The organism is Desulfobacterales bacterium (assembly GCA_029211065.1).
Taxonomy (GTDB): Bacteria; Desulfobacterota; Desulfobacteria; order Desulfobacterales; family JARGFK01; genus JARGFK01.
The window spans coordinates 1-52,136 of record JARGFK010000021.1 but is presented as its reverse complement, the minus strand read 5'-3'; the positions used below and the strand labels follow the sequence as shown (position 1 = coordinate 52,136).

Sequence of the window (52,136 nt, the reverse complement as noted above, 5' to 3'; positions counted from 1 at the left end):
GCTACTTGTCAAACGGACAATTTACAAGGTGAACTCCTTTCAGTTCACAAGATTGACCAGGCTTTGCCTGGCGCACCAGGATCTACAGGATAATCCGGATAGGATATATTTTTTTTCTGCCACCGGTTAAGGCCGTAAAAAGCCAATCCAACTTTAACGTTAAACCAGACCATCCAAAAAGCAGCTTCCCGATATCATAGCAGTAAGACCCTTTTTGCCTTTCTTCAGGTAAGGCAAAAAAATCCTGAATATCCTGTAAATCCTGTCAAACTTCATTATCTTTTACATGTATAACATTTATATATCATTTGTTGATTTTTAAACGGTTATGTTTTAATCGAGATAATGAATCATCGCGTTGATATAAAAAAAGACCTTTGGATCCTCAAATCCTCAGTCCCCTTCTCCCGTCTGATCGGGAGAATTAAAGGAACAACCCGTTTTGCATGAAATAAAGGACATTCAGCAGCCAGAAGGCGAACCCCTGCGCCGATGGTTTTTTGACCCGGCCATGGAGCTTGTCATCTGGATCGACGACAGCGGCGATATCGTCGGATTTCAGCTGGTTTACGACCGGCCCATGGACCCGCATGCCCTGACCTGGTATGAAGAATCCGGCTATTACCATCACCGCGTTGATGACGGCGAATGCCCGGACACCACCGCTTTCAAGGGCATCCCGATCCTGATAGCAGACGGCCGGTTTGATTTTAGGCGGGTGGGAGCGGATTTTAAGAGGAAAAGCATTGAAATCGAATCCCAGGTCGCCGCGTTTGTCTATGACAAGATCATGCGATTCACAAATATCTGATAATTAAACCCGATCGGTCGATTTGTGTCTGTCCAGCGGACTGCGCACTGCCCGATTCAAGCTATCGACAAACGACGTTCAGAGTCTGGCCGAATTCATCAAGCAGCATTCACCTCCCGGCGACCTCCGGACAGCTTTCGTAGTATCCACGGACCTGGAATTTGGTCTGGTCAGGATGTTCGAGGCCTTGCGCGAAACCCCAAGTGCACGGACGATGGCCTTTCGGGACAAGGAACAGGCGCTCGAATGGCTCGCGAGAGATGCCGTTTAAGCGCTTGCACATGTCAATCTCGTCTGTTATTTCTTTGTCAACAGGTACGTCTTTAAATCATTAAATGATGAGGTGCTCGCAATGAAAATGTTTAAGATGGATGATTATAAAAAAATGAAGGATCCAACGCCTCCCGGGAAGGCATTGACAAAAATATTGACGCGTGAGGATAATGCCAAGGATCTTGAAGGCATCTTTGTCGTGTTTCCTCCGATCCGCCATGGCCGCTACCACTTCCACAAAAAGCGCGAATGTCTTTTCGTCATCATCAGCGGCACGGCGACTGCAAAGATAGATGACAAGGAATATCCCATCAAGGCCGGCGATATCATTCATCTTGCCGCAGGAGAAAAACACACCATAACAAATGAATCGCATGAGGAATTTCGATTCATGGAGTTTTATACCAATCCGCCGCACGAAGCAGATTGGATCGAAGTGAAACAGGAGAAGCCATGAAGATTGCGCAGTTCCATGATGAAAATAGAATCCGTCTGGGCGAGATCCAGGACGAAAGCATCCTCCCCATCGATTTTTACGGGGACATGATTTCCTATATCAACAACGATAAACGCGCGTACACGCAAACCGGCGAGGCCATTCCCCTCGACCAGGTGCGGCTGGCGCCAGTGTTGACCCGGCCCGCAAAGATCATCGGCATCGGATTAAACTACAAGGATCACGCAGCAGAGCAAAGTGTAAAATTGCCCGATGACCCGAAAATCTTTGCCAAATTCCCCAACACGCTCATCGGACCCAACGATCCGATCACTTGGAATACAACCGTGACCGACCAAGTGGATTTTGAAGCGGAATTGGCCGTCATTATCGGCAAGACCGTTCGGGATTGTTCTGAAGAGGAGGCTCTGGCCGCGGTATTCGGATATACATGCGCCAACGATGTAAGCGCAAGGGATATCCAATTTACCAATGCGCAACTAGTGTGTGGAAAATCACTGGACACCTTCTGCCCGCTCGGCCCATGGATCGTGACGAGCGATGAAATACCGGACCCGAACAGGCTGAAAATCCGATCATGGTTGAATGACACCCTCATGCAGGACAGTCATACCGGTTTGATGATCTTCAGTGTCCCCTACCTCATCAGCTTCCTGTCCCACCGCTTTACGCTGGAAGCCGGGGATGTTATCTTGACAGGCAGCCCCAAGGGAGTCGGCGCTTTCCGGGATCCGCCGATTTTTATGAAGTCAGGAGACACGGTGACGATAGAGGTCGAAGGCATCGGCCGCCTCGCGAATACATGTCAAACCCGATAGCCGTCGGACAGGAGATGAATATGAAACTGTGGGAACGAGTGAAGTACAGTGCCATCATAGATCGAGAACCACTCCGCTTGCCGGACGAGAAAACAGTAGCGGTCTGGCCCCTTGTAACCGTCGAGGTCTGGGATCCGGACGGTCCGATGCCGCGGACGATCCTCACGCCCCCCCAGGAGGTCCGGTATATTCCCGACGTGCCGAACTGGTGCTGGGCGGAGTACGGGGCGCGCATCGGTTTCTGGCGGATGAAAGCGGCGCTCGATCAAAGGGGGCTGAAGTCCGTCCTGTGCATCAATGGATCGGTCATCGATCGCTATCCGCGCATCTGTGGAGCAGCCCTTGAGGCCGGCTGGGAGTTTATGGGCCATAACATCGTCCAAAAACCCATGCACGCGATGGAGAATGAGGAAGAAGCGATCTTCCGGACCGTCGAGGTGATCGAGAAGTTCACCGGCTCCAAACCGCGCGGCTGGATGGGGCCGGGATTGACCGAGACTCACAACACGCCGGAACTGCTGGTGAAGGCCGGCATCGAGTATACCACCGACTGGGTGCTGGATGACCAGCCCACGGTGATCGAGACCCGGAACGGCCCGCTCTACAGCATTCCCTACTCGGTGGAGGTAAACGACGTGGTTTTGATGGCAATCGAAAAACGCCCCTCCTCCGGATTGTATGAACGGGCGCTCTCGACGGTCGAGCGATACTTGCAGGAGGGTCCCGAGCAGGCCCGCGTGCTCGCCCTGGCCTGCCATCCGTTCTTGCATGGCGTACCGCACCGCATCGGCTATTTTGAACAAACGCTCGACGAGCTGGCCGCCAAGAACAGGGTAATGTTCACCACCGGCGGCTGGATCCTCGATTGGTATAAGGCAGCGCGCAACCTGTGATGTTGTAAGGACGCATCATGGGCAGAAAACACAACCGGGGAAAGGAAGGTAACGGGGACATTCTTTACCTAAAGGAGTCAGGCATGGCATCAGACATCTATCGGCAGCTTCAAAAACAGCTGGACATGTATTCCCTCGGTTTTCCGGCCACCGAGTCGGGCATTGAATTGAAGATCCTCAAAAAACTCTTTAAAAAATCGGATGCGGTCTGTGTGTAACGACCTGTTCAGTAGAGGCCATGCGATTGGTGCCGAAGCCTGGAAAAGAACACATGACGCCGCCGGCAACCGGCATGGAGCAGATGATGATCATGGCCAAAAACCGGGGGCTGTTGTAAAAACTGAGCGACTGTTTTGGTTGATTATCCTTGAGTGATATTGAAACAAATCTGAAACGCTATTTGGATACGGAATGCCTGCTCAATCATTTCTTCGCACGGTTCGATTACTGCGCATCCATGTGCATCAAACCTGCCGTGGAAAGCAGCGGCGGCAAGTCTGCGGCGGCCTGCTGCGGAAAGAAATATTACAAGCTCTATGATCTGGAGCACCCGGCGTTTGAACTTCTGCGGCAGGAGCGGCAAAGGCTTTATGGGAAAGCAGTCCCGCCAGCGGCGGTGACATATTATATTTATCTCATCGCCCGCTTCGCTTGAGACGCAAAGGCCGCACAGTTAAATATTATATGTAATCGTATAAACTTAGGCGCCGTTTTTCAACAGCCTGTTAAGGAATATCCATGGAACAGAAAACCATCCGGCTTCAGCCTTTCCAAGTCCAGGCCGCAGTCGAACTGGACATCACCTGCACCATCGGCCGGCAATCCCACCTGCTGAAGGTTGACTTCAGGCTGCAGGGCGACCTGAAAGCCGTTGCAATTCCAACGCCTGCCAGGCGTCCGGCGCGCCATCACCAGTTGTGGGAAAACACCTGCCTGGAATGCTTTGTGTCTGCCGAAGGCTCTCAAGCCTACTGGGAATTCAACCTGTCTCCGTCCGGAGACTGGAACCTCTACCGATTCGACGATTACCGCCGGGACATGCGTGAGGAACCGGCGATCCCGGAATTAATCTTGAATATGCAAAAAGAACCGAACCTGCTGTGTCTGGGCTGCATGATTGACCTGGGCGGCCTCGGACTGGATCGGCAAACGCTGGACATGGGTGTCGCAGCCGTTGTCCGGTCCAGTGACGGCCGGAACACCTACCATGCAGCCGCCCATCCGGGCCCGAAACCCGATTTTCATCACCGGGAAGCCTTCATTCTGAAAGTGTCGCCATAGAAAAATAGAAGCCATCTCATAAGAGTCAAGATCATACCCTAAATTTACACATATCATATATTGACAACATGTATCCAACTGGATACAATAGGCCATGATTGAAATTCGCAAGACTGAAATCTTCGCAAAATGGATTGATGGTCTGCACGATATCCGTGCCCGTGCTCGTATCCAAGCCCGGGTTGAGAGACTGGCAGGCGGGAATCCCGGAGATGTTAAGGCAGTAGGTGAAGGCGTTTTAGAGTTGCGAATTGACTATGGACCCGGCTATCGGGTGTATTACAAAAAGTACGGGCAAAAGGTGGTAATTTTATTGGCTGGCGGCGATAAGCGGACCCAAGCCAACGATATCAAAACCGCCTTGCGCCTAGCACAGAACTTATAGGAGACCATCATGGCAAGAACCATCACTACCCGATACGATGTCGCTGAGCATCTTCGCACCCCAGAGGAAATGGCTGCTTATCTTCAAGCTTGCATAGAAGAGGCGAACGGCGATGCTGCTTTCATTGCAAAAGCGCTGGGTGATATCGCCCGGGCTAAGGGCATGTCGCAAGTTGCGCGTGATGCAGGTCTATCCCGCGAAAGCCTTTACAAAGCACTCTCTGGGGAACGAAGCCCAGGTTTCGACACCATACTTAAAGTTATTGGCGCACTTGGCTTAAAATTGCATGCGGAAGCCGTTTCCGTAAATAACGCAACAGCCCATCATGACACTTGAGCTGGATCGTGAAAAGTCTGGGGCGAGATGAGGGGATGCCCTTTGAATATCGTTCCGTAACAGGTGACCCTTTTATAAACCCTGCCGTCATTCCAGGCCGCGTTTATTGCCAATGCGGCAGATCGAAGGTTCCGATAAAATCATTGAAGAACCCTGCAGCAAGCTGCAGGGAATCTTCGACCGTAAGGATTTTTAATCTAATTTTTGATTCGCTCGCTAAACCCGCAGCAAGCTGCAGAGAATGCGCTCGCTGTTGCCGTTCAGCTTTTAATTTTTCCTCTGAAGCCCAATGACAACAATCCTGAAAAGCACAACACCGTAAGGAGCCCAAAGGCTATTTTGACGCTCTTTAGGAACAAACCGAGATGTTCGGGAGTAACCTGGACCCGGCCCATAAATAGTGAAAAGGTAAACATGGCCAGTGCGATGCTGAACATCATTCCTATTTGCCTGATAGTTACGATCATGCCGGAGGTCGTTCCGTAATATTTTTTGTCCACCGAACCGATCGCGTCGTTCATATTGGTGGAGATGAAAAACGCCCAGCCGGCACCCACCAGAAACAAGCCCGTAAGAATCACCAGCGGATGGGTATGAACCGTTATAAAGGCAAACAGCAGCATGCCCGACGTGGCCGATGCCATGCCGATCAGTGAAAGGAAGTGCGGCTTGACCCGATCCACCAGTCTGCCGGCCAGGGGAGACAGAACAGCCTGAAAAAGGGGCTGGGACACCAGGAAGAGTCCGGCCCTTTGCGGCGAAAACCCTTTGGCATACTGCAGATAAAGGCTTAGCAAAAAGGTGACCGCGAACACGGCTGAATAAAATATAAAGGCGGACAGGATCGCAAATGAAAAGGCGCGGTTTTCCATGAAAAGTTTCATTTCCAAAATCGGCAGCTCGGCTTTCAGTTCCCATTTGACAAATACGATCCCGCACACCAGGCCTGCTGAAACCAGCCAGAGGCCCTGCCTGGACGGCAGGATGGAAAGCCCGTACATCAAGGACACGATCATGGTACCGAAAAGGATTACACCGACCCAATCGATCCTTTCGTCCATGGTCTCGATCCGTCCATCCCTGATTTTCCAGACTATGAAAACGATGACAAACAGCCCGAAGGGGACATTGGCCAGAAAAATACTTCTCCATCCCAGGTGATGGGTCAGCAGCCCCCCTAAAAACGGTGCCAGGGTTTGCCCGGTATAGACGGCGGCCATGCACATCCCCAGGGGTTTGCCTCTGGTGCCGGCCGGGTATATCGAACTGACAATCACCAGCCCGGTATTCAGGATCATCGCGCCCCCGACCCCCTGAATCGCCCTGAAAAAAATCAAAGCCGCCGCCGAATCGGAAACCGCCAACGGAAAGGAAGTCGCCGTGCAAATCACAACCCCCCACAAGAATATCTTTTTGCGGCCATAGATGTCGGCGATTCTTCCGGCGGGAATGGCGAACACGGCGATGGACAGCAGCAGGGAAATCGAAATCCAGCCCAGCTCCACCGGGTTGCTGGAAAGGCTTTTCCCGATGGCGGGAAGCGCCACATTAACCGACATCCCGATGATCGGCATCATGACATAGGCAATTAAAATAACGAGCAGAATAGTCGAATTTTTTTGGTGATGGTGGTTACTCATTCGCAGTTTAAAAGCCTAAAGGGAGCGTTGGTGAAAAAGTTCCGGGCATGCAGGGGAGCATTCATCGGAATATTCGCTCGTTACAAGTGACTCATTTTAACCCGGCCGACAGTCAGTGATGACATTATTTCCACGGCGGCAGATCGAGGGTTCCGATGATGTCGGTTATGGCGGCGATGCCGTTTTCGATGCAGTAGCGTTCGAGATCTTCCACGATATTCAGGGCCGTGCGGGGATTGATAAAGTTCGCGGTCCCCACCTGCACCGCCCGGGCGCCCACGATAAAAAACTCAAGGGCGTCCTGGTAGTTCATGATCCCGCCGATGCCGATGACCGGGATTTTCACCGTACGCACCACCTGGTGCACCATATGCAGCGCGATGGGACGGATGGCCGGACCGGTGAGCCCGCCGGAAACATTGGCCAGCTTCGGCCGCCGCGTCTTGATATCCACGGCCATTCCCGTGGGGGCGTTGATCAGGGAGATCACGTGGGCCCCGGCCCCTTCCACCGCCCGGGCCATTACCCGGATATCGGTCACATTGGGGGAGAGCTTCACAATCACCGGCTTGTCCGCAATTTTCAAAACCTGCTCCGTCACCTGGGCCGCAACCTTCGGGTCGGTGCCGAATACCATGCCGCCGCACTCCACATTGGGGCAGGATATATTGACTTCCAGAGCGGAAACCGCATCAATCCCTTTAAGTCCTTCGGCCACCGCGCGATAATCATCAATGGTGTGGCCATAGATATTCACGACGACCCTGGTGGTGAGCTCTGCCAGCCACGGCACGATTTTCTCCACAAAGGCCTTCAGCCCCATGTTGGCCAAACCGATGGCGTTGAGCATGCCGCAGGCGGTTTCCACGATCCGGGGGGGCGGGTTCCCGGTTTTCGGATTCACCGACAGCCCTTTGACAACGATTCCGCCCAGTGAATTCAGATCAAACAGCTCACTGTATTCCTGACCGTAGCCGAAAGTGCCGGAAGAGGTCATCAGGGGATTTTGCAGCTTTAAGGGGCCTAATGTGACGGACAGGTCCGGTTTGGTTATACTCATAGGGTCTCCCAATCAATGGCGCGGGCCGGAAATATCGGCCCGTCCTTGCATACCAGATAGTAGGTTATTCGGTCCGGTGTCGATGATTTCACCGCACACCCCTGGCAGGCCCCCAGGCCGCAGGCCATATTGGCTTCCAAAGACATCTGGCAGGAGGTTTGGCTTGAGATGGTCAAAGCCGCCACCTTTTTGAGCATGGGCGCCGGTCCGCAGGCATAGACGATCGCTGAAGCCTTCTCTGCCTGATGGATATGGGTTTCAAGCAATTCCGTAACAAAACCATGATGCCCGAGACTGCCGTCATCGGTTGCAATCAGAAGGTTTTCATCCGTCAACCCGAATGTGTCGAAGGGGACCTTTTCGGCTTCGCGGCGATAACCGGCCAGAAACAGCGGTTTGGAAACAGCGAGGGTTTGGGCCAAAAACAGCAGGGGGGCAATGCCGATTCCGCCCGCTGCCAGTATCGGCCTTTTTCCCGGCCGGGGCTGGGAAAATCCCCGGCCCAGCGGCCCCAAGACCGCCATATGGTCCCCCTTTTCCGCTTTAGCCATGAGGGCCGTCCCTTTGCCGATGACCTTATAAAGGATCAGGAGCAGCTCTCCCTGCAAGGTTCCCCCGATGGAGAACGGCCGCCGCAAGAGCGGCTCCAGGGCCGAGCCCACCCGGATCATGACAAACTGTCCGGGGCTTGCCGCAGCGACGATTTCAGGGGCTTTAAACCCCATCACATAGGTATCGGCTGCCACCTGCGTGTTGAATGCGATTTCTGTTTCCCTGTCAATCATGTTTTATCCATTCTCCTGCCAAAAGCGGCCAAAGGTGTTAAAATCGTTTCCCGTTAGCATTCGTTAGTACTTGCTGTCAAAACTTTTTTTTATTATGCTCATTAAAATTAAACCGGAAAATATCCCGTGAACCCCAAAAGACCTACAGCAGGAATCATTCTGGCGGCCGGCCTGTCCACCCGGTTCGGCCGGCCCAAGCAGCTCATGGACTTAAACGGCAAACCGCTGATCGAATGGGTGGTGGATGCCTGTTTATCCTCCCGGCTGGATAATATCGTTGTGGTCCTCGGCCATGACGCCCGGCAAATCGCGTCCAATCTGTCGCTGAGATACAACGACCGGCAGGTTCTCACGATCATAAATCCTCAATACAAGGACGGTATGAGTCAATCCCTGCGCACGGGTTTAGCCAACGTCATGAAGGACTTTCCCGCGGTGATGTTTTTGCTGGGGGATCAACCATTGGTGAGTTCAGCCCTGATCGATCAGTTACTGGAAAGCTTTTGGGAGTCGGAAAAAGACATCTGCGTCCCCGTTTACAACGGCAAACGGGGAAATCCAACGCTTTTCAGCAGCAAGTTCTACCAACAGCTATTGAACGTATCCGGGGATATCGGCGCCAGAGAAATCATCCGGGCGCACCCGGAAGCGGTGCTTTTGGTGGAAACAAAGGACCCTCTGCCCTTTTTTGACATCGACACCGAAAAGGATCTGGAGGAACTAACCGCCATTATGAAAAATAGAAATCTTGAATGAAATCCCCCTGAGAGCCTATCCGACAACTCCCTCTCCCTTGAGGGAGAGGGCTGGGGTGAGGGTGTAAGGGGCGAAAACATACCCCCCCTCACCTAACCTCTCCCCACAAGGGGGAGAGGAATAATAGATTGTCGGACAGCCGCTCGGGAGAAATTATATTCGTCATCCAACATGAATATGCATAATTGGCTATTCAATCAGCCACCGAGTAGCCGCCAGCAGACATCCCGCCACTTCCCGGGGCGCTTCAATATGGCCGTAGTGCGTCAGGGGCATGTCCAATACCAGGATGCGGATGTCAGCTTCAGGATTGTGGACGCGGAACTGATCGGCAATGGTCAGCTCCCGCGCTTTCCGGGGAGATTCTTTGTGCCAATGCCCCCGGTCCCATTTTCCCACCACCCAGACCATTTTCCGGTATCCCCCGAGCATTGAAGGGTTGACGCTGAACAGGTCCGCCTGTATCTCCGTTGGCTGGATTTTTGATCCGGTTCTAAACAAAACATCCGTCAATTCGCCTGCCAGCTTGGGGAGCAGCTCCACCATCCCCTTGTGCTCCAGGTCCTGCAGGACTTGTTTAAAATTGGGCCGCCGCCGTTCCTCCAGGGAAAGCCATCGTTCGGCAACACCCAGATCGCTCATGCCGGGCGCCTTGCACGGATTCAAGGGGCCGATATATCCGGACCGGAGATAATTTTCCGGGCTGCGGCCACGGACCTGCCACAGCGGTGGGTATTTGGATACCTTTTGCACCGACGCTTCCCTGAACCCCTGTTCCGTTTCCCAGGCGCTGCGAAGTCCTGCCGGACCGCCGCTCCCCCACCCCAGAAAGCGATCCTTTAAGCGTTCGTTTAAGACCGCCGTCCCTTTTGCCAGATAAGCCATTTCTCCCGAGGTGGAGTGCCCTACGATGAGAATGTCTCCGCCCGTATGGACTGAAACCAGCCGCTCCAGGCCCGATAGTATCAGCCGGTTCGTAAACATCGCGTTTCGCACCTGCACTTCGTCGGTCGGAAGATCCCGATCCAACAGATATTGCGGGATTCTTTCGGAACATGGCGCTGTCCAGCCGCCGTATTTAAAGTTTCCCGGTATCGTTAGCAGCAGGACGTTGGCTTTCTGGGCCAGGTATTGTCCCAGCCCCGGACGATTCAGCGGGTCCAGTAAGAACTCGTAAAAGTTGGCGGAACCGCCGTTGATAAATACCAGCCACGGCAATTGCGCGGCGCCATCAGACTGACTTTCCAGCCGCAGCCCGGTAATATCCCAGTCAAGACCGTAATACGGGAACCGGGCAGTGACCCAGGCCGGTTCGTAACCCAGCGCTGCCGGCGAAAGCTTTTCAAGTTCGCGCGGGTCAAATGCCCCCGATGGCGCCTGGTCTGCCAACGCCTGCACCTGTGTTCCATTGTCGGGCAGTTCCAGCGCTTCTCCCATTTGTCTTAAAACATCAGGGGACATCATTGCGTACGGCTGGTCGGCGACTAACAGTGATTTTCCCATCGTCGAACCTCTTGGCAGGTTATACTTAGATCGATTGACACAAACCGATTATGCCTGATATGACTTTTCGGACTATTTTTCAACCGACAATAAAGGAAGATGCCCATGGCAACGACAAACAGTTCGCTGGAAACGGCCTACCGGAATTTTATCAAGATCTATCGCGGGAGAGACGATTGTGCTGCCGTTAAAAAGGCAGGCGCCTATTCAAAGGTGCCCGGCGGCCTGACCTTTGAAAGATTCCGAGAGCATGTCACACTGGTCAACACCTATGCCATCTATCAGATGGACCCTGCCGGAAATGTCTCGTTCTGTCTGTATGACCTGGATGTGCTGCCCCGGAAACAGGAATGGCGCATATTAAAAGATAAAATTGTTCTGGAAAAGGAAAAAACCCTGCGGGTGATCCGCACGCTGGCATCCCTGGGAATTCAAAGGGAAAATATTTTAATGGAATTCCCCACCGTCGGATACCATCTGATCCTTTACTTTACCCGGCCGGTATCGGCAATGAAGGTAAAACGCTTTGTGGAATCAACCCTTGAACAGAGCGGTCTGGCGGAAACGCCTTTTTATCCCCGGTCCGTGGAAGCCGGAACAACCGGCGACCGGATTCAACTCCCTTTTCGCATGAATACCAACACCGGCCGCAGGGCCAATCTGATCAGCGACCTTGTTTCTTTCGATCCTGAAAATTACGACCCGGTGCCGGATTTTTCACCCCTTGAAAGGGTCAGGCCGGTGGAAGCCCGTTTAATAGAGACCTTTGCATAAAGGCCCCTGTTGTTCGATTTCGATGCCTGCCCCTATGGCCTAAATAATCTATTCCTACAGGGGCAGGCTTAAATTTTATCCCTTGTACCCCGGCGCATTTTCAACCTGTTCAAACCAGTTAAACCCGAGCGCTTTCACCAGGCGGCTGGTGGTCACCAGTATCCTGGACGTTTTTTTGGGATCGCTGTTAAAGTGCTGATGCGTTGTGTAGGGCGGGATATAGACGAAATCTCCCTCCTTCCACTCAAACTTCTTCGGCTCTTTGCTCCAGATCCAGTCATATCCTTTATCATGGAGCTTAAAATCCACATCCCAATGAAGATCATAGCCGCTGCCTTCAAGGACCAGGAACACTTCTTCGGACAAATGGCGATGCTGACCGGAGCGGCCGCCGGGCTTCAGAAACTGCATATAAATATCCAGGGCGCATTCCTTGGTATTCATCTTTTCATTGATGACATGTTTGATTTTTCCGTCGGGTGAATCTTCCCACGGCATCTCAGCCACTCTTACGGTTCCCTTGCGTTTTTTATACTCCTCCCTGAATTCTTTTGACTCCTTCAGGGCTTCTTTGTAAAAATCGGCTTTTTGATTTCCGATATTCGCGACTTTGCTTTCATCATAAGCCATTTTTTATTCCCTCCAATCTTCGGGTTTATAGTCTTCGTAACCGGGCGGTGCGGTTTCCGGCGGATACTCCATAACTTTCTGGAACAACAGGTGAGAGAATAAAAACGCCGGCTTGGCCTTTATAATCACGATGCGGGCCGGTTTATCGCCGTCATTATGATGACGGTGCACACAGGCATTCTCGACAATGCAGGCATCTCCGGCCTCCCAGTCGATTCTTTCTTCGTCATGGACATCAAAGCCCTTGCCCTCGAGAATAAAAAAGACCGCGCTGTTCATGTGGGCATGTTTCTGGCCATAGGTTCCCGGCGGAATGACATCCATGTGGGTTTCAATGAGTTGGGTTACCATGATTCGCATGGGGTTAACGATATTCTTGCCGTACTTGGTCGGTCCGCCATGAAACGGAACATCCTTGCTGCTGTAAACCCTGGGCTGTTCCAGCAGGGTGCGATAAACTTCGCCGTATTTCCCGGCAACCTCCCTGACAAATACGCGCCGTTTCTGCCAGCGGATCCATTTGCCGTCTTGTTCTTCTGCGCTCATCCTTGATCCCTCCTCTATCAGTTAGGGGTAATTTGGTGCCGATACATTCAAGGCCTTTGCCGAATTTATATTGTTCACTTCTGATATTTTTTCCTTTGACATCGAATTACATTTTAGCTACATTGTAATTACCAAGTCAAGTGTAAAATTTTTTCCCGATAAGCGCTTGACGGAACCCCTCTTTTTTCAATAAAGGGAAAATCACAACTCAATAATGGGATCACAACCGGAGAGGACATATGGCAGCTGAAGCCAGCGACAGGGAAAAGGAACAGTACGAATACATCGGCAAATCTCCCGTCCGTCTCGATGCCAGAAGCAAGGTAACCGGAAGGGCAGTATTTATCGAAGACATGCAAATCAAAGGGATGCTCTACGGCAAGGTGCTTCGCAGCAAATTTGCCCACGCCCGCATCATCCGTATCGATACGTCCCGTGCCGAAGCGCTTCCCGGCGTCAAAGGGGTTGTCACCGGCGCCGACATACCCTTCCTGCACGGCGAATCCCTTTGTGACGAACCCTTCCTGGCCATCGGCAAGGTCCGATACGCCGGTGAAGGCGTCGCCGCCGTTGCCGCTGTGGATGAGGCCATTGCTGAAAGGGCCCTGGGGTTGATTGAGGTGGTGTATGAAGAACTCCCGGCGGTCTTTGATCCGGAAGCGTCCGCAGCGCCGGGTGCGCCCATCATTCATGAAGATCTCGGGAAATACAAACATGCCCCGGGCATCGACCCGACGGCGGGCAGCAATATCTGCAACAATTTTCAGCTTCGCCAGGGGGATGTTGAAAAAGGCTTTGCCGAATCGGACCATATTTTTGAAGACACGATCACATCCGGCATGCAGCAGCACTGCTCGATCGAGCCCCATGGCGCCATCTGCCTGATTGACGATGAAAACCGCATGACCCTCTGGGCCAACAATGACTCGCCCTACCGCTGCCGCAGCGAAATCTCCAAGGCGCTGAATATACCCAACAGCAACGTCAGGGTGATCTGCGCCCCCTATATCGGCGGCAATTTCGGCGGCAAGGGCGGTCTGAAGGCCGAAGCCGCCGCCATTGCCCTGGCATGGGAGCTGCGCAATCGTCCCATCCGGGTCATTTACACCCGCGAGGAGGAGTTCTGCTCTTCCCTTGTCCGGCATCCCGCCACCATTCACCTCAAAACCGGCGTTAAAAAAGACGGCACCATCCTGGCCCGCAAAGTGACATTGTACTGGGCCACCGGCGGATATGCCGAAAAAGGGCCGACCGTCTGCCGCTTCGGCGGCGTATCCGGCCCCGGCCCTTACAACATTCCCCATGTCAGCATCGACAGCTACTGCGTCTATACCAACCGCCAGGTCGCCGGCGCCATGCGGGGCTACGGCGGCGCCCAATCAGCCTGGGCCTATGAGTCCCACATGAACCGGATCGCCCAGGACATGGGCCTGGACCCCCTGGCATTCAGACGAAAGCATGTATACAAGGACGGCGACCGGCACACTTCGGGACAGGTCCTTTATTCCGAAGGACTGGATACCTGTTTGGGACAGGTTGCTGAAAAAATGAACTGGAGCAAAAAGCCCAAGGAAAAAAACAGGGGGAGAGGCGTCGCCTGCATGGAAAGAGCGGTCAAGACCCCGTTTGCATCCGCAGCCTTTGTCAAAGTAAACGAGGATGCCACCGTGGAAATATTGAGCAGCACGACCGAAGTCGGCCAGGGCTCCGAAACCATTCTGTGCCAGATTGCTGCCGAAGAACTGGGCGTGCCCATCGGCTGGGTGCGCAAGGCCACGCCCGACACCGCTTTTACGCCCTTTGACGCCTCCACCACCTCCAGCCGATCGACGTTTCATATGGGCAATGCCGTTAAAACGGCGGCGATAGACGCCCGGGACCAGATCTTTAAACTGGCGGCCGCGACCATGGAGGCAAACCCGGACGACCTGGTGGCCAGGGCCGGCAATATCTTTGTTAAAGGCGCACCCCAGCAGGCCGTCCCCATCGCCGATATCCTCAAGAAACACTACGGCTCCAGCGCCACTGTTCTTGGCAGAGGATTTTACTACCCGGAACTGGACATCCCCGGTCAATATTTTTCGACTTTTATGATTTTCTGGCTGCTGGGCGCCCATGGGGTTGAAGTTGAAGTCAACCCGGAGACCGGCGAGGTCAAAATTATAAAGGTTTATGCAGCCCACGATGTCGGCAAGGCCATTCATCCCTCCAACTGCATTTCACAATTGGAAGGGGGCGTTGCCACGGGGTTGGGATACGCCATGTATGAAGCGTACATGTATAAAGAGGGCGAGGTATTGAATCCCAACTTTTTACATTACAAGGTGCCCACCGCCCTGGAGGTTCCGGACATTGAATCCGTTCTGGTGGAATACAGCCACCGGGAGGGTCCATACGGCGCCAAAGGAATGGGCGAGACCAACAACGTGCCGCTGCCCCCTGCGATTGCCGGCGCAATTTATGATGCGGTGGGCGTTCGCATCCGGAGTCTGCCCATCACACCGGACAAAATTCTGGAAGCGCTTAAACAAAAGGCGCAATCCGAAAAAAAATAGTGCGGCATTCGTTTTTAAAGCCGAACCAGCCACGACGGGTTAACCATAGAAGGAGACAAACATGAAGCTGCCGAAGTTCGATTACGCCAAACCCGGTTCTGTCAGCGAATGTTGCACTTTGCTCAGAGAACACGGCCCAACGGCCATCCCAGTTGCCGGCGGAACCGATCTGATGATGGCCCTGAAACACTGGCTCAAAATTCCCGAAATCGTGGTTGATCTTTGCGGCATCCCCGGTCTGAACGGGATAACCGAGCGAAAAGACGGCGGCCTGAACATCGGCGCACTGGCGACCCTCTGCCAGCTTGCTGGACACGACCTGGTTCGGAAAAAGTACCCGGTCCTGGCAAAAGCCGCCCGGGATGTCGGCAGCAGGCAACTCCAGGCCATGGGAACCATCGGCGGCAATCTTTGTCAGGATACCTGCTGCCTCTATTACAACCGCCCGCCCATGCTGCGCCAGGGGCTGGGACCGTGCCTGAAGTTGGACGGCGATGCCTGCCATGCCGTCCGGGGAAGCAAAGATTGCTGGGCAACCTATTGCGGAGATCTGGCGCCTGTTCTGATGGTGCTCAATGCCGTGGTCAAGATATCCGATGCGTCCGGAGACGCCGTCATTCCGGTCCACCGGCTTTTTTCCGGCGACGGCAAACAGCCCTGTACCCTTCAACCGGGTCAGGTGGTCACCGAAATTCAGGTTCCTGCACCTGCGGCCCATTCTGCTGCTGTGTATTTAAAGATGAGGATCCGCAAAGCCATTGACTATCCCCTGTTGGGGGTTGCGCTCCACCTGGCACTGCAGCCCGACAAAAAAACAGTCGCTGATATTGCACTGGTGTTGACGGCGGTTGAAAAAGCGCCGATCATGATTGCAGCGGCGGAAGAACTCAAGGGCAAAACGGTTACGGATGATTTAATCGACGGACTGGCGGAAGCCGCCTTTAAAAAGTCCCACCCGATTAACAACACCTATGGATATACCCCCGGCTATCGTAAAAATATGGCCAGGACCTATGTCAAAGAGGCCGTGCGCCGGTCAATCGACCTTGCTGCCGGTGATGGAGGTGCCGCTTGAAAATACCGATCACGTTAAAAATAAATGGGGAAGTGCTTGACGTCAGCGTTGAACCGAACCAGACCCTTCTCGATGTCCTCAGGGAAGAACTGGCGCTGACCGGCAGCAAAAAAGGGTGCGATTCAGGCGTCTGCGGCGCCTGCACCGTTCTCATCGACGGAAAGCCGGCCCTGGGGTGCATGACACTCGCCGTACGCTGCCAGGACCGTGAAATACTGACGATAGAAGGGCTTTCCCAAAACGGCCGGCTGCACCCCCTGCAACAGGCCGCCATTGACCACAATGCCGTGCAATGCGGCTTCTGCACGCCCGGATGGATCCTGACGGCAAAAGCCCTGCTGGAAAACACCCCCCGCCCCACACTGGCGGACGTCCGGCAAGGCATCGCCGGAAATCTCTGCCGCTGTACAGGGTACAAGAAAATTGAAGAAGCCATCATGGCGGCAGCTGAGAAAAAATAGGAAAATTAAGCTGTTGAGCTGATAAGCTGGTGGCTAAGGTCTTGGCCCTGTCAACTGCTTAGTGCTTACTTTTGTTGTCTTCCATCCCCTGCCCCCGTAAGCCGCAACACGCAACTTGTCACTGCTCTTGTGACTCTTGGCTTCCGACTCCTGACTTCTGACGCCTGTCCTCTTCTTTCTACAGCCATCTCCCCTTATATTTGTCTGATTATACTCGAAATGCAGGTGATTTGAGTTTGCCTTTAAACAGATACCTATGCTACGATGACTTCGCTCTTGTTATTTTTTTCAAGAGATGCCACTCTTAACATATGTCCACGATTGAAGCCAAAAACCTGACTAAAGAATTTAAAGGCATCTTCAATCGGCAGCGGCTGGTTGCGGTTGACGATGTCAGCCTCAGGGTTGACAAAGGTGAAATTATCGGACTGCTCGGCATTAACGGGGCCGGCAAAACCACGCTTTTGAAAATGATCTGCGGACTCCTGGCGCCCACCCGCGGAGAGGTTTTTATTAATGGCCTGTCTTTCCGGCAGCACCGCGCCACTGTCCTGGGACAGATCGGCGCCGTTCTGGAGGGGTCGCGCAACGCGCTCTGGTCCTTAACAATCAAACAGAACCTGACCTATTTCGGACACCTTAAAAATACCCATGGAAAACCGCTGAGGGACAGGGGCGACGAACTCCTCAATTTTTTTCAACTTGATAAAAAGAAAAATGAGGTGGTAAAAAATCTTTCCAAGGGGATGAAACAGAAACTGGCCATTATCCTGGCATTCATCAGCGACCCGGAATTGATTTTGCTGGACGAACCCACCCTGGGTCTCGACATCCACACGGCCGCCCTGGTTAAAAAGCGTATCGTTGATCTGGCCCGGAAACAAGGCAAAACCATTTTCCTGACAACCCACCAGATCGAGATTGTCGAGGAAATCTGCGACCGCGTGGCAATCATCCATAAGGGGCGACTGATTGCTTTTGAAAAGACCGAAATGCTCCTCGGGAATATGGGCCGGGAACACTACATCATCACGTTTGACGCCCCGCCCGACATTTCCGTATTACAAAAACTCCGGATAGTCCGGGATATTCAGCCGTTGCAGGGAGACGCAAAAAAACAGGCAACCGCTTTCCGCCTGATCCTGGACCGCAAAAACATTTTTTTTGAAGTTGTGGAAGCGCTTCAGTCGGCTCGCGCCAGAATATTGTCCGTCGAAAAATCCGACCCAAAACTGGAAGATGTTTATGTTCGGATGATCGGAGACAATTGACGGATTCCTGAGCCGTCCATATAATGTAATTTTTTTTAAGAGAACTATTTATTACCATCATTTCGGAAATGAACCTTATGTCTGATAAACTGTCAAACTCGCCGGAAAATTTAGCGCAAAAGATCGAAGAACTCAACAAAGTCCTTTCCGCCTTCTTCGCGCTGGCTGAGGCCGTCAATCAATCCCTCAACCTTCAGGAAACATTAAAAATATCCCTTGAACGCGTCAAAGCGGTATTCAATGCAGATGCCGCACACATCCGGCTGATGGATGAAGAAACCAACGAACTGGTTTTAACCGTTCATCAGGGATTAACACCCGAAGATTTAGAAAGAATCGTCTGGCGCAGGAAATTCGGCGAGGGCACTAGCTGGCGCTGCGCCCGATCCGGAAAACCCTTGATTCAAAAGCCGCTGAAAACTTCAACGATTCTGCATGAGGGCGGACTTCAAATTTCAGCCACCATCCCCCTAAAGTCCAAAGGAAAAATCATCGGCACCATGGCCCTGCATCAGAAAACCAGCCGCACGTTTTTCAGGGAAGAAATAGAACTGTTCCGCCACATCGGCGACCAAATTGGTGTAGCCATTGAAAATGCGCGGCTACACAACCGGCTGCTGGAATCTGAAAAAAAATATAAAGCCCTTTTTGAAACATCAAGGGAGGCGCTGCTGGTCCTGGATCTTGATGGGAAATTCCATCTGGTCAATCACCCCGTGGAGCAGATTACCGGCTACACCCGTGAGGAACTCATCGGAAACCATTTCAAAATGCTCGTTTCGCCCCAGGACCTTGATCTCATATCCGGCATCTTTGACAGCGGTTATGAAAACTTTTCCAAAATGTCCGCTGAAATCAGAATTATCGATAAAACAGGCCAAGAGCATATCATTGAACTTCTCCAAGGCGCCAGTCTCGTAAAAACCGCCGGTATAACGACCGGCTATTTTATTACGGCCCGTGATCTGACGGAAAAGAGAAAAACAGAAGAAAAACTTCTCCAAACCGCCAAATTACAATCCCTGGGAGAGATGGCGTCGGGAATCGCCCACGACTTCAATAATATTCTTATGGTCATTTTAGGCCATACCGAACTGCTGTTATATGAAGCCAAAGATGAAATCCTGATAAAAAAATTAAGAATCATTGAACGGGCAGCCCTGGACGGTTCTGAAACCGTCCGAAAAATCGGCGACTTCACCCGTACAGCGCCTAAAGAGACGGAGTTGGTGCCGGTGGATCTTCGCCAAATCATCCATAACGCGCTGGAGTTCACCGCTTCTCGCTGGAAGAATGTATACCAGAAAGAAGGGTACCCGTTTGAGCTGAAACTCAACCTGAACGAAATTCCCACTCTTCCGGGAGATGAATCGGAGTTGCAGGAAGCCTTTGTCAACATTATTTTGAACAGCCTGGATGCCATGCCCCATGGCGGCTCCCTTGAAATTGAGAGTCGTTTTCTGGACAATCTGCCGGCTTATCAAAATGAGCACAAAATCGACCCGGCCGGATTTCTCCGGGTTAAAATTACCGATACGGGGATCGGCATGGATGAACAGACCCGCAAGAAGATATTTGACCCGTTTTTCAGCACCAAGGGCGTCAAAGGCCTGGGTCTGGGGTTAAGCATCGCCTACGGAATTATCAAGCGACACCATGGCGACATGAAAGTGGATAGCCGCAAAGGCTTCGGCACCACGTTTACCATCTACCTGCCGCTGAAGAAAACCGTCTCCGGAACGCCCAAACCCCTGGATGATGCGCCCCGCCAAAAACGGACAGCGCGAATACTGGTTGTGGATGATGAGCCGGACAATCTGGACTTCCTGTCAGAGCTGCTCGAACGGCTGGGACATCATGCCGGCAGGGCCTCGGATGGTGAAGCGGCATTGAAAAAATTCAAGGCCGAAGGCCCCTGGGATATGGTCTTTACCGATCTGGGAATGCCCGGCATATCCGGATGGGATCTCGTCCGGGAGCTGAAAACCCTGGATCCCACCCTTCCCGCGGTTTTAATCACCGGGTGGGGGTTTCAACTGCGGGAAGATGAAATCAAAGCCAAAAAGGTCGATTACGTCATTTCCAAACCTTTTAAAATTAAAGATGTTACCCGGGTGATCGATCGGATATTGGCGCGACAGCGGAAACCCTGAAGTTGTATAGAAAATTTCCAAATCCACGTCGCAGACTTTGTTCTAATCCCTGGGAATGGTTTACGAAAAAGTCATTGGCGAAATTCGAAACAAATTCAAATACCAAATGTCCTAATGACAAAAACAAAATCATATTCACGATGTCAGATACGCCTATTGTTTGGATCATTTGAATTTTGGCCAATAAATATTGTTTCGGATTTCGGATTTCGTGCGTTGTTTTTATTTCTTACGGCAAAGCCGTTTAACACAGATCTTGCCCATAGGAACAGCGTTTCCATGCTGGAGTATAGCCAATGTTTAAGGCGAAGCGAATCATAAACACCGGCTATGTATTGGTTGCCGAAATCGTCCGTGAATTCATCACGCTGAAACGCTATTTTTTAGAAGCGGTCTCCGGCCTGGTCATGGTGTATATCCTCTTTTTAGGTTTCTTTTTTTCAGCGCAGACATTTGGGAGCAGCCCTTCCCTGCCGGCAAATTCCACTGACCTGGCCCACCGCGCAGTCGGTTTTATCCTCTGGCTGTTTGCACTCAACTCCATCGGACACTTCAGCAATGCCATCCGCGACGAGGCCCATATCGGCATCATGGAACAGATCGCCCTGAGCCCGTCCGGCCTGATTGCGGATATGTGGGGGCGCGCCATCGGCAAAACCATCGTGGATTGCCTCACCATCGGGCTGGTATTGATCACGATCATTGTTTCCACGCGCATCTCGTTGAGCTTTCCGCCGCTGTCCGTCGCCATTGTGTTTGTCCTGACCCTGTCGGGGCTGTATGGACTGGCGTTTTTTTTCGGCGGTTTAACCTTGATATACAAGCGTCTGGGCAATGTCACCATTGTCATCCGTTTTGCGTTTCTGATCCTCACCGGCGCGGTGACCCCCATCGAAAATTTTCCGACGTGGCTGCAGACGATTGCCAAAACCCTGCCCATGACCCAGGGATTGAAAATTCTGCGGCTCTTGATGGTCGACAACATCCCGTTTACGGCAGTTGTAAAAAGCGGAGATCTGTTGTGGCTGATCATCAATTCCGCCGGCTATATCACCCTGGGTCTTATCAGTTTTCGTATGTTTGAAGGCGTCGCCCGGGAGAGGGGATTGCTGGGGGTATACTAAAAACAGTGGATCATCTCCGGATCTGTTGATAATCGATTGAGGAAGGGGTTGGGGTTCAAAGGTTCAAGTGAATGGACAAACAAAACTTTCATATCTATACGGGCAAGATACCCTACAGCCCCAAAGGCGCCTTCTGGGTCAGCTTTGAGAGCGATCCGGAACTGACCCGAACAAATGCGAATATCTACGGCCGCTGCCTTCCCTGCATTCAGAATCTTTATGTCCAGTTAAAAGACGGTAAAGACCGGATTCAATTGGGCAGCGCATACAATTGCTGGAAAATCACCGCCATTGTAGCGGGAATCGACGAATGCCTGGCGCTTCTAGAGCAATTTGAAAAAAAACACCCCCACGGTCATGTGTACGGTAAATTCGGAAGCGGCCGTCCGGACTCGGAAACCAGGGCGGTTGTTTTCCACGCGGACACGCCAGCGGAACGGGACCGTATCCAAAAGGCTTTGAACAGCTGTCTGGCCGGCATCGGACAGGACGAAACCGCCCAAATATCCAGGGCCTGCGAAGTGCTCTTTAAAGATATTCTGGGCCCCTGGCAGGACTGGCGCCCGATCACCTTGATCAAACATCCCCGGAATGTCAAATCGCAGCTGGATAAAATTAAAAAAATATTGTATCAGTCCAGTATGTGAAAAATGGTTATTCTCCCAAATCATTGGGAGAAAGGGGTCCAGGGGTCGAGGATCCAAGGGGCCAATGGTGGCAAACACAATGTAGCCGGGACGCCAGGAGGCATGGCGGCAATGATGATAGGATTTTTCCCTGCATCCCAACTTCCCAGCCTCCCGGCTTTAGAGCTTGTTCTCCTTTGCACTTGAACCCTGGAATCCTTGAATCCTTGAATCCTATCAGAAGCATCTGTTAATTTGGAGTTGACCCCAAAACATGTCAGACAAAAAAAAATCGTACAATCCCAAACCGCACTCTTCATCCCGGGATAAAAAAGATCATATCCGGGTGTGTCTGGATGAAAATGTGGAGTCCATCCAAACGACCGGATTTGAAAAATTCTATCTCGTCAACAACCCTTTGCCGGACATGGATTTTTCCAGCGTCGCAACCGACTGCACGTTTCTGGGGAAAAAGATTACCGCACCCTTTATCATATCGCCCATCACCGGCGGTTACGAAAACTCAGCCGTCATCAATAAAAACCTGGCAAAGGCGGCCCAGGCGCTCGGCGTGGTGATGTCGGTGGGGTCCCAGCGGCTGGGGATCGAAGACGCATCCCTGGCGCCGACCTATCAGGTCAGAGATGTGGCCCCGGACATCCCCCTGCTGGCCAACCTGGGGGCCATCTACCTCAATTACAATTACGGCCTCGAAGAGTGCGAACGGACCGTGAAAATGATCGAAGCGGATGCGCTGTGTCTGTATCTCAATCCCATGCAGAAGATAGTCCAGGGGCCGGACAATACCAATTTTGATGGCCTTTTTGAAAAAATCGACCATATCTGCCGCCATCTCAGCGTCCCGGTCATCGTCAAGGAGGTCGGCTTCGGGCTTTCCGCAGATGCGGCCCAAAGGCTCGAAAAAGCCGGGGTCGCCATGCTGGACGTTGCCGGCGCAGGCGGGACCTCATGGACCAAAATTACCCGGCTCATCAAAAAGGATCCCGGCAGCGGCGACAATGCCTGCTTTGACAACTGGGGCATCCCCACTGTCGACGCCTTGATTGCGGCCCGCAATGCCGCAAAAAAAACCCCCCTGATCGCCTCCGGCGGCATCCGCACCGGCATCGACATCGCCAAGGCCATCGCCCTGGGGGCCGACTATGCCGGGATGGCCCTGCCCCTGGTGGCGCCCGCAAGCCTTTCCGCTGATGCCGTTAAACAAAAAATCGAACGGGTGGTGGATGAACTTAAAATGGCCATGTTTTCCTGCGGCATGGACACACTGGACCGATTGCGGCAGGGACACTGCATCCGCCGGATGGAATAATGGAAAAAGAAGAACTCAAAAAAGCCGTTCTGGAATACCTGCAGCACCACCATACCGTCTCGCTGGCAACGGAAAGCGGCGGCAGCCCCCATGCCGCCACCGTATTTTACGTCAGTATCGGGTTCGATCTCTATTTTCTCAGCAGCCCCACCAGCCGTCACGGCGAAAATTTAAGCCAAAATCCCAAAGTCTCGGCCACGATAAATGAAGACCATGACAAGTGGCAGAAGATACAGGGGATCCAGTTGGAGGGCCGTGTGGAAAACGTCGGCGGCATCCTGGACAACAGCCGGATCGCCCGGGCATTTGTCAAAAAATATCCGGACGTCGCCGATTTTCTCTTTTCCCCCCGCAAGCTCGGTCAGGCCATCGCTCAAAAAGTCGCCGGGGTAAGATTTTATAAGATAAAACCCGATAGAATCTTTTTTATCAGCAATGCCGTTGATTTCGGCAAACGCGAGGAGCTCACCTTTTCCGATTAGCATATCCCTTTGCAAATGAAACGGAATTCATTCTTGCGTTTCATATTTTTTGATTGTATTACGCTCGGGTTATTATGTACTAAACTGTTGACATTGGGTTGCAGGGTTCTTTTGAATACATCCTAAAATATCTTAATTTCTAGGATGGCATGTATTTGGGTTTTTTTCGATGGTTGCATTGACATCTGATCAACAAATGGACACCCTCCGGCATGCCGCCCGAATCTCCGTGTCTTCTGGAGGTTGGATGAGCAAAACAAAATTTTACGATCTGGTCCGAACGGAATCCGCCGAGGCGGTCCTGGAAGAAGTCCGACTGATATTAAAACGCATATCTCCGGATTTCGATGTCGCCCCGGTCACCCATTCCTATATAACCGCCATCGGCCTTTATGAAGGCTTATACCCCGGCTTCCAGGCCTGCAACACCGAATTCCATGATCTGCGCCACAGTGTGGAAACCTTTCTGGCCATGGCGCGCCTCATCCACGGCGCCACCCTGGACGGCAAAGTCTTTTCACAAGAACAGATTGTGTTAGGGCTGACAACGTCCATCCTGCATGACGCCGGCTACATCCAGGAAGACTGCGACACGGAAGGGACCGGTGCAAAGCATACCAGCACCCACGTCACGCGCAGCATGGATTTTCTGGCGGTCTATGGAAAAGAACAGGGGGTTTCCGAGGAATCTATTGCAGCCGGCCGCACCATAATTCTCTGCACCGACCTTTCCGTTGATTTCAAGACGATCATTTTCCCATCGCCCGAGATAGAACTCCTCGGCAAAATGCTGGGCGCCGCCGACCTGCTGGCCCAAATGGCGGATCGCACCTATCTGGAAAAACTTTTATTCCTTTATCGCGAATTCAGCGAGGCCAATATCGGAAACTATGAAGGCGAGGTGGACCTCCTTAAAAAAACAGTCGCATTTTACGACTTTATTGCCCACCGCATCGAGACCACCTTGGGCGCAAGCGACCGGTTTATGTTTTATCATTTTTCTAATCGCTGGAATATCAGCGAAAATTTATATCAAGAATCGATATTGCGGCAAAAGGATTATCTTTCCCAAATTCTGCAAAAATCCTCCGATCCGCGCAAGTATCTGCGACGGAATTTAGATTCGAATAAAACCGGCTCGAAACATTTTCAAAAATAAACATGCATCAGCATAACCTGCAAAAATGGCGGCACAACCATCGTTTTAACGACACATCCCCCAGAAGCGAAAAGAATACCCGGCAGGTGATCCTTTTGACGGTCATCATGATGACCATCGAAATCATTGCCGGTTTCATATACGGCTCCATGGCCCTCCTGGCCGACGGCTGGCACATGGGAACCCATGCCGCTGCCCTGGGCATCACCGCCTTTGCCTACAGTTACGCCCGCCGTAACGCCGAAGATCCGCGCTACAGCTTCGGCACCGGAAAAGTAGGGGTTCTGGGCGGCTACAGCAGCGCGATTATTCTGGCCGTTGTGGCCCTGCTGATGGCGGCTGAGTCCCTCAAGCGGTTGTTTTCGCCGACGCCGATCCGCTTCAACGAAGCCATTGCCGTTGCCGTGATCGGCCTGGCCGTCAATTTGATCAGCGCGTTTCTCCTGCAGCGCCGCGATGGTCGCTCCCATCACCATGACGCCGGTCATCATCACCCCGAAGACTACAATTTAAAAGCGGCCTATCTGCATGTGCTGGCCGACGCCCTGACGTCTGTACTGGCCATCATGGCCCTTTTCACCGGAAAAGTATTCGGATGGATATGGATGGATCCATTGATGGGGATCGTCGGCTCGGCTGTTATCAGCCGCTGGGCGTACGGCCTGCTGAAAGACACCAGCAAGATATTGCTCGACCGGAATGTCGGCAGAGATACGGTTTCTGCCGTCCGCGCGGCCATTGAATCGGATGCCGAGAGCAAAATATCGGACATTCATATCTGGCAGGTCGGATCCCATCAGCACGCCGTCATGATATCCATCGTAACCCGCGATCCCAAACCGCCGGCCTACTATAAAAACCTGATTGCAGAAATCATGGATAGTCAGCACGTAACTATCGAGGTCAATCATTGTAAAGAACAGTGAGAGGTTCAGAAAGCTAAAATCCGGGTCCAGAGGACCCATATTTGGTTATTCTCAGAGGGAATTTACTTTATTGGGATCTCATTCACTTATTGAAATCTCAAACACCAAAGTCCAAACATCAAATGGTTCGACTGTCTCACCGCCCTGAGTCGGTCGAAGGGCAAATTAAAATGACCAAAATTCGAAAATCCAAAAAATGTTTTGTTCTGGAAAGTTTTGGTCATTGAATATTGATGCTCTTGTAAAAAGTCGAAAATGCGCCTCTTTCGTCATTCCCGCGAAGGCGGGAATCCAGGAAATTCAGACGGTTCTGGATGCCGGATCAAGTCCGGCATGACAATTGGAGTATTTTTTACGAGTTCATCAATATTGAGATTTTTTTGTAATTTGATGCTTGAATTTTGTATTTTTAAATAAGAGGATCCAAGGTAAAGCCGCTTAATTCTTACTTGGCCTTGAAAACACGGTTTTCTCTGCTGAAAAGGTATACGCCATATGGAAAAAATCAAGGAATTCATCGTTGAAAATGACCGGTTTGCAAAGCTTGCCGGTATTGAACTGCTGGAAGTCGCTGAGGGAACCGCCAGCGCCAGAATGAAAATTACCCGCGGGCATCTGAATGGTGTCAATACCGTCCACGGGGGCGCGATTTTTACCCTGGCCGACCTGGCCTTTGCGGCAGCTTCAAATTCCCATGGAACCGTGGCGGTCGCCATCAACGTCAGCATCGCTTACATCAAGGCCCTCGGCCGGGGAACTCTCTTTGCCAGGGCCAGGGAAGTTTCCCGCAATCCCAAGCTGGCCCTGTACCTGGTGGATATCACCGATGAGGGCGGCGACCTGGTGGCGACCTTTCAGGGAATGGTTTACCGCAAAAAGGAAAAACTGCTGGAAGTAAACCCGCAGTAGTGCAGTGGCCTAAATCATTTGTCATGACAGATTGAAGAACCCTGCAGTCCCGCCCCGGCTGGACGGGGAATGCCCTCGCTGTTGCGGTTCAAGAAGAACATTATCCCTTCCGTCAACCCGATATCACCTTTTTTTACAAACAGAACATATCATGAAAATTTTGCCTGGATCCGGGATGGATTTAGACTTGATTTTCAGTATGACTCACGATAAGTGAATCAGGATTAGTATTTCTAATTTCCCCAAACATATCCCCTGTACACGGGTTTACGGATGATCTTAAAAAACAACCGGTTGCGTCTGGTTCAACCGGCAACGCGAAGGAGATTTTATGCCAAAAAGAGAGGATATCCACAAGGTTCTTATCATCGGCTCCGGCCCCATCATCATCGGCCAGGCTTGTGAATTCGATTATTCCGGCACCCAGGCCTGCAAGGCGCTGCGGTCCCTCGGCTATGAAATCGTACTGGTCAATTCCAACCCGGCAACCATAATGACGGACCCCGGCATGGCGGATGCAACCTATATCGAACCCCTGAATGTGACCGTATTAACGGAAATTATCGCAACGGAGCGTCCGGACGCGCTGCTGCCGAACCTGGGCGGACAGACCGGCCTGAATCTTTCTTCCGAGCTGTACCGCAGCGGTGTTTTAGAAAAATACGGCGTCAAGGTCATCGGCGTCAATATCGACGCCATCGAACGCGGTGAAGACCGCCTGGCTTTCAAAAAAACCATGACCCGGCTGGGCATTGACATGCCCCGCAGCGAGATTGTCACCACGGTGGAAGCTGCTGAAAGTGAGGCTGAAAAACTCGGCTACCCCGTTGTCATCCGGCCGGCGTATACCATGGGCGGCACCGGCGGCGGACTCGTCTACAATGTTGAAGAGCTCCGCACGGTTGCGACGCGCGGACTGGCGGTCAGCCTCGTGCACCAGGTGCTGGTGGAAGAATCGGTCCTGGGATGGGAAGAGCTGGAGCTGGAGGTGGTGCGCGACGCCAAAAACCAGATGATCACCGTCTGCTTTATCGAAAATGTCGATGCCATGGGAATTCACACCGGCGATTCCTTCTGTACGGCGCCGATGCTGACCATTGCCAAAGACCTGCAGCAGCGCCTGCAGCAGTATTCCTATGCAATTGTGGAAGCCATCGAAGTCATCGGCGGCACCAATATCCAGTTCGCCCATGACCCCAAATCCGGACGGGTCGTCGTCATCGAGATCAACCCGCGCACCTCGCGATCATCCGCACTGGCTTCAAAGGCCACCGGATTTCCCATCGCACTTGTTTCATCGCTCCTGGCCGGCGGACTGACCATGGATGAAATCCCCTACTGGCGCGACGGCACCCTTGAAAAATACACACCCTCAGGGGAATATGTCGTGGTTAAATTCGCCCGCTGGGCCTTTGAAAAATTCAAAGGCATTGAAGACAAGCTCGGCACTCAGATGCGGGCGGTGGGCGAAGTCATGAGCATCGGCAAAAATTACAAGGAAGCGCTGCAAAAAGCCATCCGTTCGCTGGAATCGAGCCGCTATGGTTTGGGCTTTGCCAAGGATTTCAACAAAAAATCGGCCGAAGAATTGCTGCAGATGCTGAGAACGCCCACCAGCGAGCGCCAGTTTATCATGTATGAAGCGCTGCGCAAGGGGATTGATATTGAAACCCTTTATGAAACAACCCACATTAAGCCCTGGTTCCTCCGGCAGATGAAGGAGCTGGTGGAACTTGAAGAATCCATTCTCGCATACAAGGGCAAAAAGCTCCCGGACGATCTGTTGATCCAGGCCAAAAAAGACGGTTTTGCCGACCGCTATCTGGCCGAACGGCTGAACATACCCGAAAAAGATATCCGCACCCGGCGAATTTCCCTGGGGATCACCGAATCATGGGAACCGGTCCCTGTCAGCGGCGTCGAAAATGCCGCCTATTACTATTCCAGCTATAATGCCCCCGACAGCGTACCGGTAAGCGATCGGAAAAAAATCATGGTCTTGGGGGGCGGCCCCAACCGCATCGGCCAGGGCATTGAATTTGATTATTGCTGTGTCCACGCCGCCTTTGCCATCCGTGATGCCGGTTACGAATCCATCATGGTCAACTGCAATCCTGAAACCGTTTCAACCGACTACGACACTTCCGATAAGCTCTATTTCGAACCGCTGACGGTTGAAGACGTTCTGAGCATCTACCAGAAGGAAAATCCCGAAGGCGTCATTGTGCAGTTCGGCGGCCAGACGCCGCTGAATATTGCCGGTGAGCTGGCTGAAGCCGGCGTCCGCATCATCGGCACGACGCCGGAAACCATCGACCTTGCTGAAGACCGCGACCGTTTTCGCAAGGTCATGCGCAAACTGGGCATTCCCCAGCCTGAATCCGGCATGGCCGCCAATTTAACAGAAGCCCTGGAAATAGCGAAAAAGATCGGCTATCCGTTGATGGTCCGCCCCTCCTATGTCCTGGGCGGACGCGCCATGGAAGTGGTGCTGGACGACGACATGCTGTCCCGCTATATGGAGGCCGTCGTCAATGTGTCGCCCCAGCGGCCGATCCTGATCGACAAGTTCCTTGAAAACGCCATCGAGGCCGAAGCCGACGCAATTGCCGACGGAACCGACGCCTTTGTCCCGGCCGTGATGGAACACATTGAACTGGCGGGTGTTCATTCCGGCGATTCGGCCTGCGTGATCCCGCCGGTGAGCATTTCCCGTAAGCATATTGAAACCATTCAGGAATATACCCGAAAAATCGCCATTGAACTCAATGTCGTCGGTCTGATGAATATCCAGTATGCCATTGCCAGCGATACGGTTTATATCCTGGAGGCCAATCCCCGGGCATCCCGCACCGTGCCCATTGTGTCCAAGGTCTGCAATATCCCCATGGCCAATCTGGCGACCCGCATCATGCTGGGCCAGAAGCTTGCCGACTTGAAGTTAACCCACCGCCCCATACCGCATTTCGGGGTAAAAGAGGCGGTGTTTCCCTTCAACATGTTTCCGGAAGTCGATCCGCTCCTGGGCCCTGAAATGCGCTCCACCGGCGAGGTGTTGGGCATGGCGGATTCTTTCGGACTGGCGTATTTCAAATCCCAGGAGGCTACCCAGCTTTCCCTGCCCCTCGAGGGAAGCGTCCTGATTACCGTTGCAGACCGGGATAAGCCCAGCGCCCTCGAGCCGGCCCGGCTTTTCAGGGATATGGGTTTTAAGATCCTTACCACCAAGGGAACCTTTGAGTTTTTGAAAGCCAACGGGATTGAAACCGAGTTGATCCGCAAACTGGGGTATGGCCGGCCGGACATTGTCGACGCTATTAAAAACAATGAAATCAAACTGGTGATCAACACCCCCAGCGGCAAGGAAAGCCAGGAGGATGATTCCTACATCCGCAAGGCGGCCATCAAGTACAAGGTGTCCCATATCACCACCACCGCTGCCGCCCTGGCGGCCGCCAAGGGGATTGCCGCCCGCAAGGAAGGCAAATCCAACGTCAAGTCGCTCCAGCGTTATCATGCGGACATTAAATAAAAGGGTGCGCTTTTCTTAATGAGCGGCCTTCGGCCTTGCGGGAAGAGGAGGGATAGGAACAGTAAGCAGTAAGCAGCAGTAGGCAAAAAGCAAGGGGCTATATGCAAGTTAAACGGCTGTCGGCAGGTAATCGGCACGGGTGCCACCCTTAGTCTCTTGTCCGGCGCAAGGCACACAGCGCACGGAGAAAACAGGTATATAGGTAAAAGTCAAAGGCTAATGTTACCGCCTGTGCTTACTGCTTACTGTCTACTGCTTACTGTCTACTGCCTACTGTTTACTGCCTACTGTCTTTATGGGGGATATTTATTGGGATAAAAGCCTGTCCGTTCAATGATGGACTGCATTCCGGCGCCGACTTTCTTTTAACAGCAACGATGGTCCTATCGGCGGCTATGCCGGAAAGGCGATAGGACGACAGCGCCACCGCCAACCGGTCCCTGTCTACATCCGACTGCAACACGGCGACTTCCGCCTGCGCCTCAGCCGGCACGCCTTTCAAAGAGAGCATCACGCCGTCTTCAGTCAGCAGGGGCAGGGCCAGCTTTACAAACTCCGTCAGGGTGGACAGCGCCCGGGTTATGACCACGTCAAAGGGGGTTTCCGAAGAGAACTGTTCGGCCCGGACCTGATGCGCCCGGATGTTTTGGAGCCCAAGGGTCCGGATGACGTGTTTTTGAAAGCTTACCTTTTTACGGACGGCATCGATGAGGGTCACTTTCAGGTCCGGCCTCACGATTTTAAGGGGGATCCCGGGAAAACCGGCCCCGGAGCCGATGTCCAGCAGGGAAGCGCCCGGGGGTATCAGCGCAGCCGGGGCAATCGAATCCAGAAAATGTTTGATCGCCAGCGCTTCCGCATCCGTGATGGCCGTTAGATTGATTTTCCGGTTCCATCTGATCAACTCTTCGGCGTACCGAACAAACTGATCCAGCTGCTGGAGTTCCACATCGATTTCCAGGGACTCAGCGCCCGTCTGAATGATCTTTTTCCATGAAGGGGATCCGATTTTCATAAAGCTGCAACCCCTGACTATGAAACGCCGGTACCGCTGCCCTTCCCGGCCGGATCGGCTTCATCTTTCTTTTCTTCAAAGTTCATGGTGATCAACACCTCGTTCCCGCCGCCGGAGGATGATTTCGCCTGGGGATATCTCTTTTTGAATATGTGCAGCATGGATTGATTCTCCCGCAAAACCGTTGCCCTGAAGCGCTTGTATTTGTTTTCTCTGGCGATTTTTTCCAGGACTTCAAGCAAATAGGAAGCAACTCCCATCTTTTGAAAATCCTCCCGCACCACAAATGCAACCTCGGCGCTGTCTTCGTCTTCCATGGCATAAGAACCGATGGCAACGATTTCCTTGTAGCCGCCTTTTTGGATCAGACCGATAATGGTCATATTTTTACGGTAATCGACACTGGCCCATTGTTTCTGAACCACCTCATGGGAAAATATTTTCATCTTGCAGAAAAACCGGTAATAAATGGTCTTTTCCTGGAGCGAATAAAAAAAGTTTCGATAGGCAAACTCGTCCGACGGAAAAGGCGGCCGGAACTCAACGGTTTTTCCGTTCTCTAATTCCAGCGTGCTTTTATAAGCCTCCAGAAAAAGGAGGTCGTCTTCCGAAGGCGGCAGCTGGTCCCCGAATATATAATGGCGTTTTTTAGCCACATCAATCAGCTTCTGGCGAAATTTTGGATGCGCGATCTGGGCCAGTTCCACCACGCGTTGATAGATGGTTTTACCTTTCAGTTCGGCAATACCGTATTCGGTGATAACAAAGTTGACGTCCCCCCGGGTGGTGGCCACGCCGGCGCCCTCGCTCAGGTGTGAAACTATCCGGGAAACCTTTCCGTTGTCAGCCGTTGACGGCAGCGCGACGATGGAAAAACCACCCTTGGACATGGCGCTGCCCCGCAGGAAATCGACCTGGTCGCCGATACCGCTGTAAAACAGGTATCCCATGGAATCCGAGCAGACCTGCCCGGTTAAATCGACCTCGAGGGCCGAACTGATGGATATGAGGTTGTCGTTTCGCGCAATTTGAAGCGGATCATTTACAAATTCAGATGATCGAAAATAAAAGATGGGATTGTCATCAACATAACGGTACAGATCCTCCGAACCCATGCACAAAGACGCCACAATCCTTCCCGGAAGCAGTGATTTTTTCTTGTTGGTGATTACCCCCTTTTCGATCAGAGGCACCATGCCGTCGGTAACCAGCTGGGTGTGAATCCCCAGGTCCTTCTTTTTGTCAAGATATTGCAAAATGGCATTGGGCAGGTTGCCGAAGCCGATCTGCAAGGTGGCGCCGTCATCAATGAGTTGAGAGACAAAATGACCGATCCGCATGGTTACCAGATTGTCCTTTACGGTCGGCAACGATTCCACCAGCGGTTCCTCGTGGTCCACCAGATAATCAATTTCGTTCACATGTACGAAGCTGTCGCCCCAGGTTCGCGGCATTTTAGGATTGAGCTGGGCAATAACCATCCCGGCATTTTCCATACCGGAAAGGGTGATATCCACTGACACGCCCAGGCTGCAGTAACCAAACCTGTCCGGCGGGCTGACCTGGATCAGCGCCACATCCAGGCCGATCCGATGGCTTGAAAACAGACGCGGTATCTGTGAAAGATAGGCCGGCACATAGTCAATTTTACCTTCAAATGCGGCTTTGCGCATACTGTTGCTGATAAAAAAAAGCTTTACCGAAAAGCGACGATGAAAGGATTCCTGATCGATATAATTGGACAAAGTTGAAGAAAGCATCTGATACACCATGATGTCCTGCATGTTCATGTCTCCCACCATGGTCCGGATCAAGTGCTGGGGTTCTCCGCAACCGGTTCCGATAAAAACGCGGCTGCCGCGTTTGATCTTGGAAACCGCCTTTGCAGCGCTGACCACCTTCTGGCGACAATTCTCCTGCAGCCAGTCCTTGTAATCCATGTAATTCCTCCTGAAAAATAGGTAATATTATGAGGCCTATATCTCCCAATTAAAGCCCGTAGTCAAGAGATCAATTTTCATGCACGCCTCAGGTAACAATTGACCCGCCCACGGTTGACTGTTAATATAACCAAAATGCACGCTGTCCGTTGCTGGTTGTCCGTTGTCCGTAGCAATTGATATAAAATCAAATTGTTGAATCATTATCTTCAAGCAGAACCTTAGCGGCTGGGCAGAAAATTTCAACTGACAACGAACCACAAACAACCGCCAAGCGCCGGAACATTTATCCGCGGTCAGAAGCGATAGGCTGCATTTGAGCACATGAATATGAAAACCAAATATAAAAATCCTTTTATTACGGTTGACATAATCATCGAAATCGACCGAAAAATTGTTTTGATCCAAAGAGCCAATCCCCCGCCGGGCTGGGCCCTGCCGGGAGGTTTTGTCGATTACGGCGAGCCGCTGGAACATTCCGCAATCCGCGAGGCCCGGGAGGAAACTTCACTGGATGTTGAGCTGGTGGAACAGTTTCATACCTATTCAGACCCCCGGCGCGACCCGCGCCACCACAGCATTTCCACCGTTTTTATTGCCACGGCTTCCGGGGTCCCCAGGGCAGGTGACGACGCCGGCGCCCTGGGCCTTTTCACAGAGAAAACCCTGCCGAAGCCCCTGGTTTTCGACCATGCCGGAATCATCAGCGACTACTTTCGATATAAAAATGGAATCGCAAAAAACGAGGTCTTCCGATTCCGGAAAACATGATAAGGTGTGGACATGAGGTCTTCCAAACCCCAAAAAGTGCTTAAATCTTTCAGCGATTTAAAAATTCTTCTGAAAAACCGTTCCGTTCCCCCGCCGGATGCCCCGGCAACTGCCGGCCGGCCGGCTTTAATTCAACCTTGTGTTCAAAGCGAACATGAGCTGTTCCGCTCGGCCATGTCAGACGTCACCCCTATCCTGCGCCGAAATCGCACCCCAAAACCTGTAAATACGTCGCGGCCGAAAGCATCCCCCTGTAATCCCGATAGGGATGCGCTGATTCAGTTAAAAAACCTTGTCTGCCGGGGGGATGGTTTTGTCATATCCGATACACCTGAATACATAGAAGGAACCGGATACAGGGTCCCGGAGCTGATGACCCGGCGTCTCCATCGGGGTGATTTTTCGATCCAGGCATTCATCGATTTGCACGGACTCAGCGTTGCCGCCGCCAAAGACGCCTTTGAATCCTTTATGACCACCGCCGTTAAAATGGGGAAAAGGGCGGTCCTGGTGATCCATGGCAGAGGCCTCTCGTCACCGGCGGAGCCGGTTTTGAAAACCCGGGTTTACGACTGGCTGACCCGCGGCCGCTGGCGCAACCGGGTCATTGCCTTCTCCAGCGCCAGGGCCTGTGACGGCGGCGCCGGCGCCACCTATGTGCTGCTGCGCCAGCGCCCGCTGACCAAGCGGTGGCGTAAAAAAAAGGATCATCTCCAAATCAGTTGATGATCCTGAGAGGGGTCAAGGGAAATGCTTAGAAATGATATGTATGTAAAGATTCAGAGAGATATCGAAGCAATTGGACGGGTGCTGGAATACTGATAAAATTACTAAAACCAAACCCCTGAACCCTGGAATCCTTGAACCCTTATAGGATCACCAAGCTTTATCGAGGTGATCCCAAATAATTTTTTGATTGGAATAAGGCCTTTGACGACATCCACCAAAGATATCGATACGATTGTGCTGGGAGCAGGTATTATCGGCGTCAACACGGCCTACTGGCTTTCCCGCCAGGGGCAGTCCGTTGTGGTGATCGACCGACAGCCCGGCCCCGGCCTGGAAACTTCATTTGCAAACGGCGGGCAAATCTCCGTCAGTCACGCCGAGCCCTGGGCCAATCCGTCGGCGCCTGTGAAAGTCCTGAAATGGCTGACCCGGAAAGACGCGCCGCTGCTGTACCGCCCCCGGCTGGATCCTTACCAGTGGTGGTGGCTGCTGCAGTGGCTGCTGGAATGCCTGCCGCACCGGACCCACCGCAATATTGCGCAAATCGTCAACCTGGCCACCTATTCCCGGACCCAGTTACAGGAAGTCCGCAAGCGCGAAGGGATCCAGTACGATCAGCGCACGCTGGGAATCCTCCATTTTTACCGGGATCTGCGGGAATTTGAAAACGCCGTTGAGGTGGCTGAATTCATGCAGCGATACGGCTGCCACCGGCAGGTGGTGGGCACCCGTCGCATCCTGGAAATCGAACCGGCCCTGACCTATTCCGCCGGCGATATTGTCGGCGGAACTTACACCGACCGGGATGAAAGCGGTGACGCCCGCATATTTACGGTTGAACTGGCCAAGGTATGCCGCCGCAGGGGCGTCGCGTTTTTATACCGCACCGAACTGGTCGGTTTCGAGTATGACAAGGGGGCTCGCACCATTTCCGGCGTTAACCTCAGGGACAGCGCATCAGGCCGCACGAAACGCTACCGGAGCAGAAATTATGTCGTGGCCCTGGGATCTTACAGCGCACCGCTCTTGAGAAAAATCGGTATTTATCTCAATATTTATCCGGCCAAAGGGTATTCCATTACCGTTTCCACCGCAGGTGCGTACGGTGCTCCCCGGGTCAGTCTGACCGACGACCAGTACAAACTGGTCTACTCCCGTCTGGGCGACCGGCTGCGGGTTGCCGGCACGGCGGAATTGAGCGGCTACAGCACCGCCTTAAATCCGGTTCGCTGCCGGGCGATTGTTGAAAACGCCCGGGGTGTCATCCCGGCAGCCGGGGACTATGACCGGGCCGTATTCTGGACCGGTCTGCGTCCGGCTACCCCCTCGAATGTTCCCTACATCGGCCGCAGCGATTATCTGAATCTGTGGTTAAACACCGGGCACGGCACGCTGGGATTGACCATGGGCTGCGGCAGCGGCAGAATTCTATCCGAACAAATTACAGGTAAAAGGTGAAAAGATGAAACGGTTGATGGATATCGGTTTTATCGGACTAGGGAACATGGGGCGTCCCATGGCCGCCCGGCTGGCTGAGGCGGGTTTTAACCTGACGGTATTTGATGTGAATCCCCGGGTACTGAAATCGTTCAGCAGGCAATATCACGCCAGACCGGCTGCCGACGCCGGCGAAGCCGGCCGCAACAACCAGGCGGTGATTACCATGCTTCCCGACGGCGATACGGTCCGTCGGGTGGTTCTGGAAGAAGACCGTCGCGGAACACCGTCGCTTCTATTATCGATGCCACAGAAGGCGGTGCTCATCGACATGAGTTCTTCTTCCCCAGCGGAACCCGCGACCTCGGCCGCATCCTGGCGAAACAGGGTATTGCCATGATCGACGCGCCGGTTTCAGGCGGCGTGGGCCGGGCAAAATCCGGCACGCTGGCAATCATGGCCGGCGGCCAAAAGACCCAGATCACCCGCTGCCGCCCGCTGTTGCAGACAATGGGAGACCGGATTTTTCAAACGGGTCAACTGGGCTCCGGCCATGCCATGAAGGTGCTGAACAATCTGGTTTCAGCCGCCGGTTTGATTGCTGCGGCTGAAGCACTGATTGTCGGCCGCCGCTTTAACCTCGACCCCGCCGTCATGATCGATGTGCTGAACAGCTCAACCGGCCGCAACAACAGTACTGAGAATAAGTTCAAGCAATTCATTCTGTCGCGCTCGTTCGATTCGGGGTTTTCACTGGACCTCATGCTCAAAGACCTGAGTACGGCCGTCCAGATGGCCCGGGAGAGCCGTACGCCCGCCCTGTTCAGCAGTCTCTGCCGGGAACTGTGGGCGGCCGCCCGATCCTCATTGCCGGAAGGCTCCGATCATACGGCTGTGGTCTGCTGGCAGGAAGAAGTCGCCGGGGAAAAACTTGTTTGAGATAGCGTCTATAGCAGTTGCCAACAAGACGTTCCGATTCAGCCGGCGGCTGGCGTAGCAGATATATGGAGATCATTCAACTGGAACATATTTGTGACAACCAGTCTAAATAAACCTGCCGGCCAGCCAGTAAAGCATCATCCCCACAACGACTGTTGAGCCCAGCGATTTCGTTTTCAGGGCGAACAAAAAAGTGGGCACGGCCACCAGCAGTTCCGGCCGGAGCAGAGACATTTGGCGCGGTTCAGCGCTCAACAGAAGCGCCGGCAGCAGCAAGGCGCTGAGAATGGCTGCCGGGATCAGATCGAGCCATTCGATCATCCTGTCCGGCAGGCGGCGGGACGTCAGAAAAAAAAGGGGCGCCCAGCGGGGCACATAGGTAACAAGCCCCATGGCAAAGACCAGAAGGATATAATCACTTGCCGGCATCACGACTGAGCTCCCTTTCTGCCCAGATAGACAGCCAGCGTCGCCGCTATAATCGATGCCAAGACAACATATGAATTCCCCGGGAGCACCAGGGCCAGCAGGACTGCTATGCCGCCTGAAAGCACCGCCGTTATCACATATTTTTTCCCCCGCAATTGAAATACCAGCAGGCAGATGAACATACTGTTCAGGGCATAGTCGATGCCGAGGGCACGCTCCGGTATCAGTTCCCCCCCGTACCCGCCCATCAGGGTGCTCGCCACCCAGGCTATATTTGCGATGTGATTGACCGTCAGCGCCCGCTTTACATCCCAGCCGCCCTGCCGGAAACGGAACAGGTTTACGGCAAAACTTTCATCCGTAACGCCATAGGCAAACAGGGACAGCCGTTTTTTGGAGGTCTGTCCCATATACATCGCCAGGGAGGAGCTCATCAGAAAGTGCCTCAGGTTCACCGTAAAGGCCGTCAGGATAATCGCAAGGGGTGCGGCGCCGGCCGCAAGCATGGATAACGCGATGAATTGGGAGCTTCCGGCAAAGACAAACAGGGACATCATCCCGATGGCAAATGGGTGCAAACCGGCTTTCTGGGCCAGCACCCCGAAGGCCAGGCCGATGGGTATATATCCCAGACAAATCGGCCAGGCTGCCAACGCGCCGTCTTTCAGCACCCGACCGATAGGAACTTTGGTTTTATTTGGAATGATTACCATTTGTTACAGCAGATATCATCCCTGTTTTTGCAAACGCTTGAGACCTTCAACAGTGAACGCCGACGAGCGGCAATAGCGGATGATCTCCTGTTCTTTTTCCTCTATTTTTTTTACCGCCCCGGGGATTTCAGGGACAACTTCGCCCGGGACCCGCGTCACCCCGTGCTGGTCTCCATGGATAATATCCCCGGTTTTGATGGTCAGTCCGCCGATGGTAACCGGCTTGCCGACATCAACCAGGTGAACATAGGCGTGGGAAGGGATGGCCCTCTTTGCAAACAGTTGGAACTTCATGGCACGAACCTCGTCCAGGTCCCTGACGCCACCGTTGGTTACGGTACCGATGCACCCCAGTGATTTATGGATGTTGGTCTGGACCTCGCCCCAGAAAGCCCCCAGGCAGTCCGGTGAATCAATATCCTCAATAACGACGATGCGGGGTTCCGGGAGGGTCTGCAGCAGATTCATCAGCTCGTATCGCAGCGCCGCCTGATCCGACGTCGGCGGGCTGGCGGCGCTGGCCCGGGCTGTTGCGGCATAGCCGACCATGACCCCCAGCTCCGGAAAGAATGGATGAATATCCTCTTTTATGAATCCTTCGGTTCTACGCTGGAGATTAAACGTTTCGATGGCGTTACAAACCGATGGCGTTGAATTTTTTTTAAGCGCTTCCAACTCCTTTGGGCTTAGGGTCACAAACTCAGGCATAATCCTCTCCTTTAATTTTATCGGTCGGCCTGATTTTTCCCTTCCATCCGGCTATTGCGAAATCAGGGCATAACCGCCGTTCATATGGGTTTTAATGCGAAATCATCCTTTAACCCCTGGACCGGATGGCGTCAAGACAAAACCGTATCGTATCATTAACCCTGTTGGAAAAATCCCAAAGTTTTTTCTTTGACAGACCGGCGCCTTTTCCCTATAATCATTCCATATCACTTCCCAAATCGCCTGATCGCATAAAGAAACTGCAACGACGCGTTTTAGCATGTTCTTCAATATCCATACGCTGTTGAATACTCTCTGAACGCAACTTTGTGACCATTGTCTCTGCCGCCAACCTACATTATAAAAGGAGGAAATGGCTATGAGAGTCTTACTTAAACGTATCATTTGCACCACCGATTTTTCCGATTTGTCCAATCGCGCCATCCCATTTGCAATCTCCCTTGCAAAGGAATTCAACACCAAGCTCTATTTCTGCCATGTCATCGGCCTGCCGTCCACAGCGATTTACGGAGAGATCCTGCTGGACCCCGCCGAGCAGCAGGACAAGGCGGTCCGCTATGTCCAGGAACAGCTCGGCAGCCTCATCGGTCCGCAGCAGGTGGAATGGGAAGCACTCATTGCAACGGGACATACCGCAGATGAAATTTCACGCCTGGCCGCGACGAAATCGGCCGACCTGGTTATTGCCGCAACCCACGGCCGCTCCGGACTGAAACGCTTTCTGCTGGGATCTGTTACCGAGAGGCTCATGCGCATCCTACCCTGTCCGCTGCTGATTATACCGGACCCGGCGTCGAATGCCCGCGCTGTTGTCGACAGGCCCCTCAGGTTTAAGCGCATCTTAATCGGCTGTGATTTTTCACCGGATGCGGCGCTGGCATTTCAACACGGCCTCAGTCTGGCCCAGGAATTCCAGTCCGAGCTTTATCTGGTCCATGTCATTGAAAAACCGGCCTATCCGATCCCGGCAACCAAGCCGACAGAAACCAAAGAGGATTCTCAACCGCCCATGCAGCAGCATCTAAAGGAAAAACTGGCCGCCCTGATTCCCCCCGAAGCCCTGAACTGGTGCTCACCCAATATGGTGCTGCTGGAGGGGCAGCCCGATGAAGAATTGACCCGCTACGCCGTATCCCAGGATATCGATCTGATTGTGCTGGGTGTTCGCGGACAAGGTCTGGTGGAAAAACTATTTGTGGGATCAACGACCGACCGGGTGGTCCGCAGAGCACCCTGCCCGGTTCTCTCGGTCTGTAAAAAGGCGCAAAACCCGACTTAGCATAAATTTTCCTAAATACGTCAACGTATTTGGAAAATTTATATTATTTAAATATTAAAAATTCTCCCTGCCGGTTTGGAGAATAACCCCGGGTCGTAAAATCAAACACACCCGATAGCCTCTAAACAAATGGCCCGTAAATTTTTTATCCTGTCAGGCATTTTGCTGGGACTCCCTTTGCTGGGTGTCGTTCTGGCCGGTCATCCCATCGGCCGGTATCTGGAGTTCCCCCCCCGGTCCCGTTATGTCCTGCATGCCCCTTTTTCCTGGACGGTTTGGGGGGGGTACGGGTTGTTTGTCTTTGCGGTGCTCTATCCCCTGGTGCGCAGAGCCGTTCGCGCCAAAAATTGGCTGGAGGCACCCTCAACCCAACGATACCCGTTTCCCTGGTGGGGATGGCTGGGTCTTTTTTCCGGCCTCCTTTTCTGGGTGCTGGCATGGACCCGTTTCCATTGGTTTGGGCTTTTTCAACCCCATACGTTTACCCCCCTGTGGCTGTCTTTTATCCTGGTCATCAACGCCCTTTCATCCAGACGCAGGGGAAGCTGTCTGATCACGGAACACCGGGGATATTTTTTATTGCTGTTCCCGGCCAGTGCTGTTTTCTGGTGGTTTTTTGAATACTTGAACCGCTTTGTGCAAAACTGGCATTATGTCGGCGTCCGCTACGGCCCCGGCGAATACTTTTTGTATGCGACCCTTTCCTTTTCAACGGTTTTGCCGGCGGTCATGAGTGTACGCGAATACCTTTTGACATATTCATGGCTTCATAAAGGGTTTGAAAAATATATCCCCACGGGTCTCTTCGAATCCCCAAAGATTGCCTGCATTTTCCTGCTGATTGCCGGCGTCGGACTGGCGCTGACCGGTGTTTGGCCCGATCACCTTTTCTCGCTGCTGTGGTCGGCGCCGCTGATGGTTCTTGTTTCCCTGCAGGTACTTACAGGAGAGTCCCATGTGCTGGAAGGATTAACGTCAGGTGATTGGCGTTTGATCATTTCATCCGCCCTGGCCGCGCTGGTCTGCGGGCTGTTCTGGGAAATGTGGAATTTTTACAGCCTGGCAAAGTGGCAGTACAGCATCCCCTATGTGGATCGCTTCCGGGTATTCGAAATGCCGGCTCTGGGATACGCCGGCTACCTGCCTTTCGGCCTCCAATGTACGGCGGTTTCCGAACTCCTCGCCTCCTTGTGCCGGCTGAAACCGGACGAAACGTGACAGGCTGCCGAAGGCTTCCTTATTGTATTTTAGTTGGCGCGCCCGGCAAGATTCGAACTTGCGGCCTACGGATTCGTAGTCCGGCACTCTATCCAACTGAGCTACGGGCGCGTATGCAACGGTTTTAAATAATTTTTGATCTTTTCATAAGCCAAGACTGCCGCTATGTCAATGATAATTTCCCTTGGGAAAGCCTCCGGGAGCGCCAATGTTTACCCAAGGGAAATTAATATTGATAAAATCAAAAACCATACTATACTGCCCCCATGAATGGGCAGCATGAAAAACGGATGCGGCTGGCGCTGCAGGAGGCTGAAAGGGCTGGACAAAAAGGCGAAATTCCGATAGGGGCATTACTCGTTGACGAAAGCGGCAAGGTTCTATCCGCAGCCCATAATCAAACCATCGACCTGGCCGATCCCACCGCCCATGCCGAAATTCTGGTCATGCGGGCGGCAGCCCGGGCTGTGGGGAATTATCGTTTGTTAAATACAACCCTGTATGTTACGATTGAACCTTGTATCATGTGCATGGGTGCGATGGTACATGCCAGAGTGGCAACCCTGGTTTTCGGCGCCGCCGACCCGAAATGGGGAGGCGCCGGATCATTATATGATCTGGCCGCCGACAGCCGTTTGAATCATCGGCTGCAGATCGTATCCGGCATCTGTGAACCTGGCTGCAGGGCGCTGCTGCAGGCTTTTTTTCGGGCAAAACGAAAAGGCGCAGAAGGAGTATTACGTGCATAATATTATTATCGTTGGAACCCAATGGGGAGACGAGGGTAAAGGTAAAATTGTGGACCTGCTGGCTGAATATGCCGATATGGTGGTACGGTTCCAGGGCGGCAACAATGCCGGGCATACCATGGTGGTAAACGGCAAGCAGTTTATCAGCCACTTGATCCCCTCCGGCATTCTGCAAAAAAAAATATGCCTTATCGGAAACGGCATGGTAGTGGACCCGGCCGTACTGGTTGAGGAAAGCGACTATCTGAACCGCAACGGGATTGCGGTCGGTCCGGACACGCTTCGCATCAGTGAAAAGGTCCACCTGATCATGCCATACCACCAGGCCATCGACCGTGCCCGGGAGAAATTTAAAGGCAACAAAAAAATCGGGACGACCGGCCGGGGCATCGGCCCGGCCTATGAGGACAAAGCCACCCGCAGGGGCATCCGGTTTGTCGATTTGCTGGACAAGGATGTACTCAAAGAAAAAGTCCATGACATCATTGCCGAAAAAAATTTCTACCTTGAAAAATTCCTGTCGGCCCAAACCCTGAACGCCGATGAAATTATCGATCAATACGGTGAATACGCAAAACGGTTTGACCCGCATGTCACCGATATTTCGGTTGAATTAAATGAGGCCATCCGCGCCAATAAAAAAATTCTGTTTGAGGGCGCCCAGGGAACCCATCTGGATATTGACCACGGCACCTACCCGTTTGTAACATCATCCAATACGGTGGCGGGAAATGCCTGTTGCGGCGCCGGCGTAGGTCCCCGGGCAATCACCGATGTCATCGGAATCGTCAAGGCCTATACCACCCGTGTCGGCCAGGGTCCTTTCCCCACCGAACTTTTGGATGAAACCGGCGACAAGATCCAGAAAAAAGGGGCGGAATTCGGGGCCACCACCGGAAGGCGCCGCCGCTGCGGCTGGCTGGACGCCGTGATGCTGCGCAACGCCGTACGGCTGAACGGTTTGACCGCCCAGGTCATAACGAAACTGGATGTATTGGGCGGTCTTGAAACGATCAATATCTGCACCGGCTACGAATATAACGGAAAGGTCCTGAACAATTTTCCGGTCAGCTTAAACGTTCTGGCTCAGTGCAACCCCATTTACGAAACCATGCCCGGCTGGCAGGAGGACATTTCTTCAGTGCGCGACTCCCGCGACCTGCCGGAAAACGTTGTCAATTACCTTCAGCGCATCGAAGAAATTACCAAAACACCGATTCAAATGATATCCGTAGGGCCGGGCCGGGAAGAAACGATCGTCCTGAAAAATCCTTTTCATTAAACGCAATGGTTTGTTCGATGAAGAGGAGTATTTTTCATTGACAATTCAGGCATACTAACATAAGAACTCAAAAAAAAAGTCGGGACGTGGCTCAGTCTGGTAGAGCACAGCGTTCGGGACGCTGGGGTCGCTGGTTCAAATCCAGTCGTCCCGACCACTCAACTTTCTGTTTTAAAACATGTTTTTCTTTATCCCCCTGACAGGTGTGACCAATTGTCAGGGGTTTTCCTTTTCAAATCATCGTAGGCTTCCATGAATTTACCGCCCGCCCGGTCGCTTTTCTAGTGCTCGTAGATCATCTTGAACGAGCTCTGAGACAGAGAACAGGTCCTTTATTGAAAATCTATTGCGGTAGCGCGCGTTTCACCTGTTGTTCAATAAACTACTCAGATGGAATGATTACTTGACCGCGAGAGGTGAAAGAAATGCCTTGCTGTCTTTGTGTGCCAATCATTACAGATTCAATAATAGGCGGATTAACGAATCTATCGGATTCCCATTTAACAATAAAATTAGCTCCCGATCCGCCGGTTTTATCTGTTTCCGGTACGATATAACGCAAAAATTCCAAGCGCTTTAGGATTGTTTTCTTATTAATTGTAGGTGACAAAAATTCGTTGCGAATCGCTATTGTTTAACAAAGACTGTAATTAAAAGATATTGAATATTTATGGTGGTTTAGAGGACTGGTTTGAGATGATTCAGGACTATTACCACTAGGGGTCAGATTTCTAAGATAGGAATTTGATATTTTTTAAAAATAGCATCATGGGTCACTACCATGAGCCCTTCCAGTTTAGCCTGGGCGATTAGGATTCTATCAAAGGGATCACTGTGATGTTTCGGAAGGTCCCCGACTGCATAGGCGTGATAGGGTGTAATTGACAACATTTCAAAACCCTGCCGTTTAATCACGTCAAAAAAATCCGGCGCTATCTTCAACTTGCCCAATGCTTGTTTAATGCGAATCTCCCAAATAACGGCAGCGCCGATGATTATCAAATTATCAATGTCAGCGATAGCGTTTCGTGCCTGCTCTGGCAGTAACGGGCTGTCATCAAGCCACCATAAAAGGATGTGAGTGTCCAGAAACAGATTCATTTCTTCTCCATTCCAAATACTTGTGCAATATCATCAGGTAATGAATCAAAATCATCAGCGATTTTGATCTTTCCTTTCAACGCACCGGGGTGTCTCGGTTGCCTGTTATTTTCATACCGGATCAGCTTAGCGACGGGTTTGCCGGCTTTCCCAATAATGACATCCTCGCCCGCCAAAACTTTTTCTATCAACGCGGACAACTGGGCCTTTGCCTCTGAAATATTGGTTATCTGCATAATGGACACCTCCTTTCCATGCGCATAGTCTGACCAGACCAGACCATTTTGTCAAGTATTTTTAAAAGCAAAATAATAAAAGGGCCTGTTTTTTTTAGTTCTCAAACAGGCCCTTTTTCCTTCCACTTTAAAAACTACCAGCGCACCCGAACCTCCTGAATCGTCTGGGGCGTACCTTCCTGGATGGTATAGGTGATGCCGTCGGCCTTGATGGCTGTTCCCACCGGCGGAACCTCCCGTGCCCTCTCCAGCAGAAACCCGGCCAGGGTCACATATTTTCCCTTGGGGATATCAATATGCAGCTTTTCCTCAAGGGTGTCGATTTCGATACGGGCGCTGACAATATAATCCCGGTCGGCCACCTTTCGAACCCATTGCTGCGACCCTTCTTTAGAGTCGTATTCATCTTCCATTTCCTCAACCACTTCTTCCATGACATCTTCTATGGTAACGAGCCCCTCGGCGCCGCCATATTCGTCCACCACGACGGCCACCGTATCACCGTCCTGGCGCAAGTCCAGCAACAGTTCCCGGATGCTTTTTGATCCGGGCACATACCGCACCGGCCGGATGTAAGGCGTAATGGACTGGGCCGGGTCCACCCCCAGCAGTTCCAGGGTGTTCAGGACGCCGACAACCCGATCCACGCGATCCTCATAAACCGGCAGGCGTACATGCGCGTTCTCCGCCGCCACCCGTATCGCCTCCCCGCAGGTGGCCTTCTGGTCAATGGCAACCACATCAATGAGCGGCAGCATCACGGAGTCGGCGGTTGTCTCTGAAAAGCTGAAGATCCGGTTGATCATGTCCTTTTCCACATGCTGGATGTCGCTGTCTTTGGCCGGCATCTGCAGCATGGTGATCATTTCTTCACGCAAGGTAAATGGATTCTGGCCCCGGCCGCCGAAAATGCGGTTGCCGATACGTGTCAGCATACTGAAGAAGATCAAAATGGGGGAAAAAACATAGGAGGCGATTCGTAAAAAAAACACCACCCGGGGGGTAAGCGTATCGGCGCGGTGCTGAAAAACACTTTTGGGAACAATTTCACCGAATATCCAGATCAGGGGTGCCGCCACGACAATGGCGACCCAGCTGTTTTGTTCACCGAAAAGGGAGATCGCCAGTGCTGTGGCCATGGTTGTATTCGCCACCACAGCGACATTGGTTCCCACCAGTGTGGTGGAAAGCAGCCACTCGGGCTTCTTCAGCATCTTCAAGGCCAGCCGGGCGCCCCGGGACCCTTTGGCGGCGTCATGGCGCAGTTTCATCTGATCGGCGCTGATCAGGGCAATTTCCGATCCGGAAAAAAAACCTTCCAGCAGCAGACAGACCAGCATGGTAATCAGTGTCCAAACCCAGTCCATCGTTTATCGTTTTTCCTTATTCTTTTGTTTCGGAAACGGCCGTTTCCGTATCTTCTAATTCCAGATGCAATTCCTTGACCCGGTTTTCTTCCACCTCCACCACCTTGAACTTGAGGCTATTGATGACGATAACGGTGCCCTCGGATGGCAGCTCTCCATATTCGTTCAACAGCAGCCCCCCGATGGTTTCGGCCGACTCCTCGTCCAAATTGCTGTTGATCCGCTCGTTCAAATCCGAAATAGGCATAGCGCCGTCGATGCGATAGCGTCCCTTTTCGAGTTCCTTGATATATTCATGCGGGCTGATATCCGAAGGGCTGTGGATATCCCCGAAGATGCATTCCAGCAGATCCTCCATGGTGACCAGTCCGGTCACACCGCCGTATTCATCCACCGTCAAGGCGCATGACATCCGGCGCTCGCGAAACGTATTAAAGAGTTCGGCGGCCTGCTTGGATTCCGGCACAAAATACGGTTCCCGCAACAGGTCAATGAATTCTTGCGACTCCGCCGACAATTTTTCAAGATCCGCACCCAGCAGATCCCGTGCATATAAAATTCCCACGATATTATCGCGGTGCTCACGGTAAATGGGCACCTTGGTATGCCGCGTTCGGCGCAGTTCTTCAACTTTTTCATAGATGCTGCTCTTGAGGGGCAGAAAGAAGATGTCCGACCGCGGCGTCATCACATCTTCAAGCGTTTTGTTGCCGAAGTCAAAAATGTGATCAATGAACTGGGCCTCGGTGCGGTCAAGAGCGCCCTCTCCGACGGCATCGTGGGCCAGGACTCGCACCATATCTTCCGTAACGATATTTCCGCGGGAGCGCTCTTTTCCGATAATGAAAGTGATGGATACATCCGCAATCGTCCGGATCATCCATCGCAGGGGCTTAACGATCAGGGCGAAAAATTCAATGGGACGGCACTCAAAAGCGGCAAAGGCAATATTATTGCGGATCGCCAGCGTTTTTGGCGTCACCTCGCCCACCAGCAGCAGGATCGGCACCATCACAAGCAGGTTTAGCCACTCGCTCCCGGCGCCCATCAACCGGATAATGATGGTTGCCGAAATGACCGATGCAGCCACATTGGCCAGTTCATTTCCGATCAGAATGGTCATGATCAGTCGCCGCGGACGGGTCAGCAGCCCTTCGATCAGACCGACCCGGGGATGCCCCTTGCGACGCATTTGTTCCAACTGGACGCTGCTGAGGGAAAAAAGGGCGGTCTCTGAACTGGAAAAAAACGCGGAGAGTGCCATCAAAATGGCAAACAGGACAAGTTCAATCCAGAATGTGTAATCCATCACGCCTCACCCCTGCTGATGAAAAATGCCACCCTGCATGGCCGGCGAATGGATGGACCGGCCATCAGCATACTGTGAGGAATATCAGGATCAGATATGTTCGGCATAACTCCCAAAAAAACAATGTTCAAATTCTTGATTTCTTGATTAATACTACGGTTCTTGTCTGAATGCAAGTCTATAGTCGTTTTTAACAATGCGGTTCGGTTTCAACCGCATGTTTTGACAAACCCATCCCAAAAACGGTATGATGCAAAAAATGATTAAGGTCACCCCCAACATTACAATCAGCGAGGATGAAATACAGATTCAGTTCATGCGGGCATCCGGACCCGGCGGGCAGCATGTAAACAAAACATCCACGGCCGTACAATTGCGTTTTGACATTAAGAATTCATTGTCACTGCCCGATGTCATTCGCGAACGCCTCTTGCAGCTTCCGGACAGGCGGATTACCGCAGACGGCGTATTGGTCATCACCGCCCGGCGATTTCGTTCCCAGGACCAGAACCGCCAGGATGCCGTCCAGCGCCTGGTGGATCTCGTCTCTAAATCAGCCCAAAAACCCAGACGGCGCCGCAAAACAAAACCGTCACGGGCTTCGATAAAGCGCCGGCTGGAACATAAACGGCGCCAAGGGACCAAAAAAGGGATGCGGCGCCGGGTCACCAAAACCGACGATTCGCTTTAATTTTGCTTCAGGGTTATCCAGGAAAATCCCGCAACGACTTAAACGCAACAGCCTGCTAAGGCTTCTGGGGGCTCACCAGCAACTTTTGCCCGGGTTGAATCGCCGCGCCGGGTTTCAGGTTGTTCAGACGGAGCAATTCATCCAATTTTATATTATAGCGCAGGCTGATCCGATAGAGATTTTCCCCCGCCTGAACCACATGGTGAGTTGCCTTGCGCGCATCAGCCGTTCCCGGAGCTGTCTGGTCCGGTTGAGATTTAGCCGGCAGCGGCGCAGCCGTCTTCTGGGGCTTTACCGTAGCCATCCGCTTCGATAGACTATCAATCTCTTTCGTGAATACCGCTTCAAGGCCATCGATTCTTCTGGTCAGTTCTGCAATGGTTTTCTCCTGCTGCGCCGCAATGTTTGCCGCTCCGGCAAAGGGCTCAAGACTTGAAAGCCTGTCCTCCAGCGCTTTGACTCTGGGCTCCAGCAAATTGACCTGCTGAACGTTGGAATTCCCCCCGGAGCCGTAAATCAGCCAGATTATCAAAACCACCAGTATCAGGATCCCGCCGCCCACAAGCATGACCGGCATCTTCTTTCCCTGCAAAGAATTTTGACCTGAATGGTAAATACCGTTGTCCTTTTTAATTGAAAACGATTTGCCGTCTTTAGGGTCATCACCGGTCTCGGCATCCAACTCAACGGTGTCGTTTGAATCTTTCCATTTCATGGGTATACCTCCAGAGAAAAATCGAAAAATTTAGTGGGTTGTTTCCAATCATCGTTTAAAGAGTAACAAGCATAAATCAAAAATGCATACAACATCAAGCAATATCATCATGGTGCTTTAACGGTTCCCTTTGCGTTTCAACAAACCGGTCAAATGCCTGCCAGAACAGGCCGCGGACCTGATCGGTTTCTTTTAACACTTCGTGCCGGGCCTGGGGGATAATCCGGATACGACCGAACGGCAGGCGCTCACAAATCTGTTCCTGGGATTTTAAGGAAACAACCCGGTCGCAATCGGCGCCGACAATCAGGACCGGCGTCCGAATCGCTTCCGGGTATCCGGTCCCCTTGAGGATATCGATGGATTCCAATGTCGCCTTAAGCCACCCGTAGGTCACGCCGCCCAGTGCCAGGTCCGGGTTTGCATGAATCGCTCTTTGTTCGTCCGTAAAGCGCCGGGGATCGGATGTGAGCCGGTTGCCGTTGAAATTCTGATCGACTGCCCGATAATCCCCGGAGCCTTGGACATACGCCTTGTCCATGCCGGCGGAAACGGCAAACCGGGCGAAAACCCGGATCAGGAGCACTTTGAAGGGGGACAAGGCAATATCAATCATGGGTGCGGTGAGTATGGCTTTTGCGACGCAATCCGGATGGTCGTGCAAATACCGCAGCGCAATGTGTCCGCCCATGGAGTGGGCCAGAATGATGCAGGGTAAAACCGCCCGGGGCTGTATTACCTCTCTGAAAAACCGGTTCAGGTCTTCCAGATAATCGTCATAGGAACGCACGTAGCCTTTATGCCGGTTCGGCAGCTGACGGCCGGACAGTCCCTGCCCGCGCCAGTCCATGGCATAAACGTCAAAATTGCGCCCGTTCAGTTCGGCAATGGTCTCGGTATATTTTTCGATAAATTCCCGCCGCCCGCCCAGCAGAATGAGGCTCCCCGCTTTTTGTTCAGACCGGCACAGCCGGACGGCATAACGGATAGACAGATCATCGTAAGTTTTGAAAAAAGAAAACGGTGGCGTCATATTACATTCAAAATTAGGGTCTCAACTTGACAAAATTATACCGCCGCCCTATTAACAGGGAATCATTTTCCATCTGCCGACCAAATTTTTCCGGCGGCGGCCGACGGTTCCATATTTCAAATATTATCAGTAATGTCAATAGATTATTTTATGACCATGAAACATACACACCATTTTATCGAATCATACGACGGGCTGGTGGGCTTCGGATTCAACCGGGAAACAGACGAGAAGACGGTATGCTATTATCTGCAAAAGTTTTCCGATGACGCCCTGATGGAAAAACTGATAAAGAAATTGTCTGATGAGGAGCTCCAGGAGTTGTTCGATGGTATGACGCGGCTGCTGAAGAAACATCTGTCCGACGACGAATATCACCGTTTGTTTTTAAAGGACGGGTAAAAAAAGGCACAGGGCTCGCGGCGCAGGGCAAAGGGCGAAGAAAGATAAAATTTTAGGCCCGGGCTTAGAAAGAGAATGACTACTAAACGGCGCAAGGTTAAGGGCTTACGGCTCAAGAAAGAGTGAATGAGCTTTTTCCGTGCGCCCTGAGCCCTGTGCCTTGCGCCAGGTTCTTAAGGGAGGCATCCGTCATGTTCACTGAAAAACAGTTGGATCGATATGCTGAAGTTCTCTTGTGGGGGCTTAAAAAAGCCCGCAGCCGACGCTTTAAAAAGAACGATATTATCCTTATCCGTTATCATCGGCCGGCCTTACGACTGGCGGAAATCCTGTATGCCAAAATCCTTGCCATGGGGATGCAGCCCCTGCAGCGCATGATTCCAACGCCGGTAATGGAGAAAGATTTTTTCACGCTTTCCAACCCCCGCCAGTTGATATTCCAGGCCCCCGGGGACAAAACGCTTTTTCAAAACCTGAACGGCAGCATTTTTCTGCATGCCCCCGAATCCATTACCCACCTGAAGGATATTGATCCCAAAAAAATCGGCAAGTTCACCGTTGCCGCAAAATATCTCCGCGACATTCTGAACAAAAGAGAGGAAGCCGGAGATTTCAGCTGGACCCTGTGCACATTTCCCACCCCGGAACTGGCCAGGCATGCCGGCCTTTCCCCGGCGGACTATACCGGCCAGATCGTTTCCGCCTGTTTTCTCAACCGGACATCACCGCTGGACCAGTGGGACAACATTTATAAAACTGCCCTGAGAATTAAAAAATGGCTGAATGGAATGAGGGTGGACGCCTATCACATCGAAGCAGAAGACACCGATTTGATCGTTACCCCCGGTAAAAACCGTAAATGGATCGGCATATCCGGTCATAACATCCCCAGTTTTGAATTGTTTTTATCCCCTGACTGGCGCGGGACCCAGGGGGTCTACTATGCCAATCAGCCCTCCTTTCGCAGCGGCAATTATGTCGAGGGGGTTCGACTGGAATTTAATAAAGGGGCGGTGGTGGACGCAACGGCCCGGGAGGGAGAACGGTTTCTCAAATCACAGCTTGCCATGGACAAGGGCGCCAACAAAGCTGGGGAATTCTCCCTGACCGACCGGCGGTTTTCACGGATAAACCGTTTCATGGCCAATACGCTTTTTGATGAAAATTACGGCGGAAAACACGGCAATTGCCATTTGGCCCTGGGTTCTTCCTATTCGGACAGCTACACCGGCGACCCCGGGCGACTGACAACCGCGGCCAAGAAAAAACTCGGCTTTAACGATTCGGCCCTGCACTGGGATATAGTGAACACCACAAAAAAACGGGTTACCGCCCGACTCACTTCCGGCAAAAAAACCGTCATTTATGAAAATGGCATTTTCTTATTATAACCCGGGGGGTTAGGTGCCATGTGATTGTTGATTTGTGATTGTTGATTTGTGATTGTTGATTTGTGATTGTTGATTTGTGATTGTTGATTTGTGATTGTTGATTTGTGATT

54 protein-coding genes and 2 tRNA genes are annotated in these 52,136 nt (G+C 52.4%); 37 read left to right on the top strand and 19 right to left on the bottom strand.

Annotated elements, in window-relative coordinates:
* The first annotated feature begins 442 nt into the window (after positions 1–442).
* From P1P89_06810 to P1P89_06770, 9 genes are all read left to right on the top strand, one after another.
* Positions 443–811, top strand: a complete 369-nt coding sequence (locus P1P89_06810; protein MDF1591208.1) for a hypothetical protein — start codon at positions 443–445, stop codon at positions 809–811.
* Positions 812–1,163: 352 nt separating this feature from the next.
* On the top strand, positions 1,164–1,541 hold the full coding sequence (locus P1P89_06805) for a cupin domain-containing protein (GenBank protein ID MDF1591207.1): 378 nt from the start codon (positions 1,164–1,166) through the stop codon (positions 1,539–1,541).
* Positions 1,538–2,359, top strand: a complete 822-nt coding sequence (locus P1P89_06800; protein ID MDF1591206.1) for a fumarylacetoacetate hydrolase family protein — start codon at positions 1,538–1,540, stop codon at positions 2,357–2,359. Before P1P89_06805 ends, P1P89_06800 begins: the two co-directional genes overlap by 4 nt.
* A 20-nt stretch (positions 2,360–2,379) precedes the next feature.
* Positions 2,380–3,252, top strand: coding sequence for a polysaccharide deacetylase family protein (locus P1P89_06795; GenBank protein ID MDF1591205.1), 873 nt, complete (start codon positions 2,380–2,382; stop codon positions 3,250–3,252).
* 83 nt (positions 3,253–3,335) lie between these two features.
* Positions 3,336–3,470 carry a hypothetical protein gene (locus tag P1P89_06790; protein MDF1591204.1) on the top strand — a complete coding sequence of 45 codons (135 nt, stop codon included), beginning with the start codon at positions 3,336–3,338 and terminating at the stop codon, positions 3,468–3,470.
* 149 nt (positions 3,471–3,619) lie between these two features.
* Positions 3,620–3,907, top strand: a complete 288-nt coding sequence (locus tag P1P89_06785) for a hypothetical protein (GenBank protein MDF1591203.1) — start codon at positions 3,620–3,622, stop codon at positions 3,905–3,907.
* Positions 3,908–3,990: 83 nt separating this feature from the next.
* Entirely contained in the window at positions 3,991–4,533 is a 543-nt protein-coding gene (locus tag P1P89_06780; GenBank protein MDF1591202.1) for a DOMON-like domain-containing protein, read from the top strand.
* Between the two features lie 94 nt (positions 4,534–4,627).
* A complete protein-coding gene (locus P1P89_06775; GenBank protein ID MDF1591201.1) occupies positions 4,628–4,918 on the top strand; it encodes a type II toxin-antitoxin system RelE/ParE family toxin in 291 nt (96 codons plus the stop codon).
* 9 nt (positions 4,919–4,927) lie between these two features.
* Positions 4,928–5,254: a putative addiction module antidote protein gene (locus P1P89_06770; protein ID MDF1591200.1), complete on the top strand. Its 327-nt coding sequence runs from the start codon at positions 4,928–4,930 to the stop codon at positions 5,252–5,254.
* 260 nt (positions 5,255–5,514) lie between these two features.
* Here the strand turns inward: P1P89_06770 and P1P89_06765 are convergent, their stop codons facing one another.
* From P1P89_06765 to P1P89_06755, 3 genes are all read right to left on the bottom strand, one after another.
* Positions 5,515–6,894, bottom strand: a complete 1,380-nt coding sequence (locus P1P89_06765) for an MFS transporter (protein ID MDF1591199.1) — start codon at positions 6,892–6,894, stop codon at positions 5,515–5,517.
* A 124-nt stretch (positions 6,895–7,018) separates the two neighbouring features.
* Positions 7,019–7,954, bottom strand: coding sequence for a dihydroorotate dehydrogenase (locus P1P89_06760; protein MDF1591198.1), 936 nt, complete (start codon positions 7,952–7,954; stop codon positions 7,019–7,021).
* A complete protein-coding gene (locus tag P1P89_06755; protein MDF1591197.1) occupies positions 7,951–8,739 on the bottom strand; it encodes a dihydroorotate dehydrogenase electron transfer subunit in 789 nt (262 codons plus the stop codon). Before P1P89_06755 ends, P1P89_06760 begins: the two co-directional genes overlap by 4 nt.
* 126 nt (positions 8,740–8,865) lie before the next feature.
* Here P1P89_06755 and P1P89_06750 point away from each other — a divergent pair, with 126 nt between their 5' ends.
* Positions 8,866–9,495, top strand: coding sequence for a nucleotidyltransferase family protein (locus P1P89_06750; GenBank protein MDF1591196.1), 630 nt, complete (start codon positions 8,866–8,868; stop codon positions 9,493–9,495).
* A gap of 189 nt (positions 9,496–9,684) precedes the next feature.
* On the opposite strand, the gene P1P89_06745 is transcribed toward P1P89_06750, so the two are convergent.
* Positions 9,685–10,998, bottom strand: a complete 1,314-nt coding sequence (locus P1P89_06745; GenBank protein ID MDF1591195.1) for a hypothetical protein — start codon at positions 10,996–10,998, stop codon at positions 9,685–9,687.
* A gap of 105 nt (positions 10,999–11,103) precedes the next feature.
* On the opposite strand from P1P89_06745, the gene P1P89_06740 reads away from it, so the two are divergent.
* On the top strand, positions 11,104–11,772 hold the full coding sequence (locus P1P89_06740) for a hypothetical protein (GenBank protein MDF1591194.1): 669 nt from the start codon (positions 11,104–11,106) through the stop codon (positions 11,770–11,772).
* A gap of 75 nt (positions 11,773–11,847) precedes the next feature.
* Here the strand turns inward: P1P89_06740 and P1P89_06735 are convergent, their stop codons facing one another.
* Both P1P89_06735 and P1P89_06730 read right to left on the bottom strand, forming a co-directional pair.
* Positions 11,848–12,402, bottom strand: coding sequence for a cupin domain-containing protein (locus tag P1P89_06735; GenBank protein ID MDF1591193.1), 555 nt, complete (start codon positions 12,400–12,402; stop codon positions 11,848–11,850).
* Between the two features lie 3 nt (positions 12,403–12,405).
* A complete protein-coding gene (locus tag P1P89_06730; protein MDF1591192.1) occupies positions 12,406–12,948 on the bottom strand; it encodes a cupin domain-containing protein in 543 nt (180 codons plus the stop codon).
* A gap of 239 nt (positions 12,949–13,187) precedes the next feature.
* On the opposite strand from P1P89_06730, the gene P1P89_06725 reads away from it, so the two are divergent.
* The 13 genes from P1P89_06725 to carB all read left to right on the top strand — a co-directional run bounded on the left by P1P89_06725 (position 13,188) and on the right by carB (position 30,551).
* Entirely contained in the window at positions 13,188–15,503 is a 2,316-nt protein-coding gene (locus P1P89_06725) for a xanthine dehydrogenase family protein molybdopterin-binding subunit (GenBank protein MDF1591191.1), read from the top strand.
* 61 nt (positions 15,504–15,564) lie between these two features.
* Positions 15,565–16,578: an FAD binding domain-containing protein gene (locus P1P89_06720; protein ID MDF1591190.1), complete on the top strand. Its 1,014-nt coding sequence runs from the start codon at positions 15,565–15,567 to the stop codon at positions 16,576–16,578.
* Positions 16,575–17,039, top strand: coding sequence for a (2Fe-2S)-binding protein (locus tag P1P89_06715; protein MDF1591189.1), 465 nt, complete (start codon positions 16,575–16,577; stop codon positions 17,037–17,039). The genes P1P89_06720 and P1P89_06715 overlap by 4 nt, the downstream gene beginning before the upstream one ends.
* A 311-nt stretch (positions 17,040–17,350) precedes the next feature.
* Positions 17,351–18,310 carry an ABC transporter ATP-binding protein gene (locus P1P89_06710; GenBank protein MDF1591188.1) on the top strand — a complete coding sequence of 320 codons (960 nt, stop codon included), beginning with the start codon at positions 17,351–17,353 and terminating at the stop codon, positions 18,308–18,310.
* Positions 18,311–18,387: 77 nt separating this feature from the next.
* Positions 18,388–20,463 carry a PAS domain S-box protein gene (locus P1P89_06705; GenBank protein ID MDF1591187.1) on the top strand — a complete coding sequence of 692 codons (2,076 nt, stop codon included), beginning with the start codon at positions 18,388–18,390 and terminating at the stop codon, positions 20,461–20,463.
* Between the two features lie 296 nt (positions 20,464–20,759).
* The gene (locus tag P1P89_06700) at positions 20,760–21,587 is read left to right on the top strand and encodes an ABC transporter permease (protein ID MDF1591186.1); all 828 of its coding nucleotides are present in this window, start codon (positions 20,760–20,762) and stop codon (positions 21,585–21,587) included.
* A 71-nt stretch (positions 21,588–21,658) separates the two neighbouring features.
* Entirely contained in the window at positions 21,659–22,234 is a 576-nt protein-coding gene (locus P1P89_06695) for a hypothetical protein (protein ID MDF1591185.1), read from the top strand.
* 253 nt (positions 22,235–22,487) lie between these two features.
* Positions 22,488–23,543 (top strand): type 2 isopentenyl-diphosphate Delta-isomerase, encoded by a 1,056-nt coding sequence (fni, locus tag P1P89_06690; protein ID MDF1591184.1) that lies wholly within the window; start codon positions 22,488–22,490, stop codon positions 23,541–23,543.
* Positions 23,543–24,025 (top strand): pyridoxamine 5'-phosphate oxidase family protein, encoded by a 483-nt coding sequence (locus P1P89_06685; protein MDF1591183.1) that lies wholly within the window; start codon positions 23,543–23,545, stop codon positions 24,023–24,025. The genes fni and P1P89_06685 overlap by 1 nt, the downstream gene beginning before the upstream one ends.
* Before the next feature lie 247 nt (positions 24,026–24,272).
* On the top strand, positions 24,273–25,184 hold the full coding sequence (locus P1P89_06680) for a hypothetical protein (protein MDF1591182.1): 912 nt from the start codon (positions 24,273–24,275) through the stop codon (positions 25,182–25,184).
* Positions 25,185–25,186: 2 nt separating this feature from the next.
* The gene (gene dmeF / locus P1P89_06675; protein MDF1591181.1) at positions 25,187–26,110 is read left to right on the top strand and encodes a CDF family Co(II)/Ni(II) efflux transporter DmeF; all 924 of its coding nucleotides are present in this window, start codon (positions 25,187–25,189) and stop codon (positions 26,108–26,110) included.
* A 495-nt stretch (positions 26,111–26,605) separates the two neighbouring features.
* Positions 26,606–27,019, top strand: a complete 414-nt coding sequence (locus P1P89_06670; GenBank protein ID MDF1591180.1) for a hotdog fold thioesterase — start codon at positions 26,606–26,608, stop codon at positions 27,017–27,019.
* 331 nt (positions 27,020–27,350) lie between these two features.
* Positions 27,351–30,551 carry a carbamoyl-phosphate synthase large subunit gene (gene carB / locus P1P89_06665; protein ID MDF1591179.1) on the top strand — a complete coding sequence of 1,067 codons (3,201 nt, stop codon included), beginning with the start codon at positions 27,351–27,353 and terminating at the stop codon, positions 30,549–30,551.
* A gap of 277 nt (positions 30,552–30,828) precedes the next feature.
* Here the strand turns inward: carB and rsmG are convergent, their stop codons facing one another.
* Together rsmG and P1P89_06655 are read right to left on the bottom strand one after the other, a co-directional pair.
* Positions 30,829–31,566, bottom strand: coding sequence for a 16S rRNA (guanine(527)-N(7))-methyltransferase RsmG (gene rsmG / locus P1P89_06660; protein ID MDF1591178.1), 738 nt, complete (start codon positions 31,564–31,566; stop codon positions 30,829–30,831).
* Between the two features lie 17 nt (positions 31,567–31,583).
* Positions 31,584–33,506 (bottom strand): GNAT family N-acetyltransferase, encoded by a 1,923-nt coding sequence (locus P1P89_06655; protein MDF1591177.1) that lies wholly within the window; start codon positions 33,504–33,506, stop codon positions 31,584–31,586.
* 330 nt (positions 33,507–33,836) lie between these two features.
* On the opposite strand from P1P89_06655, the gene P1P89_06650 reads away from it, so the two are divergent.
* The 5 genes from P1P89_06650 to P1P89_06630 all read left to right on the top strand — a co-directional run bounded on the left by P1P89_06650 (position 33,837) and on the right by P1P89_06630 (position 37,382).
* Positions 33,837–34,277: an NUDIX hydrolase gene (locus P1P89_06650; protein ID MDF1591176.1), complete on the top strand. Its 441-nt coding sequence runs from the start codon at positions 33,837–33,839 to the stop codon at positions 34,275–34,277.
* A 12-nt stretch (positions 34,278–34,289) separates the two neighbouring features.
* Entirely contained in the window at positions 34,290–35,003 is a 714-nt protein-coding gene (locus P1P89_06645; protein MDF1591175.1) for a Smr/MutS family protein, read from the top strand.
* Between the two features lie 204 nt (positions 35,004–35,207).
* Positions 35,208–36,464, top strand: a complete 1,257-nt coding sequence (locus tag P1P89_06640) for a D-amino acid dehydrogenase (GenBank protein ID MDF1591174.1) — start codon at positions 35,208–35,210, stop codon at positions 36,462–36,464.
* 4 nt (positions 36,465–36,468) lie between these two features.
* A complete protein-coding gene (locus P1P89_06635) occupies positions 36,469–36,843 on the top strand; it encodes an NAD(P)-binding domain-containing protein (GenBank protein ID MDF1591173.1) in 375 nt (124 codons plus the stop codon).
* Complete coding sequence (locus P1P89_06630) at positions 36,840–37,382, top strand: NAD(P)-dependent oxidoreductase (GenBank protein ID MDF1591172.1); 543 nt, start codon at positions 36,840–36,842, stop codon at positions 37,380–37,382. Before P1P89_06635 ends, P1P89_06630 begins: the two co-directional genes overlap by 4 nt.
* A 105-nt stretch (positions 37,383–37,487) precedes the next feature.
* Here the strand turns inward: P1P89_06630 and P1P89_06625 are convergent, their stop codons facing one another.
* Genes P1P89_06625 through P1P89_06615 form a run of 3 tightly spaced genes read right to left on the bottom strand, consistent with a single transcriptional unit; the run spans position 37,488 to position 39,232 of the window.
* The gene (locus tag P1P89_06625) at positions 37,488–37,811 is read right to left on the bottom strand and encodes an AzlD domain-containing protein (GenBank protein ID MDF1591171.1); all 324 of its coding nucleotides are present in this window, start codon (positions 37,809–37,811) and stop codon (positions 37,488–37,490) included.
* Entirely contained in the window at positions 37,811–38,524 is a 714-nt protein-coding gene (locus P1P89_06620; protein ID MDF1591170.1) for an AzlC family ABC transporter permease, read from the bottom strand. The genes P1P89_06625 and P1P89_06620 overlap by 1 nt, the downstream gene beginning before the upstream one ends.
* 15 nt (positions 38,525–38,539) lie before the next feature.
* Positions 38,540–39,232, bottom strand: a complete 693-nt coding sequence (locus P1P89_06615) for an RraA family protein (protein ID MDF1591169.1) — start codon at positions 39,230–39,232, stop codon at positions 38,540–38,542.
* A gap of 379 nt (positions 39,233–39,611) precedes the next feature.
* Here P1P89_06615 and P1P89_06610 point away from each other — a divergent pair, with 379 nt between their 5' ends.
* Positions 39,612–40,532, top strand: coding sequence for a universal stress protein (locus P1P89_06610; protein ID MDF1591168.1), 921 nt, complete (start codon positions 39,612–39,614; stop codon positions 40,530–40,532).
* A gap of 129 nt (positions 40,533–40,661) precedes the next feature.
* Entirely contained in the window at positions 40,662–41,750 is a 1,089-nt protein-coding gene (locus P1P89_06605; GenBank protein MDF1591167.1) for a hypothetical protein, read from the top strand.
* Between the two features lie 34 nt (positions 41,751–41,784).
* On the opposite strand, the gene P1P89_06600 is transcribed toward P1P89_06605, so the two are convergent.
* Positions 41,785–41,861: transfer RNA gene (locus P1P89_06600), tRNA-Arg, on the bottom strand.
* A gap of 155 nt (positions 41,862–42,016) precedes the next feature.
* Between P1P89_06600 and tadA the strand changes: the two genes are divergently transcribed.
* The 3 genes from tadA (at position 42,017) to P1P89_06585 (ending at position 43,938) form a co-directional block, all read left to right on the top strand.
* Positions 42,017–42,499: a tRNA adenosine(34) deaminase TadA gene (gene tadA / locus P1P89_06595; GenBank protein MDF1591166.1), complete on the top strand. Its 483-nt coding sequence runs from the start codon at positions 42,017–42,019 to the stop codon at positions 42,497–42,499.
* Positions 42,492–43,781, top strand: a complete 1,290-nt coding sequence (locus tag P1P89_06590; protein ID MDF1591165.1) for an adenylosuccinate synthase — start codon at positions 42,492–42,494, stop codon at positions 43,779–43,781. Before tadA ends, P1P89_06590 begins: the two co-directional genes overlap by 8 nt.
* Positions 43,782–43,861: 80 nt before the next feature.
* Positions 43,862–43,938: transfer RNA gene (locus P1P89_06585), tRNA-Pro, on the top strand.
* A 225-nt stretch (positions 43,939–44,163) separates the two neighbouring features.
* Here the strand turns inward: P1P89_06585 and P1P89_06580 are convergent.
* From P1P89_06580 to P1P89_06560, 5 genes are all read right to left on the bottom strand, one after another.
* Positions 44,164–44,391 (bottom strand): DUF3124 domain-containing protein, encoded by a 228-nt coding sequence (locus P1P89_06580; protein MDF1591164.1) that lies wholly within the window; start codon positions 44,389–44,391, stop codon positions 44,164–44,166.
* Between the two features lie 113 nt (positions 44,392–44,504).
* The gene (locus tag P1P89_06575; GenBank protein MDF1591163.1) at positions 44,505–44,882 is read right to left on the bottom strand and encodes a type II toxin-antitoxin system VapC family toxin; all 378 of its coding nucleotides are present in this window, start codon (positions 44,880–44,882) and stop codon (positions 44,505–44,507) included.
* Positions 44,879–45,118 (bottom strand): type II toxin-antitoxin system prevent-host-death family antitoxin, encoded by a 240-nt coding sequence (locus tag P1P89_06570; GenBank protein ID MDF1591162.1) that lies wholly within the window; start codon positions 45,116–45,118, stop codon positions 44,879–44,881. The genes P1P89_06575 and P1P89_06570 overlap by 4 nt, the downstream gene beginning before the upstream one ends.
* Before the next feature lie 134 nt (positions 45,119–45,252).
* Positions 45,253–46,485, bottom strand: a complete 1,233-nt coding sequence (locus P1P89_06565; protein MDF1591161.1) for a hemolysin family protein — start codon at positions 46,483–46,485, stop codon at positions 45,253–45,255.
* Between the two features lie 16 nt (positions 46,486–46,501).
* Positions 46,502–47,794, bottom strand: coding sequence for a hemolysin family protein (locus P1P89_06560; protein ID MDF1591160.1), 1,293 nt, complete (start codon positions 47,792–47,794; stop codon positions 46,502–46,504).
* 259 nt (positions 47,795–48,053) lie between these two features.
* On the opposite strand from P1P89_06560, the gene arfB reads away from it, so the two are divergent.
* Complete coding sequence (gene arfB, locus P1P89_06555) at positions 48,054–48,485, top strand: alternative ribosome rescue aminoacyl-tRNA hydrolase ArfB (protein ID MDF1591159.1); 432 nt, start codon at positions 48,054–48,056, stop codon at positions 48,483–48,485.
* A 55-nt stretch (positions 48,486–48,540) separates the two neighbouring features.
* Here arfB and P1P89_06550 read toward each other — a convergent pair whose 3' ends face one another.
* Positions 48,541–49,200 carry a LysM peptidoglycan-binding domain-containing protein gene (locus P1P89_06550; protein ID MDF1591158.1) on the bottom strand — a complete coding sequence of 220 codons (660 nt, stop codon included), beginning with the start codon at positions 49,198–49,200 and terminating at the stop codon, positions 48,541–48,543.
* 94 nt (positions 49,201–49,294) lie between these two features.
* Positions 49,295–50,233, bottom strand: coding sequence for an alpha/beta hydrolase (locus P1P89_06545; protein ID MDF1591157.1), 939 nt, complete (start codon positions 50,231–50,233; stop codon positions 49,295–49,297).
* Between the two features lie 150 nt (positions 50,234–50,383).
* On the opposite strand from P1P89_06545, the gene P1P89_06540 reads away from it, so the two are divergent.
* A complete protein-coding gene (locus tag P1P89_06540; GenBank protein MDF1591156.1) occupies positions 50,384–50,635 on the top strand; it encodes a cytoplasmic protein in 252 nt (83 codons plus the stop codon).
* A gap of 191 nt (positions 50,636–50,826) precedes the next feature.
* Positions 50,827–52,026, top strand: coding sequence for an aminopeptidase (locus P1P89_06535; protein ID MDF1591155.1), 1,200 nt, complete (start codon positions 50,827–50,829; stop codon positions 52,024–52,026).
* The last annotated feature ends 110 nt before the right edge of the window (positions 52,027–52,136 follow it).

Coding starts and splice junctions, on each gene's coding strand:
- P1P89_06630 (MDF1591172.1), top strand. CDS start 36,840: ATGATCGACGCGCCGGTTTCAGGCGGCGTGGGCCGGGCAAAATCCGGC.
- P1P89_06645 (MDF1591175.1), top strand. CDS start 34,290: ATGAGGTCTTCCAAACCCCAAAAAGTGCTTAAATCTTTCAGCGATTTA.
- P1P89_06570 (MDF1591162.1), bottom strand. CDS start 45,118: ATGCAGATAACCAATATTTCAGAGGCAAAGGCCCAGTTGTCCGCGTTG.
- P1P89_06620 (MDF1591170.1), bottom strand. CDS start 38,524: ATGGTAATCATTCCAAATAAAACCAAAGTTCCTATCGGTCGGGTGCTG.
- P1P89_06680 (MDF1591182.1), top strand. CDS start 24,273: ATGAGCAAAACAAAATTTTACGATCTGGTCCGAACGGAATCCGCCGAG.
- P1P89_06550 (MDF1591158.1), bottom strand. CDS start 49,200: ATGAAATGGAAAGATTCAAACGACACCGTTGAGTTGGATGCCGAGACC.
- P1P89_06725 (MDF1591191.1), top strand. CDS start 13,188: ATGGCAGCTGAAGCCAGCGACAGGGAAAAGGAACAGTACGAATACATC.
- P1P89_06740 (MDF1591194.1), top strand. CDS start 11,104: ATGGCAACGACAAACAGTTCGCTGGAAACGGCCTACCGGAATTTTATC.
- P1P89_06760 (MDF1591198.1), bottom strand. CDS start 7,954: ATGAGTATAACCAAACCGGACCTGTCCGTCACATTAGGCCCCTTAAAG.
- P1P89_06650 (MDF1591176.1), top strand. CDS start 33,837: ATGAAAACCAAATATAAAAATCCTTTTATTACGGTTGACATAATCATC.
- arfB (MDF1591159.1), top strand. CDS start 48,054: ATGATTAAGGTCACCCCCAACATTACAATCAGCGAGGATGAAATACAG.
- P1P89_06655 (MDF1591177.1), bottom strand. CDS start 33,506: ATGGATTACAAGGACTGGCTGCAGGAGAATTGTCGCCAGAAGGTGGTC.
- P1P89_06560 (MDF1591160.1), bottom strand. CDS start 47,794: ATGGATTACACATTCTGGATTGAACTTGTCCTGTTTGCCATTTTGATG.
- P1P89_06755 (MDF1591197.1), bottom strand. CDS start 8,739: ATGATTGACAGGGAAACAGAAATCGCATTCAACACGCAGGTGGCAGCC.
- dmeF (MDF1591181.1), top strand. CDS start 25,187: ATGCATCAGCATAACCTGCAAAAATGGCGGCACAACCATCGTTTTAAC.
- P1P89_06720 (MDF1591190.1), top strand. CDS start 15,565: ATGAAGCTGCCGAAGTTCGATTACGCCAAACCCGGTTCTGTCAGCGAA.
- P1P89_06670 (MDF1591180.1), top strand. CDS start 26,606: ATGGAAAAAATCAAGGAATTCATCGTTGAAAATGACCGGTTTGCAAAG.
- P1P89_06535 (MDF1591155.1), top strand. CDS start 50,827: ATGTTCACTGAAAAACAGTTGGATCGATATGCTGAAGTTCTCTTGTGG.
- P1P89_06765 (MDF1591199.1), bottom strand. CDS start 6,894: ATGAGTAACCACCATCACCAAAAAAATTCGACTATTCTGCTCGTTATT.
- P1P89_06795 (MDF1591205.1), top strand. CDS start 2,380: ATGAAACTGTGGGAACGAGTGAAGTACAGTGCCATCATAGATCGAGAA.
- P1P89_06735 (MDF1591193.1), bottom strand. CDS start 12,402: ATGGCTTATGATGAAAGCAAAGTCGCGAATATCGGAAATCAAAAAGCC.
- P1P89_06625 (MDF1591171.1), bottom strand. CDS start 37,811: ATGCCGGCAAGTGATTATATCCTTCTGGTCTTTGCCATGGGGCTTGTT.
- tadA (MDF1591166.1), top strand. CDS start 42,017: ATGAATGGGCAGCATGAAAAACGGATGCGGCTGGCGCTGCAGGAGGCT.
- P1P89_06705 (MDF1591187.1), top strand. CDS start 18,388: ATGTCTGATAAACTGTCAAACTCGCCGGAAAATTTAGCGCAAAAGATC.
- P1P89_06685 (MDF1591183.1), top strand. CDS start 23,543: ATGGAAAAAGAAGAACTCAAAAAAGCCGTTCTGGAATACCTGCAGCAC.
- rsmG (MDF1591178.1), bottom strand. CDS start 31,566: ATGAAAATCGGATCCCCTTCATGGAAAAAGATCATTCAGACGGGCGCT.
- P1P89_06790 (MDF1591204.1), top strand. CDS start 3,336: ATGGCATCAGACATCTATCGGCAGCTTCAAAAACAGCTGGACATGTAT.
- P1P89_06730 (MDF1591192.1), bottom strand. CDS start 12,948: ATGAGCGCAGAAGAACAAGACGGCAAATGGATCCGCTGGCAGAAACGG.
- P1P89_06540 (MDF1591156.1), top strand. CDS start 50,384: ATGACCATGAAACATACACACCATTTTATCGAATCATACGACGGGCTG.
- carB (MDF1591179.1), top strand. CDS start 27,351: ATGCCAAAAAGAGAGGATATCCACAAGGTTCTTATCATCGGCTCCGGC.
- P1P89_06610 (MDF1591168.1), top strand. CDS start 39,612: ATGAGAGTCTTACTTAAACGTATCATTTGCACCACCGATTTTTCCGAT.
- P1P89_06780 (MDF1591202.1), top strand. CDS start 3,991: ATGGAACAGAAAACCATCCGGCTTCAGCCTTTCCAAGTCCAGGCCGCA.
- P1P89_06575 (MDF1591163.1), bottom strand. CDS start 44,882: ATGAATCTGTTTCTGGACACTCACATCCTTTTATGGTGGCTTGATGAC.
- P1P89_06710 (MDF1591188.1), top strand. CDS start 17,351: ATGTCCACGATTGAAGCCAAAAACCTGACTAAAGAATTTAAAGGCATC.
- P1P89_06635 (MDF1591173.1), top strand. CDS start 36,469: ATGAAACGGTTGATGGATATCGGTTTTATCGGACTAGGGAACATGGGG.
- P1P89_06605 (MDF1591167.1), top strand. CDS start 40,662: ATGGCCCGTAAATTTTTTATCCTGTCAGGCATTTTGCTGGGACTCCCT.
- P1P89_06545 (MDF1591157.1), bottom strand. CDS start 50,233: ATGACGCCACCGTTTTCTTTTTTCAAAACTTACGATGATCTGTCTATC.
- P1P89_06615 (MDF1591169.1), bottom strand. CDS start 39,232: ATGCCTGAGTTTGTGACCCTAAGCCCAAAGGAGTTGGAAGCGCTTAAA.
- fni (MDF1591184.1), top strand. CDS start 22,488: ATGTCAGACAAAAAAAAATCGTACAATCCCAAACCGCACTCTTCATCC.
- P1P89_06695 (MDF1591185.1), top strand. CDS start 21,659: ATGGACAAACAAAACTTTCATATCTATACGGGCAAGATACCCTACAGC.
- P1P89_06745 (MDF1591195.1), bottom strand. CDS start 10,998: ATGGGAAAATCACTGTTAGTCGCCGACCAGCCGTACGCAATGATGTCC.
- P1P89_06775 (MDF1591201.1), top strand. CDS start 4,628: ATGATTGAAATTCGCAAGACTGAAATCTTCGCAAAATGGATTGATGGT.
- P1P89_06805 (MDF1591207.1), top strand. CDS start 1,164: ATGAAAATGTTTAAGATGGATGATTATAAAAAAATGAAGGATCCAACG.
- P1P89_06800 (MDF1591206.1), top strand. CDS start 1,538: ATGAAGATTGCGCAGTTCCATGATGAAAATAGAATCCGTCTGGGCGAG.
- P1P89_06700 (MDF1591186.1), top strand. CDS start 20,760: ATGTTTAAGGCGAAGCGAATCATAAACACCGGCTATGTATTGGTTGCC.
- P1P89_06565 (MDF1591161.1), bottom strand. CDS start 46,485: ATGGACTGGGTTTGGACACTGATTACCATGCTGGTCTGTCTGCTGCTG.
- P1P89_06770 (MDF1591200.1), top strand. CDS start 4,928: ATGGCAAGAACCATCACTACCCGATACGATGTCGCTGAGCATCTTCGC.